The organism is Pseudaeromonas sp. HNCC25DJ182, assembly GCF_055413365.1.
The window spans coordinates 55,868-113,538 of record NZ_JBVAYG010000011.1 but is presented as its reverse complement, the minus strand read 5'-3'; the positions used below and the strand labels follow the sequence as shown (position 1 = coordinate 113,538).

The window sequence follows — 57,671 nt, the reverse complement described above, 5'->3', positions numbered from 1 at the left end:
GGTATCGGCAAGGGTGGCTTGTTATGACAGGAATTAACGGGGCGTGGTTGGGGATGGACCTGTGGTGTCGCCGGGGATCAGGCTGACCGGCGCTAGTTCTGAGCCGTGGCCCTGAAGCAGGCGAACCACCTGATAACCGCGGCCGTAAACATCCTGCCCGACGGTGGTCAGGCGTTGGGGCAGATAGTTGAGGACATGCAGATTGTCGATACCGAGCAGCGAGACGTGCTCGGGGATGCAGTAGTCGGTTTGAAGCAGCAGCTTGAAGCAGCCGATAGCCAGAATATCGGCCATTGCCAGGATCGCTGTGGCGCCCTGCTGCAGTTGGGCCAGCAGTTGCGGCTCAATCTGAGTGACACCGGCCAGAGTGACATCAGTTTCGATGAGCCAGTCACTATCCAGACTCAGGCCATGGCGACTCAAGGCCCGGCGCACCCCGTTGAGACGTTCGCGATGGACGGAGGAGGCGCTGAGGGTACCAAACAGCAGGACTAGACGGCGGTGGCCGAGACTCAGCAGATGTTCGGCCGCCAGCTCACCGAGCAGAGCATCGTCAATGCTGTAGTCATGAAAACGGGACATCGGATGCTGGCTGAAATAATCGCGGTCATCGATCAGGGCAACGGGCGCATCCAAGGCTTCTAATGCTTGCAACACCCCATCATCGTGTTTTCCCAAGACCAATACGCCACTCGGTGTCGGGCCGTTGAGCAGATGGCGAATATCCTCGGGGCGTTCGATGCGCTGGAGGGAGGGCTGCAACTTGGCATCGAAGGCAGCATGTTCTATTCCGGCCAGTAGCTCGTTGAAGAAGGGGTAATCCATTAAGATGCCACGCAGATCCGGCGCCCATTTGTGTCCAGGCAACAGGATCAGCAGGGTATGAGAGATGCCGCGCAGCTGACGGGCGCCCGGATGCAGTCGGTAACCGAGTTGCTCGGCAACCAACAATACCCGGTCTCGGGTTGCGCTGGAGACCTTACCCGGCTTGTTGTTCAGCACATAGGAGGCGGTGGCAATGGATACCCCGGCCTCTCGTGCCACGTCCCGGATTGTCAGCTTGCTCATGGTGGAGATCCCTTAGCCGGTCAGGCCGATGTCTGGCGAAGCCATTGAGCAACGCGCTTGGCAAAGTAGGTGAGGATGCCGTCAGCGCCTGCCCGTTTAAAGCAGATCAAGGATTCGAGGATTGTCTCGCGCTCCTTGAGCCAGCCATTCTGGATCGCCGCCATATGCATGGCGTACTCGCCACTGACCTGATAGGCGAAGGTCGGGACGCCATACTGGGCTTTGACCCGGGTCACCACATCCAGATAGGGCATGCCGGGTTTGACCATCACCATATCGGCACCCTCGGCGATATCCATACCGACCTCGTGCAGGGCCTCATCGCTGTTGGCCGGATCCATCTGGTAGGTTTCCTTGCTGCTCTTGCCCAGATTAGCGGCCGAGCCGACTGCGTCCCGGAAAGGGCCATAGTAGTGGGAGGCGTACTTGGCCGAGTAGGCCATGATTTGGGTGTTGGAGAAGCCATGGCTTTCCAGTGCCTCGCGGATGGCGCCGATGCGGCCGTCCATCATGTCGGAAGGGGCGACCACATCGGCTCCCGCTACGGCATGGGAGAGCGCCTGTTTCACCAGTGCCCGGGTGGTGACCTCGTTCAGCACATAACCGCTGTCATCTATGATGCCGTCCTGACCGTGAGTGGTGTAGGGGTCGAGAGCGACATCGGTGATGACGCCCAGCTGCGGGAACGCTGCTTTGAGGGCGCGCACCGTGCGCTGAACCAGGCCCTGATCATCCCAGGCGGCGGTGGCGTCGAGACTCTTGTGCTCCTGACCGATCACCGGGAACAGGGCAATCGCCGGTAAGCCCAGTGCGACCAATTCGGCAGCCTCCTGCAACAGCAGATCCAGCGACAGGCGTTCGATTCCCGGCATGCTGGCGATGGCCTCGCGGCGATTCTCTCCCTCCAGTACGAAGACCGGATAGATGAGATCATCCACGGTCAGAACATTTTCCCGGACCAGGCGGCGACTGAAGTCATGTTTGCGCAAACGGCGCGGGCGGCGGGCTGGAAAGGCCGCGGCAACGAATTGGGTCATAACGGTACCTCATCAAGGCGAAAGAAGGCTCTGCTGGTCGCACGGGTATGGGCCAGCAGTTGGGTCACCGGTTCCCCGCGGAGCATGGCGATGCTGGCCGCGATATGGGGCAGGAAGGCCGGCTCATTGCGGCGGGATTTGGGTTTCGGGCTCAGATCCCGCGGTAACAGATAGGGGGCATCGGTTTCGATCATCAGACGTCCGGCCGGGATTCTCGGTACCAGGGCGCGAAGCTCCTCACCCCGACGTTCATCGCAGACCCAACCGGTAACACCAATGTGCAGTCCCAGGGCCAGACACTCGGCCAACTCGTCACCGTTGCCGGTAAAGCAGTGCAACACGGCACCTGGCAGGTGCGACATCCAGGGCTCGAGCAGGGCTACGAAACGTGCATGGGCATCGCGGCAGTGTAGAAATACCGGACGTCGCAACTCGGCGGCCAACTCCAGCTGGGCGCTGAAGGCGGCCTCCTGTGCCGGACGAGGGGAAAAGTCGCGATTAAAATCGAGCCCACACTCGCCGATGGCCACAACTTGGGGTTGGGCGGCCAGCTCCCGTAGGGCTTGCGCGCTCTGGCTGTCCCAGTGGCGCGCATCATGGGGGTGGACACCTGCAGTGCTGAAGGCATAGCCCGGCCAACGCTGGGCTAACTCGGCGGCGGCGGCACTCTCGGCCAGATCGGTGCCGGTCAGGATCAAGGCCTCGACCCCGGCATCGCGAGCCCGCTGCACCACAGCATCCTGGTCATGGGCGAACTGGGCATTCCCCAGATTCAGGCCAATATCAATCATGGGGTATCCTCCGGTGGGGCGGGCTTACGGTAGAAGCGGCCCATGAGCAGACCCAACTCGAAGAGTAGGCAGATGGGGACTGCCAGCAGGGTTTGCGAGAGCACGTCGGGCGGGGTGAGAAACATGGCGACCACAAAAGCCCCGACGATGAAATAGGGACGCTTCTCGGCCAGCGCCTGGGGTGTGGTCGCGCCACTCCAGCACAGCAGGCAAACGGCCACGGGCACCTCGAAGGCCAGGCCAAAGGCGAAGAACATCCCCATGATAAAACTCAGATAACTGGCGATATCGGTGGCCATGGTGACGCCTTCCGGCGCCGTCTGGGCGAAGAAGCTGAACACCATGGGGAAGACCACAAAATAGGCGAACAGCATGCCCAGGTAATAGAGCCCGGTACTGGCCACTACCAAGGGCAAGACCATCTTGCGTTCATGTTGATACAGGCCCGGCGCCACAAACGCCCAGATCTGGTACAGCACGTAGGGGATAGCCACAAACAACGCCACATACAGAGTCAGCTTCATCGGGATCATGAAGGGGGTGGTGACGTCGGTGGCGATCATCTGTGCCCCGCTGGGCATGTTTCGCAACAGGGGTAGCGCCAGCAGATGGTAGATATCGTTGGCGAAGTAGATCAGCACCACAAACAGGGCCGCAACGGCCGCCAGCGAGCGTAACAGACGGCGGCGCAATTCCAGCAAATGGCTGATCAGCGGTTGTTGATGCAGGGTCATGGCTGTTTGTCGCCGTCGACGGGCGTAAGGGGGGACGAGGCGTCCACGTTTCCGGCGCCCGTTTTTTCGGCGCCCAAGTTGCCGGCACGTTGCACCGCGGCCGCCTTGAGCTCGGCAATCGCCTGCTGGATCTCGGTCGCCACGGCGGTTTGCGATGACGGCAAGGTCTCGGTGGCAGCTATGTGACGGGGCTGCTGGTCGGGTGTTTGCTCCGGTTTGAGGGGGCCGAGCGCCAGCTCATGCTCAAATTCGGATTTGACGGCATTCAGGGTCGAGCGGGCGATGCGAACCCAGTGCGCTACGCTGCGGACGGCAACTGGCATGCGCTCCGGCCCCAGGACGACCAGCGCGACGATGGCACACAGCACCAGCTCCCAGAAGCCGACATCGAACATGGCTTACTTATCCTGCGGCGTGTCGGCGGCTGGTTTTTTCGGCGCGGATCCGGCGTCGACATGAAACTGGGCATCGGCCAGCTGTTCCGGCTCTACGGGGGGCTTGTCGGCCTTGGGCTCGTCATGCAGCGCCTTCTTGAAATCGCGCAGGGCGCTGCCCAGATCCCCGCCCATATTGCGCAGTTTTTTGGTGCCGAACAGGATCAGCACGATGAAGGCGATGAGCAGGAGTTCGGTAATACTAAAGTGCATGATTCACCTCAGGTTGAGTGGCGGTCAGGTCCAGCCGGTTATCCATTCTGGAGCTGGTGGGCAAGTTCAGTGACGTTGGGTAGCCATAGCGCGCCAGCCAGCCAGCCAGAACAGGGCGGCAGTCACTATGCCGCATACGCCGAGATTGTGGAACCGGCTTTCGAGCAATAGCGAGCCGCCGATCAGCAAAGCGCCACCGATGCCGAGCAGATAGCGGGCTCGGCCCTGCTGCTGGTGTTGCCGCTGGAACTGATGCGAGAGCCGATCCAGTTGATGTTGCTGACGTTGCGCTTGTTGCAGGGCATCGTAAACCAGATCCGGTAACTGCGGCAGCTTCTCCAGCCAGAATGGCGCGTTCTCCTGCAGGGCTCGCCAAGCGGCCTGCGGGCCAATTTGCTGTCGCATCCAGCGTTCGAGGAAGGGTTTGGCGGTCTGCCACAGATCGAGTTGCGGGTAGAGCTGACGCCCCAGCCCCTCGACGTAGAGCAGGGTCTTCTGCAGTAACACCAACTGTGGCTGCACCTGCATATTGAAGCGTCGGGCGGTGTTGAACAGGTTCAGCAGCACCTGACCGAACGAGATCTCGGCCAGAGGCTTGGCAAAGATCGGTTCGAGTACGGTACGCAGTGCCGATTCGAACTCTTCAACCTTGGTCTCTGGTGGAACCCAACCCGATTGCACATGCAGCTCGGCGACCCGACGGTAATCCCGATTGAAGAAGGCGAGAAAATTCTCCGCCAGATAGCGTTTATCGGCACGATTCAGGGTGCCGACAATGCCGCAGTCGATGCCAATCCACAGGGGATCGTCGGGATGTTCGTAAGAGACAAAGACATTGCCTGGATGCATATCGGCGTGGAAGAAACTGTCGCGGAATACCTGGGTGAAGAACACTTCCACCCCGCGTTCGGCCAGCAATTTCAGGTTGGTGCCATTGGCTTCCAGGGCTGGACGATCAGAGACCGGAATCCCGTAGATACGCTCCATCACCAGTACATTTTCGCGGCACAGATCGGTATGAATGCGCGGGACGTAGAGCAGGGGCGAATCCTCGAAGTTTCGCCGCAGCTGGATGGCATTGGCTGCTTCACTCATCAGGTTCAGCTCATCGAGCAGCGTCTTGCGATATTCCTGCACCACCTCGACCGGACGCAAGCGATTACGAGGCACCAACCAGGCCACCAGGCGGGCGAGGGCTTCAAGTAACTCCAAGTCGGCATCGATCACCGGACGGATATCCGGGCGGATCACCTTCAGCACCACGTCTTCACCACTGCTTTTGAGCCGCGCGGTGTGCACCTGGGCAACGGACGCCGAGGCGAGCGGGCTCTCGTCAAACTCATCAAACAAGGCTTCGATGGGCTGCTTCAGGCTCTGTTCTATCTGCTGGCGAGCCAGGGCGCCAGGAAATGGCGGTACCCGATCCTGCAACAGTGCCAGCTCCTCGGCCAGATCGGGCGGCAGCAGGTCGCGGCGGGTGGAGAGCATCTGCCCGAACTTGATGAAGACCGGACCCAGAGCCTCGAAAGCGAGCCGTAGCCGTTTGCCTCGTGAGGCGGTGGGGTGGCGGTTGCGCAACCAGAACAGGCTGCGGCGCCAGAGGCGGATAGGCCAGGGCTGCCACTGCCGGGGTAGCAATTCATCCAGACCATGCTGGAGCAGAACCGCACCGATGCGGTACAGGCGGCGTAGCTCGCGCAGTCTCATAGTCCAATCCTGTGGGCCAGTTTTTCCAGACGCAGTGCCGTGCTGTCAAATTGTTGTTTGAGCGCACGGACATCGTCACTGAAGCAGGCAACTTCCAGAGGCCCGGGGGCGAGACGGGCCTCTTCGGTGACGTATTCCGCCACGTCCTGACGCAGCATATCCCGCTGTTGGCGCAGGCTCTGGTGCAGACTGCGGACGGAGTGGCAGAGGGTATGGGCGATGACATCCCCGGTGTAGCGGGCGATATGCCCTTCCCAATCGATGTGCAGCTCGCCCAGCAGGATCGCAAATTGGTTGAACAGGGCTGGGTCGCCTTGCAGATCGACCTTGCCTTCACGGATCAGCGGCGTGAGCTGGTTCTTGTCCCGCAAGCGGGGCAGGGCATCCAGGTTCAGGCTGATCCCGGCGTCGGCGGTACCGCTATAGCGGGTCAGAATATCCACCTGGCTGGGCGAGAACACCAGCCACAGTGGTTTCAGTTCGCGAATATCCAGCTGCAGCACCTTGCCATGTAACGGCTGACGGCGAAAAGCAGCGCGCTCATCCAGCGCCAGCAACTGATTCAGCGCAGTTTCCAACCCGGCGGTGAGCAGGATCTCCAGTGGCATTGGCAACGGCAATGACATCGCAACTCCCGAATTTTAGAATTTGTAACCGCGATGCAGGGCGACGACGCCTTGGGTTAAATTGAAATATTCGACGGCCTCGAAGCCGACGGCCTCCATCATGCCCTTGAGGGTTTCCTGATCCGGATGCATGCGGATCGATTCGGCCAGGTACTGATAGCTGTCACCATCCTGCGCCACGATCTGACCCATTTTTGGCAGTATGTGAAACGAATAGAGGTCATAGAGTTTGGCCATCAACTCGTTGGTGGGTTTGGAAAACTCCAGCACCAGCAGACGACCACCGGGTTTGAGCACCCGGAACATGGAGGCCAGCGCCTTGTCTTTATCGGTGACGTTGCGTAGGCCGAAGCCGATGGTGATGAGATCGAAATGGTTATCCGGGAAGGGCAAGGCCTCGGCATTGGCCTGGACGTAACGGATATTCTCGACCAGACCGAGATTGCGCAGCTTGTCGCGACCGACCTTGAGCATGGAGTCATTGATATCCGCCAGCACCACCTCTCCGGTTTCACCGACGATGCGCGAGAAACGGGCGGTCAGATCCCCAGTGCCGCCTGCCAGATCCAGCGCCTTATGGCCGGGACGCAGACCGGCACAATCAATGGCAAAGCGTTTCCACAGACGATGGATACCAAACGACATCAGGTCGTTCATCAGGTCATACTTGGCGGCGACGGAATGAAACACACCCGCCACCATCTGCTCTTTCTCGTGGGCAGCGACTGTCTTGTAGCCAAAATGTGTTGTTTCGTCACTCATCTCTAGATCCGTTCTCTGGTCCAAAAAACAGCCGCAGTGTATCGCAATTTACGATCCAGATCAGGAGGAAGAGGTCGGGGTTGTCGGTGATGTGGCAGAAAACCGCGTGCCAATCGGTTAGGTGGTGGGTTCGGTATCGGGTCCGGGATTCTGTGCATCGTTGATATGGATATGAAAACGGGAGAGCAGCTGCCGCTCATGGGGGGATAACCCCTGCGCCAGATTTCCATACCAGATTTCAGCTTCTGTCATGGAGTGGTGAGCCAGGATCCGCGAGGCAATGGTCAGCAATTGAGGCAGCGATGGCTGGATAGGCAGTATGGGGGATAGTCGCGCCGGAGCGGGTGCAGGATCCAGATAACTGTGCAGCAGCAACTGCAATTGTTCGAAGGCTTGCTCATGTTGTTGCTGTGCCTCTAGCGCATTGCAGAAATTCATCCGCATGTAGGGAATGCTGTAATGGCTGATCGCTCCCGTGGTGGTGCATAAATCCAGAGCCTGTTCATAGGCAGGCTGACTGGTAGCAAAATCTTTGGCCAAGGTGGCAGCGGTTGCCAGATTGAACCAGGCATCGGGGGTATTCTGTTGTTCGGCGACAAAGCGGAAGTAACTGACCGCCTCGGCATGGCGGTGATTGTTCAGATGAGCATGAGCGAGAATTTTACAGGCTTCGATGAGCTCCTGGGGGCTACCGCGCTCCAATAATAAACCGGCGGCACTGACCACAGAATCCAATTGGTTATCCTGAAGTTCGCGCCAGAGCCCACTAAACAGCAACGCCTCCCGTTCGGCGCTCTGGTTGGGTGGTGATTTTTTTGCGGATTCTCTGAGTTGTGCCTGGTGCCACTGTTCCCTAATCCATTGCAACATGCTCTCTACCCGTATTGAATTAGCCGGTACTCTCATCCTTGAGGCCGTTCTGACGGCGAATCATGCACTGACTGTTGGCTGCAATGCCGTAGCCGCGATTCCATTTTTTACAAAATGGCGGAGCCTGATCGGCCGGGCGGTTCGATTTTATGCGCTGGATCTGAGTTTTAGGGGGTTTTGTGTCAAGTGTCAATTGAGTCAGCAAATGAAAGTTAAACTTTGCGTTCCCCGCCATTGGAATGGTCATTGGGTCATGCGCGCTGGATTTTGCCCTGCCACGGCGCCGAGGCGTACCCCCTTGTACCGCTAGCCGGGATCACGGATGATAAATTCCCGTTTTTTTTCCGAATGCTCATGAGTTCAATTACCGTGACCAACCCTACCGTGAAAGAGCAACTTCCTGCCCGGGAGAGCGTTTGCCACGAGTGTGATTTATTGGTGGCCGTGCCGGCATTGCAGGAGGGAGAACAGGCACTTTGCCCGCAGTGCGGTAATGTACTGGTGCATCTGCCGAACAATCCCCGGGTGGGGCCTCCGGTCTTTGCATTGACCAGTATTATCATGCTGCTGTGTGCCAATGTGTTGCCATTCCTGGCTATCAACGCTCAGGGGATGGTGAACAGCATGAGCCTGTTCGAGGCGGCCTCGGTGCTCTTCAGCGAGGAATACCGTGTCTTGTCGGTGTTGGTATTCTTGTGCATGCAATTGTTGCCGCTGTGCTGTCTGGGGCTGGTTTGTTATCTCTATCTGGGGTTTCGCCTAAGGCGACGGCCACCACCTTTGGCTGCATTTGCAACCCGGTGGCTATTTTTGCTGTTGCCTTGGAGCATGGTCGAGGTGTTTCTAGTGGGGGTGCTCATCAGCCTCATCAAGATCGCTTCGCTGGCCCAGATCTCGGTCGGTTCCGGTTTCTGGTGTTTCTGCGTGTTCAGTCTTTCCTATTTAAAAAGCATGTTGTACTTGGACAAGAGCTGGATGTGGGAGCAGATCCGCGGCCCGATGCCGGAAATTCCCTTGTTGCTGGAGGGACAGAATGCCCTGGCGCAAGGGGTAACCCATTGCCATGGTTGTGATGGCATTCTGCTGGCTGATACTGTGCGTTGTCCCCGTTGCCAGAGCGTGGTGCATACGCGTATCCCCCACAGTATCGAATACTGTGTGGCGCTGCTGATCACCGCCTGCATCCTTTATATTCCGGCCAATCTGCTGCCTATCATGGTGACAGAAAGCCTGGGCACTAATATCTACTCCACGATCCTGGGTGGGGTGATCCTGCTGTGGAACATGGGCTCTTATCCCATTGCCATTGTCATTTTCGTGGCTAGTGTGTTGGTACCGATAGCCAAGATCCTGGCACTGTTCTGGCTCTGCTATACCGTGCGGAAGGGAGAAGTCCACCATCGGCGGGGCAGAACCCGCCTCTATCGGCTGACCGAGTTCGTTGGCCGTTGGTCGATGGTGGATGTGTTTGTGGTCGCGATCCTGGTGGCCTTGATCCGGATGGGTAAGCTGATGTCCATCTATCCCGGTGCGGCAGCGATGGCGTTTGCTGGGGTGGTGGTGGTGACCATGATTGCCGCCATGTTGTTTGATCCACGACTGATCTGGGATCGTCGTCCGCGCTGAGTCGGCGCTGGAGCTTGCCGTCCGGATAAAACTCCGTATAATGCGCCGCCTTGCCTGCCGCCGGGCGAGGATCCACACTGGATCCTGAGCGTGCCGAGTGCGAAGTAGTCAAGGCTGTCTGACGGGTTCCCTCACCCCGTCTGACGGATCTACATCACCAAAAAGGACACAATATGCAGTTATCTCCCGCGCACTATCAGACGGCGCTTATTCGTCTGTCCCTGTTCCACGTGGCTATTATTGCTGCGAGTAATTATCTGGTTCAGCTGCCCATCAGCCTGTTCGGGTTGCACACCACCTGGGGTGCATTTACTTTTCCGTTCATCTTTTTGGCAACGGATCTGACAGTCCGGATATTCGGTGCCGAATTGGCGCGCCGCATTATTCTGGTTGTGATGATGCCCGCTTTGCTGGTCTCCTATGTGTTAGGGGTGGTGTTCTTTGAAGGCCAGTTCCAAGGGGCAGGACAGTTAGCGCAGTTCAATCTGTTCGTGGCGAGAATTGCCTGCGCCAGTTTTATGGCCTATTTGCTGGGGCAGATCCTGGACGTTTCGGTGTTTAACCGCCTGCGTCAGCTCAAAGCCTGGTGGGTGGCTCCGGTGGCTTCCACCATAGTCGGTAATTTGCTGGATACGATGGCATTCTTTTTCATCGCGTTCTGGCGTAGTCCCGATGCATTCATGGCCGCCCATTGGGTCGAGATTGCAACGGTGGACTACGGAGTCAAGCTGCTGATCAGTATCGGATTGTTTGTGCCTGCGTATGGTGTCTTGTTGCGCTATCTCATGGCGAAGCTGCTGGGTTCCCGGCAGGCCGAGTTGAATCGCCAATTGAGTTAGGGCGGATCGAGTTCTGTGGGCAGATTCAAATGACCTGTTGTGTAGTTTGTGATCTGCCGCAAATCCATGTGCTTCGAAAGTGCGCAAAATGTTCGCCTTGCCGTTCTTCCCTACTGTCAGGTAGCGGGAAAAATTCAGTTTTTGTGGTTCTGCTATAGATGTCGCGAATGTTTTCCACATTGACCGAGATCAGGATCCTGTTCGATTCAGGATCCTTCATTATTTAACTTGCTGATATGCATAGTTAAATTCGTGTTTTCATTTCGAGTGAAAGCACCATTCGCTGATCCTTGTTTTTTCCTCAACAGAGATATCCACAGCTTGTTAAAATTATGCACAGGTTGCGCCGTGGCCGAATCGAGGTCGCTGTGGCATCCTTAGCCCACTTCCGAATTCTGCAGGACTCGCTTCATGACAAGCCCAGCTCCGCTCATCCTGGTGGATGGCTCTTCCTACCTTTATCGTGCCTTTTTTGCCTCGCAACAGGCTGATTTGCGGACTGCCGCCGGGGTGCCTACGGGCGCGATTCGCCTGATGACCAATATGTTGCGCAGCCTGCTCAAGCAGTATCCGAACTCTCCGGTTGCCGTGGTGTTTGATGCCAAAGGCAAGAGCTTTCGTAACGAGCTCTATCCGGAATACAAGGCCAATCGCGCGGCGATGCCGGATGAACTACGAGCTCAGATCGCGCCGATCCATGCCATTATCCGCGCTATGGGCTTGCCGCTGCTGGTGATTGATGGTGTGGAGGCGGATGACGTCATCGGGACGCTGGCACGTCAGGCCACCGAGCAGCAGATCGAGATCCTGATCAGTACCGGTGATAAAGATATGGCGCAGTTGGTGTCTCCTCATGTGACCCTGATCGACACCATGAAAGGCGAGACCACGGATCGACAGGGAGTCATCGATCGCTTTGGCGTGCCGCCCGAACTCATCATCGACTATCTGGCATTGATGGGCGACTCCAGTGACAACATCCCCGGTATGGCGGGTGTTGGTCCGAAAACCGCTGTAGCGCTGTTGCAGGGGATCGGCAGTATCAATGAGGTGGCGAATAATCTGGATCAGGTAGCCACACTGGCGTTTCGTGGTAGCAAAGGCTTTGCCGAGAAATTCCGCGAGCAGGAGGCGGTGGTTCGTCTTTCCTATGAACTGGCAACCATCAAGACCGATGTCGAGCTGGAGGTAGGAATTACCGACATTACTCGGCCGATGCCGGATCACCAAGCCTTGCAGGCGCTGTATCGGGAATACGAATTCAAGGGGCTGATGGAAGAGGAAGGCAGTGCGGCCGCCGTTGCCGAGGCGCAATCCGCGTTGCCGAAGGCGCCGGATGCGGTGCTCTATCACACCATCCTCGACGAGGCCGATTTTGCTCTCTGGTTACAGCGTTTAGCTGAGGCCGAATTGTTTGCCTTTGATACCGAAACCGACGCTCTGGATTACATGCAAGCCCGGATTGTGGGTGTTTCCTTTGCGGTAACCGCCGGGGAAGCGGCTTATCTGCCCTTGGCCCACGACTACTTGGGCGCTCCGGCCCAGCTGGATCGGGATGCCTGCTTGGCCCGCCTCAAGCCACTGCTGGAAGATGCCAGCAAGCGTAAGGTAGGCCAGAATCTGAAATTTGATCGCAACGTGTTGCGCAATCATGGCATCGAATTGCGGGGTATTGCCTTCGACACCATGCTCGAATCCTATGTGCTGGACTCCACGGCGACCCGGCACAATATGGATGATTTGGCGGCCAAGTATCTGGGGGTCAAGACCGTGACCTTCGAGGAGATCGCAGGCAAAGGCGTCAAGCAGCTGACCTTCAACCAGATTGAACTGGAGAAGGCGGCACCCTATGCCGCAGAAGATGCCGATATTACCTTACGACTGCATCAGACCCTGTGGCCACAAGTGGCTGCGGTACCGGCGCTACAGTCGGTGCTGGAGAGCATAGAGCTGCCGTTGGTGCCGATCCTGGCCGATATGGAGCGCTGTGGGGCGCTGATTTCCGTCCCCAAGCTGGCCGAGCAGAGCCAGCAAATCGAAGTGCGGTTGCATGAGCTCGAGCTGCAAGCCCATGACATGGCTGGGCAGGCGTTTAATCTGGCATCGCCGAAACAGCTGGCGGAAATTCTGTTTGAGAAGCTTGGTTTGCCCGTGTTGAAGAAGACGCCCAAAGGCGCGCCTTCGACGGCGGAAGAAGTACTGGCGGAGTTGGCGGAAACCTATGAGCTGCCACGCCTGCTGCTGGAGCACCGCACCTTGGCTAAGTTGAAATCCACCTACACGGATAAACTGCCCTTAATGGTGAATGCAACGACGGGACGGGTACATACCTCCTATCATCAGGCTGTCACGGCAACCGGACGTCTCTCCTCCACCGATCCGAATTTGCAAAATATACCGATCCGCAGCGAAGAAGGACGACGGATCCGCCAGGCTTTTATTGCGCCGCCGGGCTACAAGCTGGTGGCGGCGGATTATTCGCAAATCGAATTGCGGATCATGGCGCATCTGTCTGAAGATCCTGGTTTGCTGAGTGCATTTGCGGCAGGACAAGATATTCACCGTGCAACAGCAGCCGAAATCATGGGCATCCCCCCTGTCGAAGTCACCACGGAACAGCGGCGTAACGCCAAAGCGATCAACTTCGGTCTCATCTATGGCATGAGCGCATTTGGTCTGGCCAAGCAACTGGGTATCCCGCGCAGTGAAGCACAGCACTATATGGACCGCTATTTTGCTCGCTACCCGGGCGTACAGCGCTATATGGAGCGCACTCGGGCCCAAGCCGAAGAGCAGGGCTATGTGGAAACCCTGTTTGGTCGTCGCCTTTATCTACCCGATATTCGTGCCCGGAATCAGGGATTGCGTAAGGCTGCCGAGCGGGCCGCCATCAATGCGCCGATGCAGGGTACGGCGGCTGACATTATCAAGCGGGCTATGATTCAACTCGCCGAGTGGCTGCCAAACTGCGAGGCCGGCAGCATTCGTATGTTGATGCAGGTGCACGATGAATTGGTATTTGAGGTTCGCGAAGACAAAATCGATGGCTATCTGCCGGAGATTCGCCGCTTGATGAGTCAGGCCGCCGAGTTGGCTGTGCCGCTCGAGGTGGGGATCGGGGTTGGCGATAACTGGGATCAGGCACATTAACTGCGGCTTGTTTGGCAATTTTTCCGGCATCCAGAAAAAAGTTCTTCAAACGTAGGAACTTTCGCCGAAATCTGCTGACTAACTTAATAGCAGAAATTGGACCATTTTGTAGACCTCCCCCGTGGAGGTCTTTTTTTATCTACTTATCGGATGACCTTGACGAGTCGTCGCCCAGCGCAGTAATGGGGAGTGAACCTGTTTGTTTTAGTGGTGGGTTATTGAAAATGTTACCAGTCACATCCCAGCTTTTTATTGAAACTTTACACCATAAATTGCTTGGCATCGCCCCAGCACGGGGCGTAGAGTTTGAGGGGTAGGGTACAGAGGTAAGATATTCCATCTTACACATTTTGCTTTGAGACATAGTCAGGCTGCTTAGCCGCCCCGGTGATCACTCATCGGGGCTTTTTTATTTTTTGGCGCTTTGGTTCCTAAAATATGAGGATTGGCGCGATACGGACGATGAAATAGAGTAATTACTGCATTTTATTTATTCGTAGCTGCTATAATTAACCCAGCGCTTGCAAGGCTGATTGCCAGATCCGTCTTGCAGGTTAGCGCCTCCCCCTTTGAGACTTTGTCTCATGACGCCAGATGTAGATCTGGCGTTTTTTTATTGCCATCTGTAATAAAGTTACGTTTTTGGTTTTCTATTCTGGCTTTTGTTTGGTTATCGATTTAATTTTCTTTTGAAAGCGCTGCTCATTAAGGATTGATATCGATGATAATCGCTGTTGCCATAAAAAAACCGCCACGCGGGCGGTTTTAAAGTGAAACCAAATTCCGAATTTACTCTGCGCTGGCATCTTCTTCCGGCTCTTCACCGGCGTAATACCACTCAGTCAATACCTCGGCTAACAGGTCAATACCGAGGCCTTTCAGGGACGAGAATGCTTCCACCCGCACTAAATGCCCGAATGGCAGTACATCACGGCGAACCTGCTGTACGATATTTTTCCGGGGACCGGCGTTGAACTTGTCGGCCTTAGTCAGAAGCACCAGCACCGGCAACTCGTTGCTGGAGGCCCACTCCAGCAGCTGCTGATCAGTGTCTTTGAGCGGATGGCGAATATCCATCAGCAGAACCAGCCCTTTGAGCGACTCTCGTTTCTGCAGATATTCTGAGAGTGAAGCCTGCCATTTACGCTTCATCTCTTCTGGCACTTGGGCATAGCCATAGCCTGGCAGGTCGACCAGGCGTCGGCCAGGCTCCAGCTCAAACAAGTTAATCAGTTGGGTACGGCCAGGGGTCTTACTCGTCCGTGCCAAGTTTTTATGGTTGGTCAGAGCGTTGAGTGCTGAGGATTTTCCTGCATTGGAACGCCCCGCAAAGGCCACCTCGACACCGCTATCATCCGGAAGGTGGCGAATATCCGGGGCGCTGGTCACAAAGTGCACCTTGTTAAAATTCAGGGTTGGCGTTTGCACGGTTAAATTCCCATTATCAAAAAAGTGAAGGGTCTTGCTGAGTCTCTAATAGCGGTAATCAACCGCCAAGTTGCTCGTATAGTATCATGAGTCATGCCGTTATGGCTTGCCAGACGCGCAGCCCGGTTTTTGGTGATGAGAGACCAGATGGAGGGCAGGGCAATGAGGGTGGAACATGGGGAGCAAGCATACCAGACATACCAGAATCCGCTGCTGACGCCGATCTTGGCTCAGTTGCTGACCGATGCCCCGGTCCATAAGCTGCATGAGTTGATGCAACGTCTGGCGAATCAAGGTTGTCTCCCTGATTGGGAAACCTCGGCTGAAATACAATTGTTTCGTACCAATTTCCTGCTCATGAACGGTCTGTATCAACTGCAGGAGCGACTGTTGGAATGCGGAACCTGGTTGCAGGTGATGCCATTGGCCTTGCAACTGGTACCCATTCCGGCTGGGCATCCCGGGTTGCAACAGGCGGATCCGTTGCGGGACTACTATCTCGATTGGTGCAATTGTTTCATGACGACCCAGCACGAGGTTGAAGCTCTGCTGCATGATTTTTGGCGGAGCTACGCGGCTAGACCGACCCTCTCTGCGCAGGTGCGTCGTCAGGCGCTAGAAACGCTGGGCCTGACGGATGCCGCAGCGTATCCGGTGATCCGTCAGCGCTGGAAACAACTGGCGCTCCAACATCACCCGGATCGGCAAGGAGATGCCTTGCAGTTCATGGCTATACGACTGGCATGGGAGCAATTACGAGATGGTTCCTAAGCCGTTTAACGAATGGTGGCGAGCCAGAAATGCGTCGCCGATGAGCTCATCCCGAGCTGAATATGGGGTGACGTGATTGAATGCGCTGATGATGGAATAAAAAAACCGCCCGTAGGCGGTTTGATAGTAAGGTTACAGGCCTAGTGAGGCCAGCAGATCATCGTGATCGTCATTACCTTGGCTGGCCGGTGCGGCGCTGCCGTGAGAGCCCATGTTTTCGCCATTGGCGACACTGCGTAGCAGACTATCCGGATCGACGACTTCATGGCGAGTAAAATCATGCAACTGGATGAACTCGGTTTTATCCATCGCCAGCTCCATGTAGAAGATATTGTTCTTCTCGGTGAAGAAGGAGACGCGACGAGCCTGAGGACGATCCAGATTGGTATCGACCGAAATCAGTACCTGCTTATTCAGGGTCAGCATCTTCGGCTGACTCTGGCTGATCGAGGTCTGCAGCTCCTGACTCACCTTGTTGGTAAAATCCCCCAGGATCTGGTTCATTAATTCACCCATGACGTTACCGACTTCGTCTGACGTGTGCAGGGTGGCCAGCTCTTCTTTCGGTATCCCCATGTTCATCAGATAGTTCTGATACACCTCGAGGGCGGCGGCGGCGGTAAAATTAATTACTACCAACCCGGAAAATGCACCGTCGAATAACACAAAACAGCCGATGTCAGGCCGCAAGCAAGTTTTGCTGATCCGCTGCACCATGGGTGAGTAGTTGACTTCATGGTGGGTGGCTTCGCTCAGAACGCTGCTGACGGAATGGCACAATTTGAGCAGGATATCTTCGGTCGAAATCGGTGCGTTTTTCTTTGTCTTCATCATAGTCGCGATACCAGGAGGGACATGCCTCGCCCTCCCGTGAGGCCGCTAACAGGCGTAGCTGCCAGCGGTGGTGATAATTCTGATCCAGATTATGGCAGAGTCGATGCGCTACTGTTGGGATCTTGGCGATCTTCTCATGGTTTTGTGTTGCTGTTCCGTCGCCGCAATGCTTCGAGAACAATTTTGAATTGATACGGCATGATCAATAGCAGGCCGCTGACCAGTAATACCGGGGTATAGAACGGAAAACGCCATGCTTCCGGCATCAACTGCACGATTTCAAAATGCTCTATGATGCCCCAGAGCATCAGGATGGAACCCAGAATGTCCAGGATCAATAGGGGTAGGGGGGCTTTCAGGGGCTGGCTCATGGTCCACTCCATGGTTCAAGAACGAATACCGTGTAAGGATACCTGGAGTCCACGGCCTTGTGCATGACCTGTGCCGGTCAAATCGGCCTTTTTTCGCCTATTCTTGAGGAGGAATTTGGGGGCTTGCCCCTTTCATGTCACAATGCTGCCCCATTGGCCAGTCGGCCCTTCATTCATCATTATGTAAGCCGGAGATCACCATGGCTGACACGCAAAAGCCCCGTCAGACGTCGCCGAAGGGCAAGGTCCATAAGAGAAACGAATCGCAAGAAAGTGCCCATGCGGCGCGTCAACGCAAACGCGATAATAAGCGCAAAGGCCTCAAAGCGGGTTCTCGCCAGGCGGTTGAACAACAGACCTCCAGCACCAAGAGCGGCAGCGGTAGTAAAGATCCCCGCGTTGGCTCCCGTAAGCCGGTCGCTCTGGTCGTTGAACCGGCGAAAAAGCCTGTGGTAGCAAAGCCGGCAAAAGCGGAGAAAACTGCGGAGCAGGTTGCAGAACTGCAGGCTAAACAACTGCAGTTGAAGTTGGAACAGGAGCTGGCGGCCATCGAGAACGATGAGCGTCTGAATCTGTTGCTGGATCGCCTTGATGACGGTCTGAGCGTATCTGCCGACGACGAGGCTTGGCTTGATGCCCGTCTGGCGCGCCATCAGGAGTTGCTAGTCGCGTTGGGGATGGATGACGATGATGACGACGACGTGGCTGAACCCGCTTCGCCCGATGATTTGTTGCAGCGTTTTATCAATGATGATTTTGATCCCAGCGAGATCGATCCCGAGTATAAACCCAGTAAGAAGTAAGCTAGAGCGGCGAGTGTGCTGCGGTATTGAACGTTGAATTCCGGAGGTTAGGGTGCAGTTTGACAAGGTCGTGTGGGATGAGGCGCTCATCCAGAAATACAACTACAGCGGACCTCGCTACACCTCGTATCCGACCGCCCTGGAATTTAGCGAAGAATTCGGTGTCGATGATTTTTTGCATGCTGCCGCCGAGTATCCTGAACGGCCTCTCTCGCTGTATGTGCATATTCCGTTCTGCCACATGCTTTGCTACTACTGTGCCTGCAACAAGATAGTCACCCGGCAAACCCGTAAAGCGGCTGAATATCTGGAATACCTCGAGCAGGAAATCGCCCACCTAGCCCCGCGATTTGCCCATCGTACCGTCACCCAGTTGCACTGGGGGGGCGGAACACCGACCTATCTATCGCCTGACGAGATCCGGCAGTTGATGGCGCTGTTACGGCGCTATTTCAATTTTGCGGATCAGGGGGAAATCAGTATTGAAGTCGATCCGCGGGAAATCGAACTCTCGATGCTGGATGTGCTCCAGGAGGTTGGCTTTAACCGCCTGAGTATCGGTGTTCAGGATTTTAATCATGAGGTCCAGGTTGCAGTAAATCGCGTCCAGGATAATGACTTCATCCGGGCGTTATTGGTGCGGAGTAAAGAACTTGGATTTCGCTCGACCAATCTGGATCTGATTTACGGTTTGCCCTTGCAGACCCGCTCCAGTTTCCGCCACACCCTGGAAGAGGTGATCAAGACGGCACCCGCCAGACTCTCTATCTTCAATTATGCCCATTTGCCCAGTCGTTTTGCCGGCCAACATAAAATTAAAGATGAAACCCTGCCGCCAGCCGCTGAAAAACTGGCGATGCTGCAGGACACCATCGAGTTTTTGACCGCTGAAGGCTATCAGTACATTGGCATGGACCATTTTGCCTTGCCGGATGATGAGCTGGCGGTCGCGCAGCGAGAAGGCAAGCTGCATCGTAACTTCCAGGGCTACACCACCCAGGGGGAGTGTGATCTCCTGGGGTTGGGGGTGTCGTCGATCAGCATGTTGGGAGAGGCTTATTCGCAGAATCAGAAGGATCTGAAACTCTACTATGCTGCGATTGAAGCTCGGGGCCAGGCGCAGTGGAAAGGTTGCCGTTTGAATCGTGACGATCAGATCCGTCGGGATGTGATTAAGCAGCTCATCTGTAATTTCCAGCTGAATTTTGCCGAAATAGCCGAGCGCTATGATCTTTGTTTTAACGACTATTTTGCTCAGGACCTGGCATTGCTGCAGACGTTTATTGATGATGGTCTGGTCACTAGGGATGATGTGGGTATTCGAGTGAATGCCACTGGCCGCTTACTGATCCGCAACATCTGTATGTGCTTTGATATCTATCTGCGACAGCGAGCCCGACAACAGCAGTTCTCCCGCGTCATCTAATGCCTTCATTGTTATAACGTTAGCGGCGCCATTCAGGCGCCGCTTTTTATTGCCCCCGACCGGACAATCCATGCTCGCGATCTGATCTGTGAACCGAGCGGATATTGGCAGCCGCCGCCTCTGTGTTCTCCACCGTTGATGGTTTTCTCCTCTTTTTTATCTTCTGCTCGCTCGACCCTCCGCACGTTATTCTGTGGTCAACTCCTTTGTCACCGTTACAAATAGACTGGAATTGGGACCTGGGCTGAACGTTTACCTTGTCACTTAAATTTTCTCCAGATTAATATTCTTTATATCTGTCGTATATTGGTTTTAATTGGAGTTATTTTCTATCTTTACCATTAAATGGTGCTGATTATTCGAGATTAATTGGTGTTCTATTTTGGTGAGTTTCTACCCTTTATTGTGCTGTATTTCGTGTGGGAATGAGGCATATAAGAAAAAATCTTTATAAATCATGCTGTTAATTTTTGGCATATTGTTTGCTGATTTATGGCTGGTTACTGGTTTTATCATCTGGTTTTTCGCTGAATGACTCGATGAATGAGTGGGTAACTGGAAAAACAATAAAACAAGCTGCTGCGGATGTTGCTACCTACCTAAATGACAGGAGTTCAGTATGATTGTCGGCGTTCCCAAGGAAATTAAAGTCAGAGAGTATCGTGTTGGTTTGGCTCCCGCCTCGGTGCGTGAATTGGTCGAGCGTGGTCACAGTGTGCTGGTGGAGACACAAGCCGGTGCCGGCATCGGTATGAGCGATGAGGATTATCGCCAGGCCGGAGCTGAGGTTGTGGTCTCGGCGGACGAAGTTTTTGCTCGCAGTGAGATGATCGTCAAGGTCAAGGAACCACAACTGATCGAGTGCCAGCGTTTACGGCCGGGACAAATTCTATTTACCTACCTGCATCTGGCTCCGGATCCTGAACAGGCCCAAGCCTTGATGGCGAGTGGCGCGACCTGTATCGCCTATGAAACGGTTACTTCAGCTACCGGTGGTTTACCCTTGCTGGCTCCCATGTCGGAGGTGGCAGGGCGGATGGCTATTCAAGCGGGGGCTTATTTCCTCGAAAAACCCCATGGCGGGCTCGGTGTACTGCTGGGGGGGGTTCCGGGAGTGGCTCCTGCCAAGGTGGTGATCCTGGGCGGTGGCGTCGTGGGGTCACATGCGGCCATGATTGCTGTCGGTATGGGTGCCGAGGTTTGGGTGCTGGATCGAAACGTCGATGTGCTGCGCAACTTGTGGCGGCAATATGGCAATAGTATCAACACCCAATATGCGACTCGTGATGCCATCGAGGCCCACTGCCAGAATGCGGATCTGGTGATCGGCGGGGTTTTGGTCCCTGGCGCATCCGCGCCCAAGTTGCTGACCCGCGCCATGCTCAAGCAGATGAAGGCCGGATCTGTGGTGGTGGATGTCGCCATCGACCAAGGTGGCTGTTTTGAAACCTCTCATGCCACCACTCACGATGAGCCGACCTATCTGGTGGATGGTGTCATTCATTACTGCGTGGCGAACATGCCGGGCGCAGTGCCCCGCACTTCGACCTTTGCCCTGAATAATGCCACCTTGCCTTTTGCGCTGGCGTTAGCCGATAAGGGGCTGGATGCTCTGCGCCAAGATGTTCACCTGCGCAATGGCTTGAACGTATTCCAGGGGCAAATTACCCATGCCGGGGTCGCTGAATCTCTGGGTTATGCCTATGCGGATCCGCTGACCGTATTGAACGGTTAACCGCAGTTGAGCCCTTTCATGCGGAAAGGGCTCAAAATCACATTCTGTTTAGCTTGGGTACAGGTATCTATGTGGTCAGTACTTGAGCAATCGATAGAGCCGCGTACTATAGGATGTATAAATCGTGAGTCACAGAGTGACTTAATAGGAGATCGATATGTCCAAGCATCTGACCCTTCTGGCTCTCAGCACTCTGGTGGCGTTGGCAGGCTGTGCCAACAGCGATACCTATTCGGGTGATGTCTATAGCGCCAATCAGGCAAAAACTGTACAAACTGTCTCTTACGGAACCATAACGTCGACTCGCCCCATCAAGATCCAGGCTAGTGATGACTCCGTGTTGGGTACCATTGCCGGTGGTGTTCTCGGCGGAGTCTTGGGGAGTGCTGTGGGTGGCGGTAAAGGTCAGGACATAGCAACGGTGGCTGGTGCCATTGGTGGTGCGGCGGCAGGCAAGGCGGCTGGTGATAAGCTGAACCAGGTCGATGGCGTCGAGATCGAAATCAAGAAAGAAAACGGTGACAGTGTCGTGGTGGTTCAAAAGGCCAGCCCGACCTTTGTCCCTGGCAAGCGCGTGCGCATGGTGCAATCTGCCGGCAAGACCAATGTGGCCGTGGTTGAATGACCCTGACTTCGCGCTGATCGGCATTTTCATCAGGGCTCCGTTCAGGAGCCCTGATTATTTTGGGGACTTTTAGCTGCGCTGTGCAGCCAGCGTGCGCAATGCTTGCTTCTCCTCCTGGCTGAGGAATGCCAGCTCCAGGCCATTGATTTGTGCCTGGCGGATCTGCTGAGCACTCAATCCAGCGGCTGGGGCTGCAACCTGATACTCATAGGGGAGCTCGATGCCTTCGACCGCCGGGTCATCGGTATTCAGGCACGCCAGAATGCCATGCGCCAGGAAGTGCCGAAGAGGGTGGCTGTCGTAGCTGACGACCGTGCTGGTCTGGATATTGGAGGTGAGGCAGGACTCGATGCCGATACCCTGTTCCGCCAGATAGTTCATCAGCACCGGATCCTGGATCGCCTTCACGCCATGACCAATTCGCTCCGCCCCCAGAGCCCGGATCGCATGCCAGATACTGTCCGCACCAGCGGCTTCACCCGCATGCACGGTGATGTGTAGTCCGGCATCGCGTACTCGACGGAAATGGGTCTCAAACAGGGGGCCGGGAAAGCCCAGCTCATCGCCCGCCAAATCAATCGCCACCAGTTGATCGGCATGAGCCAGGCAGGCGGTCAGCTCTTGTTCGCACTGCGCCTGACCAAAGGTCCGGCTAAGAATACCAATCAAGTTTGCCTGGACACCAAAGTCGCGACAACCCGCCTGCACGCCATCGATCACGGCCTCCACGACTCCTTGTGGGTCCAGATGATGGTTCATGGCCATGTACCAAGGGCTGAAGCGCAGCTCGGCATAGTCAATTCCTGCCAACTGGAGGTCCTGGACGTTTTCGTAAGCCACCCGTCGGCAGGCATCATAATTGGCCAGGACTTTCACCCCCCAATCCAGCTTGCTCAGGAAGGCTAACAGGCTGGGCTCAGTTTCCACAATCTGGACATGGGGTCGTAATGCCTCAAGCTCCTGAGCAGGCAAGGCTATGCCGTGTTGCTGACCCAGCGCCAATATTGTGCTGGCGCGAATATTACCATCCAGGTGGCGATGTAGATCGGTGAGGGGAAGGCTTCTATCCATCATGGTAAATCCAGTCATAATCAGGGCATGCGGCTATTCTAGCCCCTGATCAAGCAATGCAAAGTAAAAAGCGGTTGTGGTGTCGAGAGGAGTTGAAGGCAAGCGTTTTTCAGATAAAGCATCGGGGCCATATGGCCCCGACTACGGTTTACATATCCAGTTCTTTGAGCTTTCGCGTCAGGGTATTGCGGCCCCAGCCAAGTAAACGCGCCGCTTCCTGTTTATGGCCATGGGTATGTTGCAAGGCTGTATTCAGCATGATGCGCTCAAATTCCGGCATGGCTTCGCCCAGAATATCTACTTCTCCCCGTGCCAGCTTCTGCGCCACCCACTGTTGGAGTTGATCCTGCCAGCGTTGCGAGATTTGCTCCCGGGTGACGGGACGTTCTTCACTGGGATTGAGCAACTCAGGCGGCAGATCGGAAACCAGAACTTCCTGGCTGGATGCCATGACGGTCAACCAGCGACAGACGTTCTCCAATTGACGTACGTTCCCGGGCCAAGGTAAACGGCTGATATAGGCCTCGGTATCGGGATGTAGCAGCTTGGCTTCGACATTCAACTCTTTGGCCGCCCGAACCAGGAAGTGATGAGCCAACCGTGGGATATCCTCCCGACGCTCCCGCAATGCCGGAATATGTACGCGAATGACATTCAGGCGATGGAATAAATCTTCACGGAAATCACCATCCGCGACCCGCTTCTCCAGATCCTGGTGAGTGGCCGCTATGATGCGGACATCGACTTGGACTGGCTGGTGACCACCGACCCGATAAAATTGCCCATCAGCCAGTACCCGCAGCAGACGAGTTTGCACATCCAGAGGCATGTCACCAATTTCATCGAGGAACAGAGTCCCGCCGTTGGCTTGTTCAAACCGGCCATGGCGTACGTTATTGGCTCCGGTGAAGGCTCCTTTTTCGTGACCGAACAGTTCTGATTCGATCAGCTCCTTCGGGATCGCCGCCATATTCAAGGCGATGAATGGTTTGGCCGCGCGAGGGCTATGCTTGTGCAGGGCGTGGGCAACCAGCTCCTTCCCCGTACCCGACTGACCATTGATCAGCACCGAAATCGAGGAGCGGGAGAGGCGGCCGATGGCGCGGAAAACTTCCTGCATCGCAGGCGCTTCACCAATAATTTCCGGAGCATTGGTGATCGCCTGCAGTTTATTGCGACGCTTGCTGCGTTGTTCACGCAGATGGCTTTCGGCCCGGCGGACCAGAGCGACAGCTTCATCAATATCAAACGGTTTGGGCAGATATTCGAAGGCTCCACTTTGATAAGCGTTCACCGCACTATCCAGGTCCGAATGAGCGGTCATGATGATGACCGGTACATCCGGCTGCTTTTCCTGGATCAGCTGGAGTAACGAAAGTCCATCGATCCCTGGCATCCGGATATCGGAGAGGATGACTTCCGGAAAATCCAGATCCAGAGTGGCAAGCAGGCTCTCGCCATCTTCAAAAGTGCGGCATTCGAACCCTTCGGTGCTGAGGGCTCGTTCCAGAACCCAGCGAATCGAGCTGTCGTCATCGACAATCCAGACTTTGGCAGCCATGTGTATCCCTTACTTGCGTAGCGGTAAATAGATGCTGAACTCGGTATGGCCGGGCCAGCTGACGCACTCAATGCGTCCCTTATGTTGATCGATCAGATTCTGGGCAATGGAGAGACCTAATCCCGTGCCGCCATCTTTGCCGGTCACCATCGGATAAAACAGGGTGTCGCGGATCTGCTCCGGGATCCCAGGTCCGTTGTCGATAATTTTTATTTCGGCGGCTAGTCGATAGCGTTTGCCATGGATAGTGATTTGAAACACGGTTCGAGTTTTCAGGCGGATATGGCCTTCGCTACCCATGGCTTCCACAGCATTGCGCACTATGTTCAGGAATGCCTGCTGCAGTTGATCCGGCTCCATCTCGAAGTCTGGAATACTGGGATCGTAATCTCGCTCGATGCGTATTCCGGGAGGTAATTCCATCTCCACCAGCCGTCTTACCTGCTCCAGAACCGAGTGCACGTTGTGTACCTGATGGCGTCCGGGGCGCTGCGGGCCCAATAAGCGATCGACCAGATTCCGCAGTCGATCTGCCTGCGCGATGATGATGCCGGTGTACTCTTTGAGATGAGCATCCGGGAGCGCTTTTTCCAGTAACTGTGCGGCACCGCGCAAACCGCCTAGCGGGTTTTTGATCTCGTGTGCCAGACCGCGAACCAGGTCTCGCGCCGCCAGTTGTTGTGCGTGTTGTTGCAGTTCTTGACTGATGCGTTTTTGCTGATCGATCTTGCGCAGCTCCATTAAAATCAGCTGCTGTGGGTGCTCGCTAATGGTGACAACACTGATATCCACCAGACGGGGATCGCCATCGATCACAAGCGTGACTTCACTGTCGGTGAAGCCTTGACCTTGACGCTGGGCATCACGCAGGCGATCCAGATCGAGAGAGATATATTCGACGACATGATCGAAACGATTTTGCAGTAGTCGACGCGCACTGACACCCAGCAGCTGCTCGGCTGCCGGATTGACGTACTGCACGACTAGATTGCTATCTACCAAAATGACGGCAGTCAGTAGATTATCCAGTAACGTGCCGGGTAACTCCGGGCGGGTATTCAATTACAAGCTCCCCAAATTGGTGCTTTGCTCAAATGTGGTGCTTTGTTCTGCCCGAATTGGTGCGCATCTTTATCCGGATGCACCATTTACCTTCGGCAGTGGCTGCTTGTTTGGCTGTGACAGCACCGAAACACGAAGCAGGTAGAACGTTGTCTTACTGGATGATGCAAGGAGCTTGCCGCTTTCATCAAAGATCTGTAGCTCCAGTTGATGCATGCCCCGTTCGACATTTTCCAGCTCGACGACCAGGGTATTATTGGCACTCCCTTTCTGTTGCCCATCCAGAATCACATGCATGGTAAACGAGCCTGTCGGCAGGGGAGCCAATGAGGTTTTGACGATGACTAGGCCGCTATTCTCGCGCACGATCTCGCCATTGGATGGAGACTCAATGATCAACAGTGGACCAGTGGGGCGCTGGGCATTGGCCGCTTCGGCACTAGCGACCACTTCGGGCTGCGGAGCCTCTGGAACCGGGGTGCTACTTGGTGTTGGTGGAACCACCTCGATGAGCTCTGACTGGTGCTGCCCCGAGGGTTGATCGGAGAAGTGAACATTGCCTTGTTCATCAACCCAGCGATGAACCGTTTGCGCCGAATAGATAGGCAGTGCGAACAGAAGCAGACAAAACCAGAACAAGCGCATCGGAGGATCTCCTGTAGGAAATAGTCAATTGCAGCCATATTAACGAATGACGAAAAAAAAACCCGCCGTGAGGCGGGTTTTTCAACACTCTGTGACTTAGACAGAGTAGTACAGTTCGTACTCAACTGGGTGCGGGGTCATGCGAACACGATCCACGTCAATTTGCTTCAGTTCCAGATAGGAATCGATAAAGTCATCGGTGAACACGCCGCCACGAGTCAGGAACTCACGGTCAGCATCCAGAGACTTCAGAGCTTCTTCCAGTGAACCAGAAACAGTCGGGATCAGCGCCTCTTCTTCTGGCGGCAGATCGTACAGGTTCTTGTCCATTGCTTCGCCCGGATGGATCTTGTTGATGATACCGTCCAGGCCGGCCATCAACTGAGCCGCAAACGCCAGGTACGGGTTGGCAGCCGGATCCGGGAAACGAACTTCGATACGACGAGCTTTCGGGCTCGGTACAACTGGGATACGGATAGAAGCAGAGCGGTTACGGGCTGAGTAAGCCAGCATGACCGGAGCTTCGTAGCCAGGAACCAGACGCTTGTAAGAGTTGGTGGTCGGGTTGGCAAAGGCGTTGATAGCCTTGGCGTGCTTGATGATACCGCCGATATAGAACAGGGCAGTTTCAGACAGACCGCCGTACAGATCACCGGCGAACAGGTTAACCCCGTCTTTGGCCAGAGACTGGTGGCAGTGCATACCTGAACCGTTATCACCAAACATCGGCTTCGGCATGAAGGTTACAGTCTTGCCGTAGGCGTGAGCGACGTTATGAATAACGTACTTCTGAACCTGAACTTCGTCGGCCTTCTTGGTCATGGTGTTGAAGCGAGTTGCGATCTCGTTTTGACCGGCAGTCGCCACTTCGTGGTGGTGAGCTTCAACCACTTGACCCATCTCTTCCAGCACCAGACACATGGCAGAACGCAGGTCTTGTGAAGAATCGACTGGAGCAACAGGGAAATAACCACCCTTCACGCCAGGACGGTGACCCTTGTTACCACCTTCGTATTCGGTAGCAGAGTTCCAAGCGGCTTCTTCAGCATCTACCTTGAAGAAAGAACCACCCATGGTGTTACCAAAACGGACATCGTCAAAAATGAAGAATTCCGGCTCCGGTCCAAACAGAACGGTGTCGGCAATGCCGCTGGACTTCAGGAAACCTTCGGCACGCTTGGCGATGGAACGCGGATCGCGATCGTAGCCTTGCATGGTGGCTGGCTCGAGGATGTCACAACGGATGATCAGAGTGGATTCTTCGGTGAACGGATCCAGCAGGGCAGTAGAAGCATCCGGCATCAGCACCATGTCTGACTCGTTGATACCCTTCCAGCCAGCGATGGAAGAACCATCGAACATCTTGCCGTCTTCGAAGAAACCTTCGTCAATTTGATGTGAAGGCACGGAAACGTGTTGTTCTTTGCCCTTGGTGTCGGTGAAGCGCAGATCGACAAACTTCACTTCTTGTTCTTTGATCAGAGCCAGAACATTTGCTGCTGACATGCTAAATAACCTCCGGTGTCGTGGATAACTGAAACTAGCGGCAGAAACCTGTTAATACAGATAAGCCAAAACTATGCCAATAAATAAAATCCCTTAACTAACAATCAGTAATAGCACTTTGAGTGCACCATGCATGGAGGTCTGCACACTGGTGGTGCAGTCATGGATCATTTTGGTGCATCAAGTTGGTGCAAAATATGCGCCTCTGCGATTACATGGTGAATAATACTGTGATCTTCGCTGTCAGGCTTCATTAAATTTACGCGGAATCTGCTAGGAAGATCACACGCTGGCGAGTAAAATGACCGACCAATTTTTCCCCACTTGTTTTAGAGGCGAGGATGTTAGAGAAGCTCCGCAATATTGCCATTATTGCGCACGTTGACCATGGCAAGACCACACTGGTAGATAAGCTGTTACAGCAATCCGGCACCCTGGACCGCACCAGTGAAGGTCAGGAACGGATCATGGATTCCAACGATTTGGAACGGGAGCGCGGCATCACCATCCTCGCTAAAAACACCGCCATTCGTTGGAACGACTACCGTATCAATATCGTAGATACCCCCGGCCATGCCGACTTTGGTGGTGAAGTCGAGCGTGTGATGTCGATGGTTGACTGCGTTCTGTTGCTGGTTGATGCTGTGGATGGCCCCATGCCGCAAACCCGCTTCGTCACCCAGAAAGCATTCGCCCAAGGTCTGCGTCCCATCGTGGTTGTCAACAAAGTTGACCGCCCAGGTGCGCGTCCGGATTGGGTTATTGATCAGGTGTTTGACCTGTTTGACAACCTGGGTGCAACCGACGAGCAGCTCGATTTTCCGATCGTGTACGCTTCTGCGTTGCAAGGCTATGCCACCATGGATTTGGCGAACCCGTCCGAGAACATGGATCCGCTGTTCCAGGCGATCGTTGATTTCGTCGAGCCGCCGAAGGCGGATCCGGAAGGCGAGTTCCAGATGCAGATCTCCCAGCTCGACTACTCCTCTTACGTAGGGGTTATCGGGATTGGTCGTATCACCCGCGGTAAGGTGAAGCCGAACATGCAGGTGACTGTTGTTGGTGCTGATGGCAAGACCCGTACCGGCAAGATCGGTCAGGTCATGGGCTATCTGGGACTGCAACGCACCGAGACTACCGAAGCACAGGCTGGTGATATCATTGCGATCACCGGTCTGGGCGAACTGAAGATTTCCGATACCATCTGTTCAAACGCTGCGGTCGAGGCTCTGCCTCCATTGTCAGTCGACGAGCCGACCGTGACCATGACCTTCCAGGTTAACACCTCACCGTTCGCCGGTAAGGAAGGCAAGTATGTGACTTCCCGGAACATTCTGGAGCGTCTGCAAAGCGAGCTGGTTCACAACGTGGCTCTGCGTGTCGACAACACCGATGATCCGGATAAGTTCCGTGTCTCCGGTCGTGGCGAACTGCATCTGGGTATCCTGATCGAAAACATGCGTCGCGAAGGCTTCGAGCTGGCGGTTTCCCGTCCGGAAGTCATTATGCGTGAAGAGAACGGTGTGAAAATGGAACCGATGGAGACTCTGACGGTCGACATCGAAGACCAGCACCAGGGTTCTGTCATGGAGAAGCTGGGTGAGCGTAAGGCTGACCTGCGTAACATGGTGCCGGATGGCAAGGGGCGTGTGCGTCTGGATTATCTGATCCCGGCTCGTGGTCTCATCGGCTTCCAGACCGAGTTTATGACTCTGACTTCTGGTACCGGCCTGCTTTACCATACCTTCGAAAGCTATGGTGAGCATAAGGGTGGTTCCATCGGCCAACGTCAGAACGGTGTGTTGATCTCCAACGCCACCGGTAAGGCATTGGGCTTTGCGCTGTTTAACCTTCAGGAACGTGGCCGTCTGTTCATTGAACATGCGACCGAAGTCTATGAAGGCCAAGTTATCGGTATCCACAGTCGCTCTAACGATTTGACCGTTAACTGTCTGAAGGGCAAGCAGCTGACCAACATGCGTGCTTCCGGTACCGACGAAGCGATCGTGCTGACCACTCCTATCAAGATGACCCTCGAGCAAGCGCTAGAGTTCATCGACGATGACGAGCTGGTGGAAGTCACGCCGCAAAGCGTGCGTATTCGTAAGAAGTTACTGACGGAAGTTGATCGCAAGCGTTACAACCGTAGCGCTGGTAAAGAAGATTAATTCTCCCCTGTGATTGAACACAAAACCCCGCCTGGTGCGGGGTTTTTTTATCTGGTTTATCAAGTGGTAAACTGGCATTCTGCCATGACAATCACTTAGGGAATGGAGTCTGGGGTGAGGGTATTGAGCTCTTTTCGACGGATGAATATCTGGCATCATCTATCAGCATTTTCCCTGCTGTGCTGGCGGCGCATCCAGGAGGATCGTCTCTCGGTGCTCGCTGGGCATCTGGCCTATGTCACCCTGCTGTCTCTGGTTCCCTTGGTGACGGTTATCTTCTCGATTTTCTCTTTCTTTCCCATTTTTGCCTCGGTGCGCTTGCAGGTTGAAGAGTTTGTGTTTGCCAACTTTGTCCCTGCGGCTAGCGATATCATCCACCATCACTTTTCCCGCTTCGTGGCCAATGCGTCCAAAATGACCTCGATCGGGGTGGTGGCTCTCGTGTTGGTGGCTCTGCTGCTGATCTCGGCCATCGATCAGAACCTGAACCATATCTGGCGCAGTCGTGGTCAGCGGCCGAAGATGACGACCTTCGCCGTCTACTGGATGATACTGACGCTCGGGCCGCTGTTAGCCGGAGCCAGTATTCTGGCTACCTCATATGTGGTTTCGCTGCGGGTATTCCACCACATGCAACTGCTGAGCAGTGCGGCGAGTCTGATGCTCGGGATCCTGCCGTTTATTCTCTCTTTTTTCAGTCTGATGTTGCTCTTTGTCCTGGTCCCCAACGTCAAGATCCGCTGGCGCGATGCGCTGGTCGGGGCCGCTGTCTCAGCTCTGCTTCTGGAGGGAGCCAAGAAGGTGTTTGCCTTGTATATCACCCACTTTACATCCTATCAGACCATCTATGGTGCCCTGGCGGTGATCCCGATCCTGTTTGTCTGGGTCTATCTGAGTTGGTGGCTGGTGCTTCTGGGAGCCGAATTTACCGCCAGCATGGGCGATTACCGGACTCGACGCACTCCGATTTGGGATTAAGCGATGGTGAGTCTGCGCAATCGTTGTCTCGGTTTCCTGATTGCCTGGAGCGCTGTGCTATATTGGCAGCCGTGCCCATACATAAAAAAGTAGAGAGTAACGGCCTTGAATACCATTCGTGATGTAGCCCGGCTCGCCGGGGTGTCAGTCGCCACTGTTTCTCGTGTGTTGAATGAACCGGATAAAGTGGCGCCGAAAACTCAGGCTCGCGTCAAAGAGGTGATGCTCGAACTGAATTTTATCCCCAACCTGAATGCCCGGAGCCTGGCTACCAGTCGCTCCGGAGTCATCGGCATTCTGGTTAACAATGTTTCAGGCGGTTATTACGCGCGGATTATCGATAGCATCGAAGCCGAGGCCCGGCGCCGTAATGTATTTACGCTGATCAATTGTGGCAACCACGATAGCAACGATGTGATGGATGCTGCTTTGCGGCTCGCTAGCCGTCAATGTGATGCCATCATTGCCAGCGTGCCGTTTATGGATGATGAGGGATTACAGCGTTTTCTGGCCATGCAGCCGAATGCAGTGTTACTCAATTGTATTTCAGCACTTCACCGCGAGCGTTCTTTAGCGGTGGATAACCGCTATGGCGTGCGTTTGGCGCTGGATCATCTGTATGCCTTGGGTCATCGGCAAATTGGCCTGATTTCCGGTCCAGAGGAAAACAGTGAGTGTGAACTGCGGTTATCGGCTTGCCGGGACTGGTTCAATGCTCAAGGATTGGTCGAGCCGTTGATTCAGGTCGGGGATTTCAGCGCCGAATCTGGTCGGCAGGCTGCGGCGACCTTATTAGAACAGCACCCGGAAATTACGGCCCTGTTCTGTTTTAACGATCATATGGCGATTGGCGCGTTGCATCATGCCAAACAAGCAGGCATGCCGGTTCCACAGCAATTGTCGATTGTCGGGTTCGATAATAACGAACTGGCGGTCTACTCCGATCCGGCTCTGACCACAGTGGCCCAGCCACTGGAGCAATTGGGCGAACGAGCCCTGCATTTGGCACAACAACTGATCGCCGGCGAGGCCCATGAGCCTCAGGCTTTGTTGTTGCCTGAATTGGTGGTTCGCCAGTCAACGGCCTCACCACAACCGTAAGCACAGACTTGCCATGCTTCCATCGGGCCCGTTTCGGGCCCTTTGTGTTCTGGCTACCTATTCAGGAGAAACAGATGATTGCGCTGATCCAGCGAGTATCCCACGCCAGCGTTGCCGTGAGCGGAGAAACGGTTGGTGAGATAGGCCCGGGATTATTGGTGTTGTTGGGGGTGCAAAGTGACGACAACGAAGCCAAAGCCGACAAGTTGTTGCACAAGGTGAGTCACTACCGGGTGTTTTCCGACGAAGCGGGCAAAATGAATCTGAATGTGCAGCAAGCCGGAGGTAGCCTGTTGGTGGTATCTCAATTCACCCTGGCGGCGGAAACCGATAAAGGGCTGAGACCCAGTTTCTCCAATGGCGGTGAGCCTGCATTGGCCGAACGGCTGTACGATTATTTTATCGCGCAGAGTCAGGCATCAGGGATCCCGACTGCCAGTGGCCGGTTTGCCGCCGATATGCAAGTTTCATTGCTCAACGATGGACCGGTCACTTTTTGGCTGGAGGTGTGAGGATCTTCGCTATTCCCCTCGCAAGCTACCCCGGCGCCCCTGTGGTGGATAGGGAACCGATGATGACGGCCATGGCTGGCAACGGGATGGTAGTTGAAAGCTGAAGGATGGGTCCAGGCTCGGACCGCGCATTGTGCTGGTCAGTTCGGCACAATAGCGCTGGTTCAGTAGTCCCAACTCGGCATGCCACTGTTGCTGGTGCAGGTCCAGCGTGCCCCTTAGTCCCAGCAAGTGGGTAATGGTGGCCACGGCCCCTTGCAGATCCAGCACGCCTTGCTTGGCTTGTGCCTGCAGCATGAGCTGATTGATGCCGGTTCCACCGCTTGGTAACTGGTCATAAAGTGCGCTCAATGGACTGGGTTTGGGCGTCTGGTGCAGCACTTCATCCAGGTAGCCATCAAGGCGTATGCCATCCAGGAACAGGTCCTTGCCCTGTAGCTGGATGTTGCCGGTTAAGTGCGATAGCAGGGACTCGCGGCTCGGCCCCTTACTCTGCAGATCCAGGTTGAGGTCGATATTGCCGGCTAGTTCATGATGGGGTTGCAACAGGGCATTGAGTTTGTCCAGATCCAGTTGTTTGGCTTGCAGGATTAGCCAGTGTGCGGCTTGGTCACTGCGTTGCCACTCACCCTCGGCCTTCAGCCGACTCTGTTCCAGCGGTAGTGACAACTCGCGCAGGCGGTAGCTGGCGGCGGTAATTTCCCCCTGGGCTTCCCCCCCCCGGCTGATCAGACCGCCATATACTAGCTCACCCCAGCTGGTCTCCCAGCGCAATTTGTCACTGGCTGGTTGCAGGCCTTGGGCGAGGTCATAGTCCAGATCGGTGACGAAAAATTCACCACCTTTGAGTGACAGCGGCAGGTTGTCATCAAAGGAAATCAGTGCCAGTTGATGGGCATCCAGGCGCCGGATAGTGAGTCGATCCAGCGGCCATGCCGGTAGCTTGTTGCGCCAATCTGCGGGCAGCTCGCTCTGCCACTGGGCGAGTTGCACTTCATCAAGGGTCAAATGGCGCTTCGACGGTTGGTAATGTCCCGTGGCGCTGAGTGTGCCTTCCAGTAGTTGAGCCTGAAACTCGCCTTGCCAGGTATCGGCTTCTAGCGCGAGCTTGCCGCTGAGCTCGGTGATGGAGGCTGAGCCAGAAGCGATTTCGCCAATTGTGCCGCTCAGTGCTCCACGCCAGGGTTTGCCTGTTTGCCACTGCCAGTCGTGCAGCGCGAGATTGATATCATTTACCGTGATGTCGTCGTCGCTTCGACGCCACACCAGATGATTGAGCTGCCCTTGTTTGAGGGTAACTTGCTGCAAGGTGGTTGCGGGAAGGGCGACATCGGTCAAGCGCAGGCGGGTGAGCGTCAGATCTTCGATGAGCAATGCTCGATTGAGCGAATCCCATGTCAGCGAGCCTTGGATTTGACCATCGAGCAGCCGGGCTTTGCCCTCCTTGACGGTCATCTTCCCTGCCGCTATCCCGCCGTCGACATTGATCTTGGCCACTTGGAGCCCTTGCCACTCCAGCAGATTGGCTTCGCCGCTGAATTCGGCCTGGGCGAGGGGCTGCCAGTTGCCGCCCGCCAGCGGTTGCCAGTTGGCCAGATGAAAGCTGGCGCCCCCTAACTTGAATTCCGGCGTCAGCAGTGTCAGGCGATCGACATTCAGATCTTGAATGCTTAGGGTTTGCAGGGGCAGGGATGGCAATGCCTGATCGGATTTGAGCTCGATGCGCGGTGCAATCACATCCAGATGGGCGAGCTGGATGCGGCGCTCGAGCCAGGAGCCCGAGTCCACTTCGATATAGAGCTTTTCGGCGCTCATGACATCGCCGAGCTTGATCTGCTCCGCCAGTAATACATTGGGATAAAACGGGTTGAACTCCAGGCGACCAATGGTCAGCGGCAAGCCGGTCTGCTGCTGCACCCAGGCTGCAAGCGGTGCCTTGAGATATTCAGGCTTGAAGAGGCCAAAGGCCAGCCACACGGCGATGACCAGACTCAGAATACCGTATAGAAAAATTCGAATCGCAAGGCGCATGGACAGACCGTATGGGGTTGATAGTGAAGCCCAATCATAGGCGTTTGTGCTCATGATGCGAAGCCCCCGAGCAGAGGCCTCAAGCTTGAGCGTAGTGCTCCCCTGCCGTCAGCCAACGTCGGATCAAGGGGGCCACGGCGGTTGGATGATGCAGATACAGCTCCCGGGCCAGCACCTGAACCCGTGGTATATGTTCCTGATCCCGGACCAGATCGGCAATTTTCAAGTCCGCGAGGCCGGTTTGCCGGGTACCCAACAATTCGCCCGGGCCCCGGAGCTCCAGATCTTTCTGGGCGATAACAAAGCCATCGTTACTGTCCCGTAGCACCGCCAGACGCTGCTGTGCGGTTTTCGACAGGGGAGCGTGATAGAGCAAGACGCAGTGGGATGCCACAGCCCCCCGGCCGACCCGACCACGGAGCTGATGCAGTTGTGCCAATCCCAGCCGCTCGGGATTTTCGATGATCATCAGACTGGCGTTGGGCACATCGACACCCACTTCGATCACGGTAGTTGCTACCAGCAGATGCAAGCGGCCTGACTTGAAGTCGTCCATCACCTTTTGCTTTTCCAGCGGCCGCATCCGGCCATGTACCAGACCGATGTGGAGTCCGCTGAGCTGTTGCTGTAGCTCCAATGCGGTATTTTCGGCGGCCTGGCATTCGAGTAGCTCCGACTCCTCGATCAGGGTACAGACCCAGTAAGCCTGGCGACCTTCGGCGCAGGCTTGGCGAACCCGGTCCATGACCTCGGCGCGTCGGGTATCCGGCAAGGCGACTGTGGTGATTGGCGTGCGTCCTGGCGGTAGTTCATCGATAACCGAGGTATCCAGATCGGCATAGGCTGTCATGGCCAAGGTGCGCGGGATTGGGGTAGCGGTCATGATCAGTTGATGAGGATAGAGCCCTGCTTGAGCGCCTTTTTCCCGTAATGCGAGTCGCTGGTGGACCCCAAATCTGTGCTGCTCATCGATGATGGCCAGCACCAGATGGTGAAAGCGCACCTGCTCCTGGAACATGGCGTGGGTTCCCACCACCATCTGCACCCGGCCTTCGGCAATGGCGGCCATCTGCTGCTCCCGGGCCTTGCCTTTTTGTTTGCCTGCCAGCCAACCGACATCGATACCCAGCGGTTCCAGCCAGCGTGCAAAATTCAGGGCGTGTTGTTCCGCCAACAGCTCGGTCGGTGCCATCAGGGCTACCTGGCCGCCATGGCCGATGGCCTGGAGTGCGGCCAACGCCGCCACCAGCGTCTTCCCGGAGCCGACATCGCCCTGCACCAGGCGCATCATAGGATGGGGGCGAGCTAGATCAGCGCTGATTTCGGCGACGACGCGGGACTGGGCGCGGGTGGGAGAAAAGGGCAGGCTCGCCAGTAGCTGATCGACCAGATGTGGATGGGGTGGTAGAGCACATGCAGGATGCAACTTACTGCGCTGTCGGACTTCAAGCACCGAGAGATTGTGAGCCAGTAATTCCTCGATGATCAGACGTTGCTGGGCTGGATGCTGACCGAACTCTAGCATCGACAACGCCAACTCCGGCGGTGGCCGATGCAGCAGTTGCAGGGCCGCACCTAGACCAATCTGCTGTGGATAGAGCCCTGGCGGCAGTAACTCCCTTACTCCGTAGGTTGCCAGCAAGGCCAGGGCCTGATCCGTCAGATTGCGTAGTGTCTGCTGGCGCAAACCCTCGGTGGTCGGGTAGACGGGGGTGAGCTTTTCTTCCAGCTCTAGCGGACTGGTCTCATCCAAAAGCTTGTATTCGGGGTGGATGATTTCGGGGCCATAGTGACCGGCTTTGATTTCACCGAAACAGCGCAGGCGTCGACCGCTGGCCAGGGCCGCTTTTTGCCCTTGGGTGAAATTGAAAAAACGCAGGGTCAGGGTGCCGTTGCCATCACTGATCCGGCAGACCATCATGCGTCGGCGTGCAGGGACTATCTGGCAATCCTGGATGAAACCTTCGACATTGCACTGCATGCCAGGCAGCAGCTCGGCAATCGGGGAGCTGAGGGTGCGATCTTCGTAGCGATGGGGCAGATGAAACAACAGATCCTGCACCGTCTGCAGATGCAGATGGCCAAGTTTTTCTGCCAGTTTGCTACCGACACCTTTCAGGCCGGTTAGCGGTATCTGATCCAGCTCCATGGGCGCACGACCGAAAATACTGTAAATATGATCAGATCATAACAGAGCCGAGAGCAGAACGGGAGCGCTGCTGTCGCGGCCGACAGGGGGCTGCGCTACTCCTGTCGGCCGCGACAACACTAGATGAGTTGCTTCAGCAGCAGATGGGCCTTGAACCGTTGCAGGCGCACCAGCAGGCGACGTACCTCTTCTGGGTAATCCTTGACTTGCTCCAACTGACTGAAGTGTTGCAATCGACCCGCATGTTGCAAGATGTGCTGGCGTTCCTGGGCAAAGGACTCGGTCAGGAGTTGATGCGGATCCTGTACCAGCAGACCGTTTTCCAGATCCAGCGACCAGGCGCGGGGATTCAGATTGCTGCCGGTAATCAGAGCCAGCTGTGCATCGACGAAGATCCCCTTGAGATGGTAGGAGTTCTGCTCATGCTTCCACAGCATCAGGTTGAGTTGCCCGCTGTCGATGTAGCGCTGATAGCGTTCGGCAAACCGACGCAGGTTGACTTCATACAGATAGGGTAAGCCGCCCACCGTATTGAAGGGCTCTCCTGGCGGGATGTAGAAGTCATTGGCGGTCTTATCACCAATCACCAGTGTCAAGCGCACGCCCCGACGCAGTAGCTGGGCCAAGTCCTTGGCAATCAGTTTGGGCGGATTGAAGTACGGCGTGCAGATGAAGACCTCGCGGACGGCACTGCGCAGCAAGTTGTGGATCGCCTTGTTCAGTCGATTATTGCGTTTGCCCAGACCGACCAGGGGCGTGAGCCCTATGTGGGATGGCCCCGGAGTGGCGGCAGTGAATTGGTATTCAGCTCGTTGCAGCTTGATACGGAAGCGGCGCATCTCGCCGCGAATGGCCTTGATGGTCGGGATCGGGGCCCGGTCCAGGCGCTGAACGGCCGCATCCAGACCGAAGGTCTGGATAATGAAGTGAGCCCAACTACTGGCCAGGTGGCTATCGGTCACTTCATGGTAGCGATCGTAGCGATAGCGCTCCTGCTGATGCAGGTAGATGTTATTGAGGCTGGCCCCGGAGTAGAGCAGGGTATCGTCAAACAGGAATCCTTTGAGATGCAGGACTCCCAGCCACTCCCGGCGCTTGACCGGTACGCCATAAAACTCGATGGCATCGGGATGCTCAGCGGCCAGCGCTTGGTAGAGTAGATGGTTGCCAGCCTGTTTGCCTTTACCAATCAGACCGCGCTGGGCTCTGTGGAAATCGACAAACACCTTGATATCCAGTTCAGGGCGCGCTGTTTTGGCCGCATACAGGGCACTCAGGATCTCCCGGCCGGCCTCATCGTCTTGCAAATAGAGGGCGACCAGATAGATGCGCCGTTGTGCCGAGGCGATCAGCGCCAGAATGCGTTGCTTGAACTCGCTGGCCGAATGGAGAATGCGCAAGCTATCGGCTTCTAAGGCAAGCTGGGGCAATTTCTCGAGTTGTTTTCGATAATGTGCCGGAGTGAACATACCAATACCTGATCTCTGAATTGCGCCATCTGGCGCCCATTGTGCTGATAACTGAGCTGCGGATTCTACCAATTTGCCGGGGCAGTGCCAGCTTTTGCCGCCGGGATACCACGACAGCTCGTTATCATGACCAGAAAAAAGCCGCGTTTCCGCGGCTCTTGTCACTCAATGGTGGCTTAAATTGCTGCAGTTGCCTGCAGCAGCCAGCCCATCTCGTGGTCGCTGAGATGGGACTTCACCGCATCTCGCACTTCAGCGTGATAACTGTTGATCCAGGTGATTTCACTGTCACTGAGCAGGCTCTTGTCCAGCAGGCGTACATCAAACGGCACCAGGGTCAGACGGCTGAAGCGATACATGGGGATTTCGCTCGGCTCATCACTGGTTTCCACCACCAGCAGGTTCTCGCAGCGAATGCCGAAAGCCCCTTCCCGGTAGTAGCCGGGTTCATTGGAGAGCACCATGCCCGGTTCCAGCGGCACGAGCGAGCCCTTGCTGGCGATCCGTTGCGGCCCTTCATGGACGCTGAGGAAATGCCCCACGCCGTGGCCTGTGCCATGGTCGTAGTTGTAACCAGCTTGCCACAGCGGCATCCGCGCCAGAACGTCCAGCTGGATACCGGCAGTACCTTTCGGAAAACGCACCCGATCGATGGCGATGTGACCTTGCAGGACGCGGGTAAATTGTTGCCGCATCTCGTCGGTGACCTCACCGACTTTGACGGTACGGGTGATATCTGTGGTGCCTTCGAGATACTGGCCGCCGGAATCAATCAGATACATGCCATCCTGACCAAACGCCCGCGGTGTGCCGTTGGTGTGGTGGTAATGGCACATGGCGGCGTTGGGGCCGAGTGCTGAAATACTATCGAAGCTGGGCTCGATGTAGTTTTCCTGCTCTTCGCGGAAACGGGTCAGTTGATCCGACAGTGTGCCTTCATCGGCTTCCAGTCCTTTATCCACTTGTCGATCCAGCCACGCCAGAAAGCGGCACATGGCGACAGCATCTTTCTGGTGGGCCAGACGCATGCCCGCCAGTTCGGTGGCATTCTTGCAGGCTTTGGGCAGCATGCAGGGGTCTTGCCCCTGAACCAGAGTGGCGCCGTGTTCTTGCAGGGTGAGCTGGGTCCAGGCATTGGTAGTGTCGGCATCGGCCAGCACCTTGAGACGATCTTCACCCATGCGCTTGAGTACTGCCCCGAGTTTTTCCAGCGGGTAGACGGAGACATCGTTGCCGACGTGCTGGCTGAAGGCGTTGCAATCAAGCTTGTCAGTGTCGATAAAGAAATCGACGCTGACATTGCTATAAATGACTGCAAAACAGAGCACTACCGGGAAGCAGGGAATATCCCGACCGCGAATATTCAGCAGCCAGTTGATGGATTCCGACTGGGAGAGTAGAGCTGCATCCAGACCTTGCTGCCGCAACTTGCTGGCGATCGCTTCACGCTTGGCCAGGCTGCTTTGACCGCTGAATTGCTCTGAATAGATGATCATCTCGGCCTTGCTCGGCGCAGGGCGATCTTGCCACAGCTGATCGATGGGATTTTGTTCCAGGCAGACCAGTGAAATCTCTTTCTGGGCCAGAATGGCGCTCGCTTTTTGATACCAGCTCAGGCTATGCAGACGGGGGTCGAAACCGACTCGTTGCCGACGATCCAGTTGCCCTTGCAACCACTCCAGATGGGGTTGATCCACCAGATGTTGGTAATTGAACAGCTCGGCCGGAGCCTGCTGACGGGCCTGGACCGTGTAGCGGCCATCGACAAACAAGGTGGCGCTGTCAGCAAATAGAATCGCCAGTCCCGCAGATCCGGTGAAACCGGTCGCCCAAGCCAGGCGTTCGGCCTCGGCCGGCAAATACTCACCCAGATGTTCATCATCGTGAGGGATGATCAGCGCATCCAGTTCGTGGGATTCCATATAAGCACGCAGGGCCGCGAGGCGCGAGGCGATGAGTTCATGAGTCGTCATGGTAAAAACCTGATCATTGCTTGAAGTCTGCACTGCCATTAGTAGCAGGTGGGCGAGAATATCATAAAACCCGGGTTCGTCTGCCTGTGCAAGCGTCGAGATGGGCAAAAAAACACCATTTTGAGCACAACTTTTAATGCCCATCGAATCAATGGGTGTCACTCGATTCTTTCTTTCGCCAGCCAGGCCATTGCTGTACCAGCAGTGCTGCCACAATCAGTAACAGGCCGAGCGGGGTCGCAGGAGCTATGGGTTCCTGCACCAGCCAGCGCAGCAGCAACAACGACATAAACGGCGACAAAAAGATCAGATTGCTGATGTGGGCGGCTTGTCGAGCGTGGCGTAACGCCAGCAACCAGAGCAAAAATGCGATGCCCATCTCGAACAGACCGACATAGATGGCGCCCAGCCAGCCTTGCCAGGCTCGCAACTCGAAGTCGGCCAGCAGGCCACAGGCCAGTAGGGTAAATGGCAGACTGCAACTGAAGGTCAGAAACAGGCTGAGCAAGGGATCTGTGGTATTGCGAGTATTCAGGATCCAGTAGCTGGCCCAAATCAGAGTGGAGGCCAGCGCCAACAGCACACCGTAGCCTGAATCGAAGTTCAAGCTCAAGGGATCGCCGCGGGTGGCGATCACCAAAGCGCCCAGATAAGCCAGGACAATGGCCACCCCATCGAAGCGATTCAGTCGTTGTTTGAGAAAGGGGACCGCCAGCAGGGACAGGGCGATAGCCCAGGTGTAATTGATGGCCTGGGCCTGCTGGGCAGGTAACAATCGATAGGCTTCAAACAGCAGCAGGTAGTAGAGCGCCGGATTCAGTAGCCCGAGGCTGATGAAAAACAGCGGTCGGCGGCGCAGGGTAGTCAGAGCCTGGCCCAACGTCCCCTGTACCGCCAGTATCCCGCCTAGCAGCAATACCGAGGTCGCACTGGCAACCAGTAACAACTGACTGGGAGCGAAGAATTGCAAGGAGAGCTTGAAGGCGCTGGCGACCGTTGACCACAGCAGCACTGTGGCCAATGCATACAACCAGGCTTTGCGCTGATTGGACACTGTTTATTCCACCGGCGTGACGCGATAGTAGCGGCCGCTGGCATCCATGAACAACCCGTCCTCGCTCTGGGTGAGGATCAGTTGCGGTGTCAGGCTCTTGTTACGGCGATGCAGGATCACCAGTAGCAGAGTGAAAAAGCCGACCAGAATGCAGAGTACGGAGAAGGTGCGCACCAGCCAACCGGCATAGACACCACCGACGATGGCATAACTGAGCAAGCCACCGAGCAGCAAGCTGCTGGCCCGGGTCAGGGGGACTAGCACCCGTTGTTTCCAACCCTCGAGTTTGATGAGCGAGGGCAACAGGCAGTGGGTGTAGACCAGGGTCCAGACCAGGGTGACGCCCGTCACTTGCCAGTAGTGGGGGCTGTGGATATCCAGCCACAACAGGGCGAGCAGCAGACAGGCGCTGAGAATGCCTAGCCCGACGCCGCACCAGGCTAGCCAGGGTCTGGGCACCTCATGACGACAGGTCAGGCAGGTAATGGCATTGAGACCGGCGGCAAAGCCGATCAGTGCGGTGAGCAGTGCTTTGACTTCGCCCCAACCCAGCTCGCCGGTGATCAGTACATAGATGGCCTGGAGGGCCACCAGACTCAAGAGCACGATCAGTCCGGTGGTGAAATAGCGTCGAATCAATGGCATGGCATTCTCTCGTCTGGCTGGGTCATCCCCGAATGCGGGCATGACATGATAATCCAGACCGTCAAAACCCGGCACAGAATCTTGCGGCAACCCTCAGTCTGTGCCGGTGGATGCTGCTGATGCGTGGCTCAGGCGGCAATCTCCTGGTCGCTCTTATCCAGCGGCAGACGGATCTGGAAGCGGGCGCCTTCACCCACCTCGCTGTCACAACTGATGCGCCCTTTCATCAATTGCACCACCAGATTGTAAACAATATGCGTACCCAGACCGCTGCCACCCTGACCCCGTTTGGAGGTGACGAAGGGGTCAAAGATGCGGGGTAGTATTTTGGGGTCTATGCCGCGGCCATTGTCGCGATAGTCAATCAGCAATTCGTGGTCGAGTTGTTCGATATGGATTTCAATCTTCTTCGGTTTGTCCCAATCCTCGAAGCCATGGTGGATAGAGTTGAGGATCAGATTGGAATAAATCTGGGCAAAGGAGCCGGGATAAGAATTCACCGTCAACTTGGGATCGCAGTGGATCTCGACTTCGGCCTGACTTTTTTTCAGTTTGTGGCCCAGCGACATCACCACCTGATGCAGGTTATCAGCGACATTGAACTGGTAGTGCGCCTGTGAGGATTGATCCACGGCGACTTGTTTAAAGCTGGAAATCAGTTCCGAAGCGCGGCGCAAGTTATTTTGCAGCAGCAGGGTGGACTCATCCAGCGTGTGGATCAGTTCGGTCAGGTAACTACGGGAGAGCTGCTTCTCGTCGATCTTGCTCTGGAAGTCCTTGATGCGCTCCTGCAGGAATGAGGCTGCGGTGACACTGATCCCGACCGGAGTGTTGATCTCGTGGGCGACCCCCGCCACCAGGGAACCGAGGGAGGCCATCTTCTCGGATTCAACCAGCGTCTGTTGGGCCACCTTCAGGTTGTCATAGGCCTTGGCCAGCTGTTCATTGCTCTCCTTGAGGCTACGGGTGCGTTTATCGACCTTGGCTTCGAGCTCCTCGTTGAGGCGTATAATCTCCCGCTCGACCCGTTTGAGCGGGGTGATATCGTAGCCGAAGGCGATGCGATATTTCAGATCCGCCCCCTCATAGAAGGGGACAAAACTCCACTGCAGAATCAACTCTTCGCCTTGCTGATCCAGGGTGGTGACCTCGCGATTTTCCAGCACTCCGACCTGCTCCAGCTCCTTGGTCAGCAGTTCGCGCTCATCGACCGAGACGAAACGCTCCGTCCAGGGCAGGCCCAACATCTCCTGCTGCACATAACCGGTGAGCAGCACTGCCGCCGGGTTGACGGTGACGATGCGCAATTGGGTATCCAGACAGCAGATCACCAGATTGGAGGAGTTGATGAGCGTGGTGGAGAAGTCCCGCTCCTGCTGCAGCTTTTCGGTCATCAATTGCCGGGAGGCAAATTCATCGGCCAGGGAGATGCGCATGCGGTTGATGCTGTTGACCAGTAAATCCAGTTCATCGAGTTTTTTCGGATTTCGAGGTCGCTTTTCCAGCTCCAGCGGTGTTTCCAGATGGCCGAGGGAGAAGGTTTCCGTATAGCTGGCGATACGGTTGAGATGGCGGATGACCTTGTAGTAGATAATCAGCAGGATACAGAACGAGACGATGAGCGTCTTGAAGGTCTGGGAGATCATGATGAGCACCGACTTTTCCAGCAGGCGGTGATAGATCATCTCCAGCGAGGAGGCGACAAATAGCTTGCCGACCTTCTCGCCCTGATAGACCAGATCAAATTCCCTGGAGATATCGTAACTGGGTAACTCCTTGCCCAGGGACTGCAAGCGGACCTGGCTGTCGCCCATTGCCTCCTTGACCTCGACAAACTGCATGGCCGGCAGGTTCATGATGCCTTCGAGTTGCACCTGGATCTGCTCTTCGTCCAGATTCCACAAGCTGGAAGCTATGGGTTGCAGAAACGAGGCCTCGATTTGGTTGAGACTGCTTTCGACCATGCCGCGATCCTGGCGGTAATCCCAGAACAGCTGCAACATGGTGATGAGGACTGCTAACAAGGTACTGCAGGCCAGAATGTAGGAGAGCAGCCGGAAGGAGAGGCTGTGGCGGGCCGAGGCCTTAATGGCTTTCGAGAGTGAACTGGACATGGCGTTCCTGTCTTCGAATGAATGCTGACCAAGCGATATACAGAGTTTATAACCGCTTGGGCCAGTAACAAGTCAAGGGATGCTTGATAATTGGTGACACTGCCTACATCTTAGTGATCCATAAGGTTTTATCCGTGAGTCGTATCGCTTGCGGGCTAAGGAGTTGTAGCACTATGTCGAATCCCCTGTTGTCCATGGAAGGGCTGCCTTCGTTCAGCCAGATCAAGCCCGAGCATGTCAAACCGGCCATCGAACAGGCGATTGCCGATTGCAAGGCGCGTATCGCCGAAGTGCTCAAACGATCAGAACCCCAGACCTGGGATAGCCTGGTCGCTCCCCTCGAAGAGGTGGACGATCGTCTGGGTCGCATCTGGTCACCGGTGTCGCACCTGAATTCTGTGCTCAACTCCGCCGAGTTGCGCGAGGCCCACGATGGCTGTCTGCCCCTGCTTTCCGAATACCAGACCTTCGTGGGGCAACACGAAGGGCTCTACCAGGCGTTTCAACAATTGGCGGCCAGTGATGAATATCCGCGGCTGAGCGAACCCCAGCGTAAACAGATCGAAAATACCCTGCGCGACTTCCGCCTCTCCGGCATTGGTCTGCCCAAAGAGCAGCAGCAGCGCTATGGCCAGATCGTGGCCCGACTCTCCGAGCTGGCCTCCAATTTCAGCAATCAGGTGATGGATGCCACCCTGGGCTGGCAGCGTCAGGTATTGGATGAAGCCGAGCTGGCTGGTCTGCCGGAGTCCGCCCGCGCTGCCGCCAAACAGGCCGCGACCAGTCGCGAGTTGGAGGGCTGGCTGTTTACTCTGGACATTCCCTCCTATCTGCCGGTGATGATGTACAGCGAGAACCGGGCACTGCGCGAGGAGCTGTATACCGCCTTCACGACCCGAGCTTCCGATCAGGGGCCGAATGCCGGCAAATGGGATAACTCGCCCTTGATGGACGAAATCGTGGCCTTGCGCCATGAACTGGCGCAGTTGCTGGGTTTTGCCACCTATGCCGATTACTCGCTGGCGACCAAGATGGCCGAGCGTCCGCAGCAGGTGCTGGGTTTCCTCAATGATCTGGCCGAGCGCTCGCGGCCCCAGGCACAACGGGAGCTGGCCGAATTGCGGCAGTTTGCTGCCGAGCAGTTTGGCGTCACCGAGTTGGCGGCCTGGGATCTCTCCTTCTATGCCGAGAAGCTCAAACAGCATCGTTATGCCATCTCCGACGAGGTGTTGCGCCCCTATTTCCCGGCTCCGCGGGTTATCTCTGGACTGTTCGAGACCGTACGCCGCCTGTTCGGTTTGCGCATCCAGCCGCGTTTGGCGGTGGAGACCTGGCACCCGGATGTGAATTTTTACGACATCTTCGACCGTGATGGTGAACTGCGCGGCAGCTTCTATCTCGATCTGTATGCTCGTCCGCACAAGCGCGGTGGTGCCTGGATGGATGATTGCCTCGGCCGTCGCTTCCGTCAGGATGGTACCTTGCAGCGGCCGGTGGCCTATCTGACCTGCAACTTCAATGGCCCGGTCGGTGATCAGCCGGCGCTGTTTACCCACGATGAAGTGGTGACCCTGTTCCACGAATTTGGTCATGGCATTCACCATATGCTGACCCAGATCGATGTGGCCGGCGTGGCAGGCATTCACGGCGTGCCATGGGATGCGGTCGAGTTGCCGAGCCAGTTTATGGAAAACTGGTGCTGGGAGCCCGAGGCGTTGGCGTTCCTCTCCGGCCACTATCAAACCGGTGAACCGCTGCCCCAGGCCGAGCTGGATCGGCTGCTGGCGGCGAAGAATTTCCAGTCGGCGATGCAGATGCTGCGCCAGCTGGAATTCTCGCTGTTCGACTTCCGTCTGCATCACGAGTTTGATCCGGCTCAGGGTGCCCGAGTCCAGGCGGTGCTGGATGATGTGCGTCAGCTGTCGGTGTTCCCGGCACCTGCCTTCAATCGCTTCCAGCACAGCTTCTCGCACATTTTTGCCGGTGGTTATGCGGCCGGTTACTACAGCTACAAATGGGCGGAAGTGCTGTCGGCGGATGCCTTCTCTCGCTTCGAGGAGGAGGGGATCTTCAACGCCAAGACTGGCGCAGACTTCCTGCATCAGGTGCTGGAGATGGGCGGTTCCCGTTCACCGATGGCGTTGTTCCGCGCCTTCCGTGGCCGAGAGCCGACCATCGACGCCTTGCTGCGCCACAGCGGCATCACCGGCTAATCCCGATCCGATCGCTGACACCCAACCCGGCCATTCGCGCCGGGTTTTTTATGGCTATAGGCCAGTTACCTGTTGTCGATCAAGCGGGATGGCGTCTGGACGAAAAGCAGACCGTTGGTGGCAGGGAGGGGGCCGTGATTATTGACGGATAAGCAGCAGAGTTTAGCGAAAATCGGTCATTATCCGGAGACGCATCCGGTGTAGTATGACGCTGATTCGCTTCCTAATTTCCCTCTCGATCCTTGCAAGGAGATGCTTGATGAATATTGCCGAATTGGTGCGCAGCCGCCACACCTGCAAAGCCTACGATCCGCAACGCCCGCTCAGCGAAGAGCAACTGGCGCAACTGCAGGAGATCCTGCGCTATAGCCCCTCGTCGGTGAACTCCCAGCCTTGGCACTTCTTCCTCGTGACCTCCGAGGCGGGCAAGGACAAGCTGGTGCCGACCCTGACCGAACACAATATGGAGAAGGTGCGCAGCGCGCCGCTGACTGTAGTCATCGCCACCAAGACCGAGCTGGATGACGCCCATCTGCAGGCGTTGCTGGCGCAGGAAGATCTGGACGGTCGCTTCGGCGGCAATGAGGAGGCGAAGAAGGGCGCCGATGGCGCGCGCCGCTACTATGTGGGTCTCAATAGCACCTCAGCCCAGAAGCAGCAGGAGTGGATGGCCCGTCAGGCCTATATCGCGCTGGGTTTCCTGCTGATGGGGGCCGCCACTCTGGAGCTGGATGCCACGCCGATCGAAGGCTTCTTCCCCGAGAAACTGGATGCCGCCCTCGGCCTGACCGAGCTTGGCCTCAAGAGCGTCGTTGTCGCCAGCGTCGGCTATGGCAGCGAGCAGGATTTCAACGCCGCGCTGCCCAAATCCCGCCTGCCTGCCGAGCAGGTACTGACCCGGCTGTAAGCGGCTGCGACGGCTAGTCGATAGCTCGAGATAAAAGGGAGCCTCTGTGGCTCCCTTTGTCTTGCTTGTTCTGCGGGTAGACGAATTTCTTGGTGAATGATGTTGAGAAAGGCAAGACAGCCGCCATTTCCTCTGGCGTAATAAACAAGAGGCCATCTGGCCGCCGAGCTTGTCAAAGGAAGTGTCATGTCCGAATCCCTCTGCCCTGTGTTGCCGACCGTCGATGATGTCTATCAGGCGGCACTGCGGATTGCCCCCTGGATCGTCAAAACCCCCTTCGTCTACTCCAAGACCCTGTCCCAGAAGCTGGGGGCCGAGGTCTGGCTCAAATTCGAGAACCTGCAGTTCACCGCCTCGTTCAAGGAGCGCGGAGCGCTGAACAAGATCCTGATCCTGTCGGCGGCGGAGCGGGAGCGCGGCGTGATTGCCGCTTCGGCGGGCAACCATGCCCAGGGCGTGGCTTACCATGCGGCGCAAAACGGCATCACGGCGACCATCGTCATGCCCGAATCGACGCCGAATATGAAGGTGGAGCGGGTGCGCGAGCACGGGGCGCGGGTGGTGCTGGCGGGAGCCGACTTTGCGGCCGCGGCCAGCGAGATGCGGCGTTTGGCGGCGGCGGAAGGGCTGACCCTGGTCCATCCCTTCGACGATCCGGCGGTGATCGCCGGGCAAGGCACGCTGGCACTGGAAATGCTGCAGGCCGAGCCGTCACTCGATACCCTGCTGGTGCCGATTGGTGGCGGCGGCCTGATGGCTGGTTGCGCCCTGGCGGCCCGGGCCCTGAACCCGGCGATCCGGCTGGTGGGCGTGCAATCGGCGCTTTATCCGGGCATGGCCTGCGCCACCGGTCGTTATCCCGGGCCTGTGCCCACCGGCTCGACGGTGGCCGAAGGCATAGCGGTGATCGAGCCCGGCCAGCTGACCCGGCAGATTGTCGGCGCCCTGGTGGACGAGCTGGTGGTGGTGGATGAGTCGGCCATCGAGCAGGCCATTGCCCTGCTGCTGGGGGTCGAGAAAACCCTGTGCGAGGGGGCCGGTGCCGCGGGTATCGCCGCCATGCTGGCGCGGCCCGAGCTGTTTGCCGGACGCAAGGTGGGTGTGGTGCTCTCCGGAGGCAATATCGACACCCGGGTGCTGGTCTCGGTGCTGCAGCGCCATCTGACCCGCACCGGGCGCATGGTGCGGATCCGCGTCGAGTTACCGGATCGTCCGGGCTCGTTGGCTCAGCTCACCACCATCATCGCCGATCACGGCGGTAATATTTACGAACTGCGCCATGAGCGCTTCGCCGCTGCCAGTCTGGCCAAGGAGAGCGCCGTGACCATTGATGTCGAGCTGCGGGATGCCACCGATCTGCAGCCCATGATGCAGCGCCTGCAAGCCAGCGGCTTCAAAGCCCTGCACGACCATTTCTGAGGCGGTCGGCTAGCGTTCCCCCCATACCGGGCTGGGCGAAACGGCTTCGGGTGATCTTGGATCACCGGAGGCCGAACCGCCTCAGTGCCCGTGCGCCGCCTCTCGCCGCTCCGAGAGGGTGAGCAGCAGGCGCTGCAGGGCGATAAAGGCAAACAGCAGCACGCCTATGATGATCTTGGTCCACCAGGAGCTCAGCGAGCCGTCGAAGTTGATATAGGTCTGGATCAAGCCCTGGATAAACACCCCGAACAGTGAGCCCAGCACGGTACCGACGCCACCGGTGAGCAGGGTGCCGCCGATGACCACGGCGGCGATGGCATCCAGCTCGACTCCCATGGCGGCCAGCGGATAACCGGCCGAGGTGTAGAGGGCAAACACGATCCCGGCCAGGGTCGAGAGGGTGGTGGAGAGCAGGTAGATGCGGATGGTGGTCAGCCGCACCGGCACCCCCATCAGCGCCGCCGAGGTGGCATTGCCGCCGATGGCGTAGACGTTGCGACCAAAGCGGGTGCGTCCGGCCAGAATGATGCCGCAGACGACCACCGCCAGCATGATGAGCGCCAGCAGGCTCAGGCGGCCGCCGCCGACGATCTTCCACGACAGGCTGGAGAGATAGGCAAAGGTCGGGTGGTCGATGGGCAGTGACTGCTCGGAGATGAGAAAACTGACCCCGCGCAAAAAGAACATCCCCGCCAGCGTGATGATAAACGCCGGGATCTTCAGGGTGTCGATGAGCCAGCCCATGCCGGCGCCGAAGGCCGCGCCCATCACCAGCACCAGCGGGATCGCCAGCAGTGGGCTAACCTCCAGAGGGCCAATCAGCATGGCCAGAAACACCCCGGTAAAGGCGATGACGGCCCCCACCGACAGATCGATGCCGCCGGAGAGGATAACGAAGGTCATGCCGACGGCGACTATCCCCAAGAAGGCATTGTCAGTCAGGATATTGCAGAGGATCCGCGTCGACAGAAAGGCCGGAAAGCTGGCCATGCAGAACAGATAGCCAGCGACAAATACGGCTATGGTGATCAGAAGCGGCAGGTTGCGTTTAAACATGGCGGGAACCTCCCTTGAAGCGTTGGCTGATGGCCGGAGATTGCATGATGAGCACAGTCAGCACCACCACGGCCTTGACGATCTGGTTCCATTGCGGCTGGTAACCGGAGAGCAGGATGCCGGTATTCACCGCCTGGATGATGAGGATGCCGATCAGCGACAGCAGCAGGTTAAAACGGCCACCCATCAGCGAGGTGCCGCCGATGACCACCGCCAGAATGGCGTCCATCTCCAGCCAGAGCCCGGCGTTGTTGGCATCGGCCCCGCGAATATCCGCCGCCACTATCATGCCGGCAATCGCCGCCAGGATACCGCTGAGCACATAGCTGCTGGTCACCACCGCCTGGGTGTTGAGCCCGGCATTCTTGGCGGCGCGGATGTTGATCCCCACCGCTTCGATAAACAGCCCGAGGGCGGTCTTCTTGGTCAGCAACCAGATGAGCAGCGCCATCAGCAGGGTGATCACCACCGGAGTAGGCAGCCAGAACAGGGAGCCGCTGCCGATCCAGGCCAGTGATTCGTTGGTGAAGGTGATGATCTGCCCCTCGGTCAGCAGTTGGGCGATACCCCTTCCGGCTACCATCAGGATCAGGGTGGCGACAATCGGCTGGATGCGGAACACCGCCACCAGCAGGCCATTCCACAGTCCGCATAGGGCGCCGACCCCGACCACCGCCAGCAGGATCATAGGGATGCTATAGCCTTGGCTGGCGAGGGTGGCCATGGTGGCGCCACTGATGGCCATCACGGCGCCCACCGACAGATCGATGCCGCCGGTGGCGATCACCAGCGTCATGCCCAGCGCCAGCAGAGCGGTCGGCGCGCAGCGGTTGAGGATGTCGATCAGGCTGCCGAACAGACGGCCATCCTGCAGGGTGATGGCGAAGAAGTGGTCCGCCACCAGGCTGTTGATCAGCAGCACGCACAGCAGGGCGGCCAGCTGGGCCGTGCCGGTGGGCAGAGTCAGCGCCGGGCTACGTCCCGGCCGAAGCAGTAAGGATGCAAGCATGTCAGGCCTCATTGGCAATGGCGTTCATGATGGCGGGGACGGATAACTCCTGGGTCTCCAGCTCGGCGACTTGCCGGCGATCGCGCAGCACGATCACCCGGTCGGCATAGCCCACCAGCTCCTCCAGTTCGGAGGAGATCACCAGCAGCGCCAGTCCGTTGGCACACAGGGTCTCGATGAGCCGGATGATTTCGGCGTGGGCGCCCACGTCGATCCCCCGGGTGGGTTCATCGAGGATCAAAAATTGCGGTTTGGTCAGCAGCCAGCGCGCCAGCAGCACCTTCTGCTGGTTGCCGCCGGAGAGCAGGCCGATGGGCTGCTCGGCGCTGGGGGTCTTGATCGCCAGTTGCTGGATGAAGCGGGCGCTGATCTCCTCCTGCTCGCGGCGGGCGATGGGATGCAACCAGCCCCGTTGGGCCTGCAGCGCCAGTATGATGTTCTCGCGCACCGAGGCCGAGGCGATGATGCCATCGAGCTTGCGATCCTCCGGGCAGAAGCCGAAGCCGTTGGCCGAGGCCTTGCGTGCCGAGCGGATGGAGACCACCTTGCCGCGCACCTGGCACTCACCGCTGTCGGCGGGGCGAATGCCGAACATCACCTCGGCGGTCTCGGTGCGGCCGGAGCCGAGCAGCCCGGCCAGGCCGACGATTTCCCCAGGTGCGACGCTCAGCGAAAAGGGCGCTATGACCCCCTTCTTGCCATAGCCTTCGAAGCGGACTATGGGGCGCTCGCTGCGCACCGTCTTCCCGGCCCGGCGCAGGGCGTTATCGTCCAGCTCGCGGCCGAGCATCATCTTCACCAGCTCGATGCGGGGCAGTTCGCTGGTGTCGCGGGTACCGACCAGCTCGCCGTTGCGCAGCACGGTAATGCGGTCGCACACCTCGTAGACCTGATCCAGGAAGTGGGTGATGAAGATGAGGCTGATGCCCTTGGCGCGCAGTTCCCGCATCAGGGTGAACAGCATCTGCACCTCCTGGGTATCCAGGCTGGCGGTGGGTTCGTCGAGGATCAGAATGCGCGCCGAGAGGGCAATGGCGCGGGCGATGGCGACGATCTGCTGCATGGCCACCGAGTAGTGACCCAGCGGCAGGGTGACGTCGATATCCAGATCGTAACCGGCCATGATGGCGCGAGCCTGACGCTCCATGGCCCGACGGTCGATGAAGCCGAAGCGGCGCGGCTCATGACCGATAAACAGATTGTCCGCCACCGACATATTCGGCAGCAGGTTGACTTCCTGATAGACGGTGCCGATCCCCAGCTGCTGGGCGTGGGCGGTATCGGTGGGATTGATGGCGATGCCGTCGAGTTCGATGCGGCCGGCATCCCGTTGATAGACCCCGGTCAGGGTCTTGACCAGGGTGGATTTACCGGCGCCGTTTTCACCGAGCAGGGCCATGATCTCGCCGCGACGCAGGGAAAAGTCCACCTGGTGCAGCGCGCGGACGCCGGGAAAACTTTTACAAATGCCGTTGGCACTGAGGACCACAGAGTGAGCCGACAAGGGTGACCTCCCGATCCGGATCCCGACAGCCCTAAGCCGTCGGGACGCGGAAGTGATGGTGATGGGGGCTAGGGCTAAATCAGTAGCCCATGTCTTTTTTCAGATCGAGTTGGGCCTGGGCGGTCGCCGGTTCAAACAGCACGGACTCGGTCTTGATGTGCTTGGGCGGCAGGGTGCCGTCTTTCTTGAACGCCAGCAGGGCATCCAGAGCCGGACCCGCCATATTCGGCGTCAGCTCGACCGAGGCGTTGGCCTCACCGGCGAGCATCGCCTTGAAGATGTCGGGTACGCCGTCGATGGAGATGATCTTGATGTCTTTGCCCGGCTTCAATCCGGCCTCTTTGATGGCCTGGATGGCGCCGATCGCCATGTCATCGTTGTGGGCGTAGACGGCGCAGATGTTCTTGCCGTTGTTTTCCGCCTTGATAAAGCTCTCCATGACTTCCTTGCCCTTGCTGCGGGTAAAGTCGCCGGACTGGGTGCGGATGATCTTGATCGTGGGCACTGTGGCGACGGTATCCTGGAAGCCCTGTTTACGCTCCAGCGCCACGCTGGCACCGACCGTGCCTTGCAGCTCGACCACGTTGCAGGGTTGACCGGCCTGGGTCTTGATCAGCCAGTCGGCGGCCACGGCCCCTTCATGCACGCTGTCGGCGGCGACGCCGGTCATAAACAGCGAGTCATCTTTGACGGTCACGTTGCGGTCGAGCAGGAATACCGGGATCTCCGCCTCTTTGGCCTCTTGCAATACAGGCTCCCAACCGGTCTGCACCACGGGGGCCAGGAAGATGGCATCCACCCCTTGGGCGATGAAGGAGCGGATGGCCTTGATCTGGTTTTCCTGCTTCTGCTGGGCGTCGGCCACCTTCAGGGTGATACCGCGTTTTTGCGCCTCACTCTTGGCGACCGAGGTTTCCGCCGCCCGCCACCCGGATTCGGAGCCTATTTGTGAAAAACCAACGGTTAAATCATTCGCGCTGACACTGTGCGAGAGCAGAATAGTCCCTATTACAGTGGCCAAGGTTAATTTGTTCAACATAAACACACCTCATCTTGGGTTGGTAATTGCTGAGCTTTATTGGTTTTTTCCGACGCGATGAGGTTAGCAACTTGGATTTGGCGAAAGGAGAGATGGCTCACACCAACTTTTTCATAGCATGATTCTTCATATGGACAGCAGATAAGTTCATATCCGCGCCGGGAATCATCCTGCGGGATAGCTCCGCGGTAATAAATAAAAGGCTCATCCGAGGTTGGAAATATTTATATATGTAATAGTGGTTATTCTTGGTTTTTATTTGACGAAATAGCGAATGAATTGTCTGTCTGGTTAAACACCGCTGTTATTTCCTTATTGCATTCCGATTCTGATTGGGTCTCGTGAAATCGGCAGGTCTTCGGTGCCGAATGGCTTGCAGGGGCAGTGATTGGGCAATGAAAGATAGGTCGATGCCGGTATTCAGGGTAGAGTGGCGACCGGCAGCGATTCCCCCTTGAATGTGCTGCATCACAGCTACAGGCCCTTATGACTCAGTTTCGCGTTCGCTATCAAACCCTGGAATTTGCTCACACCGATATTCATCTGCGCACCCTGCGCGACAACCAGGAGTATGCCGATGCGGATGGCATCGCACTGAGTCTGGGGATTTCGTCCGCCACCTGGCCACTGTTCGGCATCGTCTGGGCATCCGGCACTGTGCTGGCCCATCTGATGGCGGTGCAGGAGATCCAGGGGTTGCGGATCCTGGAGGTGGGGTGCGGAATCGCCCTGGCCAGTCTGGTGCTGAACCAGCGCCATGCCAATATTACCGCCACCGATTACCATCCCGAGGCCGGGAATTTCCTGCGCGAAAATGTGCTCCTGAATCAGGGGGCGGCGATCCCGTTTGTCCGTACCGGTTGGGAAGATGAGGCCAGCGAATTGGGACTCTTCGATCTGATTATTGGCAGTGATCTGCTGTATGAACGCTCCCATGTGAATATATTATCCGGCTTTATCGAGCAACATGCCGCACCCCATTGCCAGGTTATTCTGGTCGATCCGGGGCGGGGTCATCATGCCTGTTTCAGTAAGAAAATGGTCACGCTGGGATATTCCCATTGCCAATATAAACCCGAGCATACCGATTATTTAGTTCAGCCGTTTAAAGGTCAGATATTAAATTATCAACGGCAGCATTAATTCGAATAATGAGGAAATAGCCAGAATATGATTCGGCCATCTCACGAGATGGACGAGGGGGTTGGAATTAATCGCCCGACCGCGGAGTATTAGCACGAATTATTCCTTCGGTATGGGGCGCTCTGGACTCCAGTAACAGGCACAGGCGCGGGGAGGGATTGCGAGCGACTACTCCCTCAGGCGGAGTGCTGTTCGCCAAAGATGGCGCCCGCCTCGGCGCGGATCAGCTCGATAAAGCGGCGCAGGCGAGCCGGATAGAAGCGAGCATAGGGGTAGACCAGACTGACTGGCAGGGGCGCCGCTTGCCACGCCGGTGCCAACTGAACTAGTTCGTTACGAGCCAGCGCCTCGGTCATGAGCCAGCGTGAGCCGATGGCGACCCCGACGCCCTGGATCGCCGCGCTACGCAGCGCGTACAGGCTGTCGGTGCTGAATCTGGGCTGGATGGCAAAACGCTTGTGTTTGCCGCTGGGGCTATGGGTCAACTCGACTTCGGTGCGGTAGTAGGTGCGCAGCGCCAACCAGGGCAGCTCGGCCAGCTCTGCGGGTTCCTGGGGAATGGGTCGCGTCCCGAGGAGCGACGGGGCGGCGACGACGATGCGGGGTACTTCGGCCAGCGGGATCGCCACCAGGCCGGGATCGGTTACTTCCCCGACCTGGATCGCACAGTCGATCCCGGCGGCTATGTAGTCGTGGATCGCCCGATCGTCATGGAGCAACCACTCCACCGTCATGCCGCTGTGCTGTCGCAGGTAGTGCGCCAGCGGCGCTATCAATCGCTCCTGGCCAAAGGCATGGGGCACTATCACCCTCAGCACGCCTTCCGGCTCTTCGCGAGCCCCCTTCAACTCGGATTCGAACCGTGCCCAGTTGGCCAATAGATCCCGCGCGCGCTCGTAACAGCGTTCGCCATCCTGAGTCATGCGCATGGTGTGGGTGGTGCGTTGCAGCAGGCGCAAGCCGAGGGCTCGCTCCAGCTGTTGCAGGCGACGGCTGATGGTGGGTTGGGTGGTTCCCATCTGGGCTGCCGCCGCCGACAGGCTACCGGCATCGACGATACGGACAAAGGTCTGCATCAGCTCGATGCGCTCGCCGGTTCCCGGCTGCAGTGACGACGGTGTTTTGCGATTCGACTCTGGGGGCATGGTGGGGAGCTTCCGGCATTTTATATACGTCAAACGTATAACAGATGTGTGTTTTGTGCGTCTACAAATACGTTCCGTCCCGGTTGATGATCGACGCATCCCGTTCCATGCCACGAGGTTGCATCATGTCATCTACCCCATTACCCCTGCGCGGGGCCGCCGGTTCACTGAATCCTTCCCGCGACCAGCTCTCAGCATCGCGGATCCTGCTGCTGGCCACAGGTGCCGGTCTATCGGTGGCCTGCCTCTACTACAGCCAGCCGATGCTCGGTGTGCTGGGCAGCGAGCTGGGAGCCTCGGCTCGAGCCACGGGTCTGATCCCGACCCTGACCCAACTCGGTTATGCCCTCGGCATCCTGCTGCTGGCGCCACTCGGTGATCGTCACGATCGGCGCCACATCATGTTGTTCAAGGCTGCGCTGTTGATCGCGGCCCTGTTACTGGCCGGGTTGGCGCCGTCACTGACGCTGTTATTGCCCGCCTCGCTGTTGATGGGGCTGGCCGCCACCCTGGCGCAGGACATAGTGCCCGCGGCGGCCACGCTGGCGCCCGAAGCGCGCCGGGGCAAGGTGGTGGGCACCGTCATGACCGGATTGCTGACCGGTATCTTGCTTTCCCGGGTCATCAGTGGTCTGGTCGCCGATCTGCTCGGTTGGCGAGCCATGTTTTTCATCGCGGCCGCGAGTTTGCTATGGCTGGGATGGGCGATCTGGCGCTATCTGCCTCGTTTCCGTCCGACTACCCAGTTGGCCTACCCGGCGCTGCTGTGGTCGCTACTGACGCTGTGGCGCCAACATGGCGAGCTGCGCCGCGCCGCCATGGCTCAGGGACTGCTGTCGGTCGGGTTCAGTGCTTTCTGGTCGACGCTGGCCCTGATGCTGCACGACGCGCCCTTTGGCTTGGGCAGTGCCGTGGCGGGCGCTTTTGGCTTGGCGGGTGCTGCCGGGGCTTTGGCGGCACCTCTGGCCGGGCATCTGGCCGACCGCCATGGTCCAGAGCGGGTGACCCGGATCGGTGCCGGTTTGACGGTGCTGGCGTTCGTGCTGCTGAGTGTGGCCTGCAGCTGGCCGGTGACGGCACAACTGGTGGCTCTGGCTATCGGCGCCGTGCTGTTTGATCTCGGAGTGCAGGCTTGTCTCATCGCCCACCAGTCGGTGGTCTATCGTCTCGACCCGGCCGCGCGCAGTCGCCTCAATGCGCTGCTGATGGTCTGCATGTTTGTCGGTATGGCGGCGGGTTCGGTGGCAGGCAGTCTGTTACTGGCCAGCAGCGGTTGGTTCGGTGTCATGCTGTTGTGTGTGCTGGTCTCGCTGGCGGCGCTCGGGGTTCGACTGCGGGGTCATGGCGTCTGAGTCTCGGCTCTTCATCTCACACCTGGGGTATCACACCCGGGCGTGAGTAGCCTGAGCGCAAGAGAGCAGAACCTAAGAGCGCTGAACATGATGAGGCCACTTCGTTACGATGTGGCCTCTTTTTCAATTGCTGGCCGTTTTCGGCTAGTCAGCACCGGCAAGGCCCCTTAGGCTGGAGACCTCAATGTCAGGAGGCGCCATGCTTGCACCCGAACCTTTGACGCCGGAGCAGTGCCGGGCCGCTCGTCTGGCCCGTGATGCCCGGTTCGATGGCCGTTTCTTCACCGGCGTGTTGAGTACCGGTATCTACTGCCGCCCGGTCTGCCCGGCACGGGCACCGCTGGAGCAGAACGTGCGCTATTTTTTCTCGGCCGCCGCCGCCGAGCAGGCGGGGTTACGTCCCTGCTTGCGCTGTCGCCCCGAGCTGGCACCGGCCGAGCGCCATGCCCTGCCGCTGGTGCTAGGCCTTGTGCTGCAGGCCATCGAGCGTGGCGAGTTGGTGGATAGCACGCTGGAGGTGGTGGCGGTGGACTGTGGCGGCTCGGCGCGCACCGTGCGCCGCCAGTGCGAGCACTACCTGGGGTTGACACCGCTGCAGGTGGAGCGGACCCGGCGTCTGTTGCTGGCCAAGCAGCTGCTCACCGACACGACGCTCAGCATCACCGACATCGCCTTCGCCGCCGGTTTTGGCAGCCTGCGTCGCTTCAACGCCGTCTGGCTGGCGGCCTACGGTGTGGCGCCCTCCCGGCTGCGGGCTTCGCGGACGACCTCCTGGCAGGATGAGCCGATCCGGCTGCGTCTGACCTATCGGCCACCCTATGATTTTGCCGCCTTGCTGGATTTTTATCGGCTGCGGGCGATTCGCGGTCTGGAGGAGGTGAGTGCGGATCGCTACGTACGTCATTTCCCCGGTGAGCGCGGCATGGCCCGGCTGGAGGTGCAGGCTGGAAGTGGCGACTGGTTGCAGGTGACCTTGCAGGGGGTGGCGCCACGGC

At 57.2% G+C, this 57,671-nt stretch carries 48 protein-coding genes (1 of these 48 cut by a window edge); 18 read left to right on the top strand and 30 right to left on the bottom strand.

Annotated elements, in window-relative coordinates; genetic code table 11:
• Window positions 1-33: 33 nt before the first annotated feature.
• From ACZYUB_RS10670 to ACZYUB_RS10625, 10 genes are all read right to left on the bottom strand, one after another.
• Entirely contained in the window at window positions 34-1,068 is a 1,035-nt protein-coding gene (locus ACZYUB_RS10670; protein WP_463947761.1) for a LacI family DNA-binding transcriptional regulator, read from the bottom strand.
• 20 nt (window positions 1,069-1,088) lie between these two features.
• Window positions 1,089-2,105, bottom strand: a complete 1,017-nt coding sequence (gene hemB, locus ACZYUB_RS10665) for a porphobilinogen synthase (protein ID WP_463947759.1) — start codon at window positions 2,103-2,105, stop codon at window positions 1,089-1,091.
• On the bottom strand, window positions 2,102-2,896 hold the full coding sequence (tatD, locus tag ACZYUB_RS10660; RefSeq protein WP_463947758.1) for a 3'-5' ssDNA/RNA exonuclease TatD: 795 nt from the start codon (window positions 2,894-2,896) through the stop codon (window positions 2,102-2,104). The genes hemB and tatD overlap by 4 nt, the downstream gene beginning before the upstream one ends.
• Window positions 2,893-3,630 (bottom strand): twin-arginine translocase subunit TatC, encoded by a 738-nt coding sequence (gene tatC / locus ACZYUB_RS10655; protein WP_463947756.1) that lies wholly within the window; start codon window positions 3,628-3,630, stop codon window positions 2,893-2,895. Before tatC ends, tatD begins: the two co-directional genes overlap by 4 nt.
• Window positions 3,627-4,025, bottom strand: coding sequence for a Sec-independent protein translocase protein TatB (gene tatB / locus ACZYUB_RS10650; protein ID WP_463947754.1), 399 nt, complete (start codon window positions 4,023-4,025; stop codon window positions 3,627-3,629). Before tatB ends, tatC begins: the two co-directional genes overlap by 4 nt.
• Window positions 4,026-4,028: 3 nt before the next feature.
• The gene (tatA, locus tag ACZYUB_RS10645; RefSeq protein WP_463947753.1) at window positions 4,029-4,277 is read right to left on the bottom strand and encodes a twin-arginine translocase TatA/TatE family subunit; all 249 of its coding nucleotides are present in this window, start codon (window positions 4,275-4,277) and stop codon (window positions 4,029-4,031) included.
• Between the two features lie 66 nt (window positions 4,278-4,343).
• A complete protein-coding gene (gene ubiB, locus ACZYUB_RS10640) occupies window positions 4,344-5,984 on the bottom strand; it encodes a ubiquinone biosynthesis regulatory protein kinase UbiB (RefSeq protein ID WP_463947751.1) in 1,641 nt (546 codons plus the stop codon).
• On the bottom strand, window positions 5,981-6,592 hold the full coding sequence (locus tag ACZYUB_RS10635; protein WP_463947785.1) for a ubiquinone biosynthesis accessory factor UbiJ: 612 nt from the start codon (window positions 6,590-6,592) through the stop codon (window positions 5,981-5,983). The genes ubiB and ACZYUB_RS10635 overlap by 4 nt, the downstream gene beginning before the upstream one ends.
• A gap of 33 nt (window positions 6,593-6,625) precedes the next feature.
• Window positions 6,626-7,372 carry a bifunctional demethylmenaquinone methyltransferase/2-methoxy-6-polyprenyl-1,4-benzoquinol methylase UbiE gene (gene ubiE / locus ACZYUB_RS10630; protein ID WP_463947750.1) on the bottom strand — a complete coding sequence of 249 codons (747 nt, stop codon included), beginning with the start codon at window positions 7,370-7,372 and terminating at the stop codon, window positions 6,626-6,628.
• A 117-nt stretch (window positions 7,373-7,489) separates the two neighbouring features.
• The gene (locus tag ACZYUB_RS10625; protein ID WP_463947749.1) at window positions 7,490-8,242 is read right to left on the bottom strand and encodes a hypothetical protein; all 753 of its coding nucleotides are present in this window, start codon (window positions 8,240-8,242) and stop codon (window positions 7,490-7,492) included.
• A 354-nt stretch (window positions 8,243-8,596) separates the two neighbouring features.
• On the opposite strand from ACZYUB_RS10625, the gene ACZYUB_RS10620 reads away from it, so the two are divergent.
• The 3 genes from ACZYUB_RS10620 (at window position 8,597) to polA (ending at window position 13,857) form a co-directional block, all read left to right on the top strand.
• Entirely contained in the window at window positions 8,597-9,868 is a 1,272-nt protein-coding gene (locus ACZYUB_RS10620) for a PqiA/YebS family transporter subunit (protein WP_463947747.1), read from the top strand.
• A 173-nt stretch (window positions 9,869-10,041) separates the two neighbouring features.
• A complete protein-coding gene (locus ACZYUB_RS10615; protein ID WP_463947745.1) occupies window positions 10,042-10,707 on the top strand; it encodes a 7-cyano-7-deazaguanine/7-aminomethyl-7-deazaguanine transporter in 666 nt (221 codons plus the stop codon).
• Between the two features lie 411 nt (window positions 10,708-11,118).
• Window positions 11,119-13,857: a DNA polymerase I gene (gene polA / locus ACZYUB_RS10610; protein WP_463947744.1), complete on the top strand. Its 2,739-nt coding sequence runs from the start codon at window positions 11,119-11,121 to the stop codon at window positions 13,855-13,857.
• 789 nt (window positions 13,858-14,646) lie between these two features.
• On the opposite strand, the gene yihA is transcribed toward polA, so the two are convergent.
• Complete coding sequence (yihA, locus tag ACZYUB_RS10605) at window positions 14,647-15,285, bottom strand: ribosome biogenesis GTP-binding protein YihA/YsxC (RefSeq protein WP_463947742.1); 639 nt, start codon at window positions 15,283-15,285, stop codon at window positions 14,647-14,649.
• A gap of 162 nt (window positions 15,286-15,447) precedes the next feature.
• Between yihA and ACZYUB_RS10600 the strand changes: the two genes are divergently transcribed.
• Window positions 15,448-16,056 carry a DNA-J related domain-containing protein gene (locus tag ACZYUB_RS10600; protein ID WP_463947741.1) on the top strand — a complete coding sequence of 203 codons (609 nt, stop codon included), beginning with the start codon at window positions 15,448-15,450 and terminating at the stop codon, window positions 16,054-16,056.
• A 132-nt stretch (window positions 16,057-16,188) separates the two neighbouring features.
• Here ACZYUB_RS10600 and ACZYUB_RS10595 read toward each other — a convergent pair whose 3' ends face one another.
• Together ACZYUB_RS10595 and ACZYUB_RS10590 are read right to left on the bottom strand one after the other, a co-directional pair.
• Window positions 16,189-16,890 (bottom strand): DUF3334 family protein, encoded by a 702-nt coding sequence (locus ACZYUB_RS10595; protein WP_463947739.1) that lies wholly within the window; start codon window positions 16,888-16,890, stop codon window positions 16,189-16,191.
• A 134-nt stretch (window positions 16,891-17,024) separates the two neighbouring features.
• Window positions 17,025-17,261, bottom strand: coding sequence for a hypothetical protein (locus tag ACZYUB_RS10590; protein ID WP_463947738.1), 237 nt, complete (start codon window positions 17,259-17,261; stop codon window positions 17,025-17,027).
• A gap of 200 nt (window positions 17,262-17,461) precedes the next feature.
• On the opposite strand from ACZYUB_RS10590, the gene yihI reads away from it, so the two are divergent.
• The 4 genes from yihI to ACZYUB_RS10570 all read left to right on the top strand — a co-directional run bounded on the left by yihI (window position 17,462) and on the right by ACZYUB_RS10570 (window position 21,850).
• On the top strand, window positions 17,462-18,064 hold the full coding sequence (gene yihI, locus ACZYUB_RS10585) for a Der GTPase-activating protein YihI (protein ID WP_463947736.1): 603 nt from the start codon (window positions 17,462-17,464) through the stop codon (window positions 18,062-18,064).
• Between the two features lie 52 nt (window positions 18,065-18,116).
• On the top strand, window positions 18,117-19,490 hold the full coding sequence (gene hemN, locus ACZYUB_RS10580; RefSeq protein ID WP_463947735.1) for an oxygen-independent coproporphyrinogen III oxidase: 1,374 nt from the start codon (window positions 18,117-18,119) through the stop codon (window positions 19,488-19,490).
• Window positions 19,491-20,109: 619 nt separating this feature from the next.
• Window positions 20,110-21,225, top strand: coding sequence for an alanine dehydrogenase (gene ald / locus ACZYUB_RS10575; protein WP_463947733.1), 1,116 nt, complete (start codon window positions 20,110-20,112; stop codon window positions 21,223-21,225).
• Between the two features lie 157 nt (window positions 21,226-21,382).
• Window positions 21,383-21,850 (top strand): outer membrane lipoprotein, encoded by a 468-nt coding sequence (locus tag ACZYUB_RS10570; RefSeq protein ID WP_463947731.1) that lies wholly within the window; start codon window positions 21,383-21,385, stop codon window positions 21,848-21,850.
• Window positions 21,851-21,919: 69 nt separating this feature from the next.
• Here the strand turns inward: ACZYUB_RS10570 and add are convergent, their stop codons facing one another.
• The 5 genes from add to glnA form a co-directional block, all read right to left on the bottom strand.
• On the bottom strand, window positions 21,920-22,924 hold the full coding sequence (gene add, locus ACZYUB_RS10565) for an adenosine deaminase (RefSeq protein WP_463947730.1): 1,005 nt from the start codon (window positions 22,922-22,924) through the stop codon (window positions 21,920-21,922).
• Between the two features lie 145 nt (window positions 22,925-23,069).
• Window positions 23,070-24,482 (bottom strand): nitrogen regulation protein NR(I), encoded by a 1,413-nt coding sequence (glnG, locus tag ACZYUB_RS10560; protein WP_460881613.1) that lies wholly within the window; start codon window positions 24,480-24,482, stop codon window positions 23,070-23,072.
• 9 nt (window positions 24,483-24,491) lie between these two features.
• A complete protein-coding gene (gene glnL / locus ACZYUB_RS10555) occupies window positions 24,492-25,544 on the bottom strand; it encodes a nitrogen regulation protein NR(II) (RefSeq protein WP_460881612.1) in 1,053 nt (350 codons plus the stop codon).
• A gap of 69 nt (window positions 25,545-25,613) precedes the next feature.
• Complete coding sequence (locus ACZYUB_RS10550; RefSeq protein ID WP_463947729.1) at window positions 25,614-26,189, bottom strand: DUF4124 domain-containing protein; 576 nt, start codon at window positions 26,187-26,189, stop codon at window positions 25,614-25,616.
• Between the two features lie 96 nt (window positions 26,190-26,285).
• Complete coding sequence (gene glnA, locus ACZYUB_RS10545) at window positions 26,286-27,695, bottom strand: glutamate--ammonia ligase (protein ID WP_463947728.1); 1,410 nt, start codon at window positions 27,693-27,695, stop codon at window positions 26,286-26,288.
• Between the two features lie 341 nt (window positions 27,696-28,036).
• Between glnA and typA the strand changes: the two genes are divergently transcribed.
• The 4 genes from typA to dtd all read left to right on the top strand — a co-directional run bounded on the left by typA (window position 28,037) and on the right by dtd (window position 32,454).
• Entirely contained in the window at window positions 28,037-29,863 is a 1,827-nt protein-coding gene (gene typA / locus ACZYUB_RS10540) for a translational GTPase TypA (RefSeq protein WP_463947727.1), read from the top strand.
• Between the two features lie 141 nt (window positions 29,864-30,004).
• Window positions 30,005-30,841, top strand: coding sequence for a virulence factor BrkB family protein (locus ACZYUB_RS10535; RefSeq protein ID WP_463947726.1), 837 nt, complete (start codon window positions 30,005-30,007; stop codon window positions 30,839-30,841).
• A 105-nt stretch (window positions 30,842-30,946) separates the two neighbouring features.
• Window positions 30,947-31,942, top strand: a complete 996-nt coding sequence (locus tag ACZYUB_RS10530) for a LacI family DNA-binding transcriptional regulator (RefSeq protein ID WP_463947724.1) — start codon at window positions 30,947-30,949, stop codon at window positions 31,940-31,942.
• A 74-nt stretch (window positions 31,943-32,016) separates the two neighbouring features.
• Window positions 32,017-32,454, top strand: coding sequence for a D-aminoacyl-tRNA deacylase (dtd, locus tag ACZYUB_RS10525; protein WP_463947722.1), 438 nt, complete (start codon window positions 32,017-32,019; stop codon window positions 32,452-32,454).
• A 9-nt stretch (window positions 32,455-32,463) separates the two neighbouring features.
• Here the strand turns inward: dtd and ACZYUB_RS10520 are convergent, their stop codons facing one another.
• The 7 genes from ACZYUB_RS10520 to ACZYUB_RS10490 all read right to left on the bottom strand — a co-directional run bounded on the left by ACZYUB_RS10520 (window position 32,464) and on the right by ACZYUB_RS10490 (window position 43,889).
• Entirely contained in the window at window positions 32,464-34,485 is a 2,022-nt protein-coding gene (locus ACZYUB_RS10520; protein ID WP_463947720.1) for an AsmA family protein, read from the bottom strand.
• A gap of 79 nt (window positions 34,486-34,564) precedes the next feature.
• On the bottom strand, window positions 34,565-36,634 hold the full coding sequence (gene recG / locus ACZYUB_RS10515) for an ATP-dependent DNA helicase RecG (protein ID WP_463947718.1): 2,070 nt from the start codon (window positions 36,632-36,634) through the stop codon (window positions 34,565-34,567).
• 119 nt (window positions 36,635-36,753) lie between these two features.
• A complete protein-coding gene (gene pssA / locus ACZYUB_RS10510) occupies window positions 36,754-38,103 on the bottom strand; it encodes a CDP-diacylglycerol--serine O-phosphatidyltransferase (RefSeq protein ID WP_463947716.1) in 1,350 nt (449 codons plus the stop codon).
• A gap of 176 nt (window positions 38,104-38,279) precedes the next feature.
• Window positions 38,280-40,076, bottom strand: coding sequence for an aminopeptidase P family protein (locus ACZYUB_RS10505; RefSeq protein ID WP_463947715.1), 1,797 nt, complete (start codon window positions 40,074-40,076; stop codon window positions 38,280-38,282).
• A 148-nt stretch (window positions 40,077-40,224) separates the two neighbouring features.
• The gene (locus ACZYUB_RS10500; protein WP_463947714.1) at window positions 40,225-41,130 is read right to left on the bottom strand and encodes a DMT family transporter; all 906 of its coding nucleotides are present in this window, start codon (window positions 41,128-41,130) and stop codon (window positions 40,225-40,227) included.
• A 3-nt stretch (window positions 41,131-41,133) separates the two neighbouring features.
• On the bottom strand, window positions 41,134-41,775 hold the full coding sequence (locus tag ACZYUB_RS10495) for a hypothetical protein (RefSeq protein WP_463947712.1): 642 nt from the start codon (window positions 41,773-41,775) through the stop codon (window positions 41,134-41,136).
• A 128-nt stretch (window positions 41,776-41,903) separates the two neighbouring features.
• Window positions 41,904-43,889, bottom strand: a complete 1,986-nt coding sequence (locus ACZYUB_RS10490) for an ATP-binding protein (protein ID WP_463947711.1) — start codon at window positions 43,887-43,889, stop codon at window positions 41,904-41,906.
• Between the two features lie 173 nt (window positions 43,890-44,062).
• Between ACZYUB_RS10490 and prlC the strand changes: the two genes are divergently transcribed.
• From prlC to ACZYUB_RS10475, 3 genes are all read left to right on the top strand, one after another.
• Entirely contained in the window at window positions 44,063-46,102 is a 2,040-nt protein-coding gene (gene prlC, locus ACZYUB_RS10485; protein ID WP_463947709.1) for an oligopeptidase A, read from the top strand.
• Window positions 46,103-46,361: 259 nt separating this feature from the next.
• Complete coding sequence (nfsB, locus tag ACZYUB_RS10480; RefSeq protein WP_463947707.1) at window positions 46,362-47,009, top strand: oxygen-insensitive NAD(P)H nitroreductase; 648 nt, start codon at window positions 46,362-46,364, stop codon at window positions 47,007-47,009.
• Window positions 47,010-47,195: 186 nt separating this feature from the next.
• Window positions 47,196-48,428, top strand: coding sequence for a threonine ammonia-lyase (locus ACZYUB_RS10475; RefSeq protein WP_463947706.1), 1,233 nt, complete (start codon window positions 47,196-47,198; stop codon window positions 48,426-48,428).
• An 81-nt stretch (window positions 48,429-48,509) separates the two neighbouring features.
• Here the strand turns inward: ACZYUB_RS10475 and yjfF are convergent, their stop codons facing one another.
• The 4 genes from yjfF to ytfQ form a co-directional block, all read right to left on the bottom strand.
• Complete coding sequence (yjfF, locus tag ACZYUB_RS10470) at window positions 48,510-49,484, bottom strand: galactofuranose ABC transporter, permease protein YjfF (protein ID WP_463947705.1); 975 nt, start codon at window positions 49,482-49,484, stop codon at window positions 48,510-48,512.
• Complete coding sequence (ytfT, locus tag ACZYUB_RS10465; RefSeq protein ID WP_463947703.1) at window positions 49,477-50,493, bottom strand: galactofuranose ABC transporter, ATP-binding protein YtfT; 1,017 nt, start codon at window positions 50,491-50,493, stop codon at window positions 49,477-49,479. Before ytfT ends, yjfF begins: the two co-directional genes overlap by 8 nt.
• A 1-nt stretch (window position 50,494) precedes the next feature.
• Window positions 50,495-51,997 carry a galactofuranose ABC transporter, ATP-binding protein YtfR gene (ytfR, locus tag ACZYUB_RS10460; RefSeq protein WP_463947701.1) on the bottom strand — a complete coding sequence of 501 codons (1,503 nt, stop codon included), beginning with the start codon at window positions 51,995-51,997 and terminating at the stop codon, window positions 50,495-50,497.
• Window positions 51,998-52,076: 79 nt separating this feature from the next.
• Entirely contained in the window at window positions 52,077-53,036 is a 960-nt protein-coding gene (gene ytfQ / locus ACZYUB_RS10455; protein ID WP_463947699.1) for a galactofuranose ABC transporter, galactofuranose-binding protein YtfQ, read from the bottom strand.
• 486 nt (window positions 53,037-53,522) lie between these two features.
• Here ytfQ and ACZYUB_RS10450 point away from each other — a divergent pair, with 486 nt between their 5' ends.
• A complete protein-coding gene (locus ACZYUB_RS10450; RefSeq protein WP_463947697.1) occupies window positions 53,523-54,179 on the top strand; it encodes a class I SAM-dependent methyltransferase in 657 nt (218 codons plus the stop codon).
• A gap of 176 nt (window positions 54,180-54,355) precedes the next feature.
• On the opposite strand, the gene ACZYUB_RS10445 is transcribed toward ACZYUB_RS10450, so the two are convergent.
• Window positions 54,356-55,324 (bottom strand): LysR family transcriptional regulator, encoded by a 969-nt coding sequence (locus tag ACZYUB_RS10445; protein ID WP_463947695.1) that lies wholly within the window; start codon window positions 55,322-55,324, stop codon window positions 54,356-54,358.
• A 125-nt stretch (window positions 55,325-55,449) separates the two neighbouring features.
• Between ACZYUB_RS10445 and ACZYUB_RS10440 the strand changes: the two genes are divergently transcribed.
• The gene (locus tag ACZYUB_RS10440; RefSeq protein ID WP_463947693.1) at window positions 55,450-56,676 is read left to right on the top strand and encodes an MFS transporter; all 1,227 of its coding nucleotides are present in this window, start codon (window positions 55,450-55,452) and stop codon (window positions 56,674-56,676) included.
• Window positions 56,677-56,875: 199 nt separating this feature from the next.
• Window positions 56,876-57,671 carry the 5' portion of an AlkA N-terminal domain-containing protein gene (locus ACZYUB_RS10435; RefSeq protein ID WP_463947691.1) on the top strand. 698 nt of this gene lie beyond the right edge of the window, so the window shows 796 of its 1,494 coding nt (coding positions 1-796); its start codon is at window positions 56,876-56,878; its stop codon lies off the right edge, out of view.

Bases quoted from the DNA above. Each gene is read 5' to 3' on its own strand.
- prlC (WP_463947709.1), top strand. From the start codon at position 44,063: ATGTCGAATCCCCTGTTGTCCATGGAAGGGCTGCCTTCGTTCAGCCAG.
- ubiB (WP_463947751.1), bottom strand. From the start codon at position 5,984: ATGAGACTGCGCGAGCTACGCCGCCTGTACCGCATCGGTGCGGTTCTG.
- dtd (WP_463947722.1), top strand. From the start codon at position 32,017: ATGATTGCGCTGATCCAGCGAGTATCCCACGCCAGCGTTGCCGTGAGC.
- tatD (WP_463947758.1), bottom strand. From the start codon at position 2,896: ATGATTGATATTGGCCTGAATCTGGGGAATGCCCAGTTCGCCCATGAC.
- ubiE (WP_463947750.1), bottom strand. From the start codon at position 7,372: ATGAGTGACGAAACAACACATTTTGGCTACAAGACAGTCGCTGCCCAC.
- ACZYUB_RS10615 (WP_463947745.1), top strand. From the start codon at position 10,042: ATGCAGTTATCTCCCGCGCACTATCAGACGGCGCTTATTCGTCTGTCC.
- add (WP_463947730.1), bottom strand. From the start codon at position 22,924: ATGATGGATAGAAGCCTTCCCCTCACCGATCTACATCGCCACCTGGAT.
- yihI (WP_463947736.1), top strand. From the start codon at position 17,462: ATGGCTGACACGCAAAAGCCCCGTCAGACGTCGCCGAAGGGCAAGGTC.
- tatB (WP_463947754.1), bottom strand. From the start codon at position 4,025: ATGTTCGATGTCGGCTTCTGGGAGCTGGTGCTGTGTGCCATCGTCGCG.
- polA (WP_463947744.1), top strand. From the start codon at position 11,119: ATGACAAGCCCAGCTCCGCTCATCCTGGTGGATGGCTCTTCCTACCTT.
- ACZYUB_RS10620 (WP_463947747.1), top strand. From the start codon at position 8,597: ATGAGTTCAATTACCGTGACCAACCCTACCGTGAAAGAGCAACTTCCT.
- glnA (WP_463947728.1), bottom strand. From the start codon at position 27,695: ATGTCAGCAGCAAATGTTCTGGCTCTGATCAAAGAACAAGAAGTGAAG.
- ACZYUB_RS10495 (WP_463947712.1), bottom strand. From the start codon at position 41,775: ATGCCATTGATTCGACGCTATTTCACCACCGGACTGATCGTGCTCTTG.
- yjfF (WP_463947705.1), bottom strand. From the start codon at position 49,484: ATGTTTAAACGCAACCTGCCGCTTCTGATCACCATAGCCGTATTTGTC.
- ACZYUB_RS10520 (WP_463947720.1), bottom strand. From the start codon at position 34,485: ATGCGCCTTGCGATTCGAATTTTTCTATACGGTATTCTGAGTCTGGTC.
- ACZYUB_RS10625 (WP_463947749.1), bottom strand. From the start codon at position 8,242: ATGTTGCAATGGATTAGGGAACAGTGGCACCAGGCACAACTCAGAGAA.
- ACZYUB_RS10570 (WP_463947731.1), top strand. From the start codon at position 21,383: ATGTCCAAGCATCTGACCCTTCTGGCTCTCAGCACTCTGGTGGCGTTG.
- ACZYUB_RS10440 (WP_463947693.1), top strand. From the start codon at position 55,450: ATGTCATCTACCCCATTACCCCTGCGCGGGGCCGCCGGTTCACTGAAT.
- ACZYUB_RS10535 (WP_463947726.1), top strand. From the start codon at position 30,005: ATGAATATCTGGCATCATCTATCAGCATTTTCCCTGCTGTGCTGGCGG.
- ald (WP_463947733.1), top strand. From the start codon at position 20,110: ATGATTGTCGGCGTTCCCAAGGAAATTAAAGTCAGAGAGTATCGTGTT.
- pssA (WP_463947716.1), bottom strand. From the start codon at position 38,103: ATGTTCACTCCGGCACATTATCGAAAACAACTCGAGAAATTGCCCCAG.
- hemB (WP_463947759.1), bottom strand. From the start codon at position 2,105: ATGACCCAATTCGTTGCCGCGGCCTTTCCAGCCCGCCGCCCGCGCCGT.
- recG (WP_463947718.1), bottom strand. From the start codon at position 36,634: ATGGAGCTGGATCAGATACCGCTAACCGGCCTGAAAGGTGTCGGTAGC.
- ACZYUB_RS10635 (WP_463947785.1), bottom strand. From the start codon at position 6,592: ATGCCACTGGAGATCCTGCTCACCGCCGGGTTGGAAACTGCGCTGAAT.
- ACZYUB_RS10445 (WP_463947695.1), bottom strand. From the start codon at position 55,324: ATGCCCCCAGAGTCGAATCGCAAAACACCGTCGTCACTGCAGCCGGGA.
- ytfQ (WP_463947699.1), bottom strand. From the start codon at position 53,036: ATGTTGAACAAATTAACCTTGGCCACTGTAATAGGGACTATTCTGCTC.
- glnG (WP_460881613.1), bottom strand. From the start codon at position 24,482: ATGGCTGCCAAAGTCTGGATTGTCGATGACGACAGCTCGATTCGCTGG.
- typA (WP_463947727.1), top strand. From the start codon at position 28,037: ATGTTAGAGAAGCTCCGCAATATTGCCATTATTGCGCACGTTGACCAT.
- ACZYUB_RS10475 (WP_463947706.1), top strand. From the start codon at position 47,196: ATGTCCGAATCCCTCTGCCCTGTGTTGCCGACCGTCGATGATGTCTAT.
- ACZYUB_RS10450 (WP_463947697.1), top strand. From the start codon at position 53,523: ATGACTCAGTTTCGCGTTCGCTATCAAACCCTGGAATTTGCTCACACC.
- ACZYUB_RS10505 (WP_463947715.1), bottom strand. From the start codon at position 40,076: ATGACGACTCATGAACTCATCGCCTCGCGCCTCGCGGCCCTGCGTGCT.
- ACZYUB_RS10670 (WP_463947761.1), bottom strand. From the start codon at position 1,068: ATGAGCAAGCTGACAATCCGGGACGTGGCACGAGAGGCCGGGGTATCC.
- ACZYUB_RS10600 (WP_463947741.1), top strand. From the start codon at position 15,448: ATGAGGGTGGAACATGGGGAGCAAGCATACCAGACATACCAGAATCCG.
- ytfT (WP_463947703.1), bottom strand. From the start codon at position 50,493: ATGCTTGCATCCTTACTGCTTCGGCCGGGACGTAGCCCGGCGCTGACT.
- nfsB (WP_463947707.1), top strand. From the start codon at position 46,362: ATGAATATTGCCGAATTGGTGCGCAGCCGCCACACCTGCAAAGCCTAC.
- tatA (WP_463947753.1), bottom strand. From the start codon at position 4,277: ATGCACTTTAGTATTACCGAACTCCTGCTCATCGCCTTCATCGTGCTG.
- ACZYUB_RS10550 (WP_463947729.1), bottom strand. From the start codon at position 26,189: ATGCGCTTGTTCTGGTTTTGTCTGCTTCTGTTCGCACTGCCTATCTAT.
- tatC (WP_463947756.1), bottom strand. From the start codon at position 3,630: ATGACCCTGCATCAACAACCGCTGATCAGCCATTTGCTGGAATTGCGC.
- ACZYUB_RS10490 (WP_463947711.1), bottom strand. From the start codon at position 43,889: ATGTCCAGTTCACTCTCGAAAGCCATTAAGGCCTCGGCCCGCCACAGC.
- ACZYUB_RS10590 (WP_463947738.1), bottom strand. From the start codon at position 17,261: ATGAGCCAGCCCCTGAAAGCCCCCCTACCCCTATTGATCCTGGACATT.
- ACZYUB_RS10595 (WP_463947739.1), bottom strand. From the start codon at position 16,890: ATGATGAAGACAAAGAAAAACGCACCGATTTCGACCGAAGATATCCTG.